The sequence below is a fragment of the Thermococcus sp. Bubb.Bath genome (assembly GCF_012027595.1).
Lineage (GTDB): Archaea > Methanobacteriota_B > Thermococci > Thermococcales > Thermococcaceae > Thermococcus.
The window spans coordinates 55,931-109,965 of the sequence record NZ_SNUR01000003.1 but is presented as its reverse complement, the minus strand read 5'-3'; the positions used below and the strand labels follow the sequence as shown (position 1 = coordinate 109,965).

Below are 54,035 nucleotides of genomic sequence, written 5' to 3'. Positions count from 1 at the left end.
GTCTGGGAGGGCAAGCTGAAGCACGGGATTGTCGTTGTGTTCACAAAGCACACCACAACCGGCCTCATGATAAACGAGCCTGAGGAAGGCCTCCTCCAGGATTTTAAGAGCAAGATGAAGGAACTCGTGCCGAAGGGTGCCGACTACCTCCACGATAGGATAGACCACAACGCCCACAGTCACCTCAGGGCCTCGCTTCTCCTGAACTCCGAGCTGGTAATCCCCGTTGACGAGGGGGAGCTCCTCCTTGGGACGTGGCAGAGAATACTGTTCGTCGAGCTCGACGGACCGAGGCACAGGAGGGTTCTCGTGATGCTCTGCCCCTGCCAGGAGTACCCGGAGGAGTGAACATGAGGGCGTTCATCTCGGTAGACCTTGAGGGGTTGCCCTACGTGACCTCTCCGCTCCACCTCCGGCCGGGGACTCCGCTCTACGATGAAGCGAGGGAGATAGCCACCGAGGTCGTTAACATTGCCGCTGAAGTCCTCTACAGCAACGGCTTCGATGAGATAACCGTTGCCGACAGCCACGGGCCAATGGTGAACGTAATACCCTCAAAACTTCCGGAGTACGTGGAACTCGTTAGGGGCTATCCCCGACCTATTAGCATGGTTAGCGGGGTGGAGGGGAGCGATGTTGCACTTTTCCTGGGTTATCACGCGAAATCAGGAACAGGAAGAGCATCCTTCGACCACACGTACAGCAGTGCCACGATAGACTGGATAAAGGTAAACGGCGTAGAAGTCAGCGAGTTTCTCCTGAACGCCTACGTCCTCGGGAAAAAGGGAATTCCAGTTGTCCTCGTGGCGGGGGATAGAGTTCTCCTGGAGGGGGACGTGAAGGTTCATGCCCCCTGGGCGGTGAGGGTACCGCTGAAAGATTCCATTTCAAGGTACTCTTCGAAGAGCCCCAGCATGGCTCAGGTTAGAGCTCGCCTGACCGCGGGGATAACAGAAGCCTCGATAAAGTTCAGCGAGGGTGAGATGAAGTCCCTAACCACGGAAGAACCCGTTAACGTCGAAATCCGTTTCCTTGGAAGTCACATGGCGGACACCGCTGAGCTCCTTCCCTTTGCTGAGAGGCTCGACGGGAAGAGGGTGGCCTTTCAGGTGGAGACGGTCGAGGATGCTTACAGGGTAATCCAGCTCCTCTCGGTAGCGGCCTACGGAACGTCCTCCTTAGTGGGATGAGAAACTTTTTCAGGCTCTTTTCCATAACTTTTCTTGCCCCCTGGAAACCGCGGGGGATGAGCGCGAGGCGAGCCGTGAGTCCCCTTCGCTCCCAGGGGGCACACCACCGAAAATTTTATCGGAAGAAACGCAACTTTTCAGTTGATGAAGATCGTTAAGGTTCCCGGGAACGAGAGGTTCGGCGTCATACCTTATGGCACCCCTCCTCAGGTTGAGCTTGACATCGATGTGACACCCAGGAAGGGTGAGCTGGTTCTCCGAATCTCCAACCCCAACACTGTCAAGGTGGAGATTACCAACGAAGTGGAGCTGTACGAGTATTTAGGTTTCTGGCATCGCAGGGATCCCGGAATTGTTTTCGTGGAGAGGAGAATCGTCCTTGTGCCCGGAGAAACTGTTGAGCAGAAGCTCCCGGTCGAGCTTCCCCCCGGCAGGTACAGAATCGTTAAATTCGCCTACGTCGAGGGGGCGAAGGTGAGGGTGGAGAAGGAATTCACCGTCCGTTAGCCCAGAACCGCCGCAGATAGAGCCTCATTCTGGCGAGGTCGACCGGTTTTATCCCCTCCTTGAGCCAGTCCGGGAAGTCCTTTTTGATGTTGCTCCACATGGCCCTGTAATCGAGGATCACTATGCTCCCCTTCTCCTCTGCCGAACGGTGCACCCTTCCCGCTGCCTGGACGAGTTTCCTGTGCGCTGGTAGGTAATAGCCGTAGTAGCGCCCCTTTCCAGGGAACTTCTTCTCAAAGTACCTCACCTGGGCCTCGGTCCTAGGGGTCGGGCGTGCGTACGGCAGACCCACCAGGATGACCCCGTTCATCTCGTCCCCGGAGTAGTCCTGCCCCTCGCTGTTCCTGCCCCCCATCACGCCGAGCAGAACCGCCCCGTTGGCCTTCGCGTGGGCCTTGAACTGGGCCACCATGAGGTCGTTCTCCTTGGAGGAAACCCCCTGTTTTTCGATGAAGACCGCCTTTCCGGTCTCCTCAAGCCTCACCTGGAGGTTGGTTGAGAGCAGCCCCTGCAGAACCTCGTACGAGGCCGTGAAGACCCCGACGTTCTTGGGGATTATCTTCGCGGCCTCCACTATGTAGTCTGCCGTTCTCCTGTACACCTCAAGCGACCTCTCGGCCCCCCTCGTGGAGACGTCCTTGGCGACGAGCACGAGGGCGTTTTCCCTCTTTATCATCCTCGGGAACTTCCTCAGCCTCGCGTTGCTTACTCCCATAACGTCGCGGAAAGCCTCGAGCGGTGTGAGCGTCCCGGACATGAAGATTGCACTCTGGACGTCCTTTATGAAGCCCAGGGCCTTTGAAGGGTCGAGGGCGACGAGCTCAAGGCTCAATCCCCTGTCTCGCGTCATCAGAAAGAGGTAATCGTCCCTTCCAATGAGCGAGAGCCAGAGAAGGAGGAACTCACCGGTTCTCCCGATGTAGCTCCTCGGGGGCTCGTTCTTGTTTATCCTGTCCTCCCTTATGGAGTCCCCAACCGAGACCATCTCGTTGAGGGTTTTTACCAGGTAGCGGGCGTTGATTCCGAGGACGCTCAGAACGTGGGAGAAGACGAGCTCCGGCTGAATCGGGGTCTCATGAACGTCCCTGTTTGAGAGCTTTTCCTGGAACAGTATCTCAAGCCCCCTGCCCAGTATGCTCAGGAAATTCGCTATCTCGTTCTCGCCATACTCGTCGGCTTCTTTTATCGCCCTGTTGAGGGTGTGGATGCTCAACCTGTCGCTCAGGGCCGATATCGTCTGGTCAGGGAGGTTGTGAGCCTCATCGAATATTACTATCAGGTCTTCGTACTGGAGGCCCAGCCCGTCGAGGAAGGCTTTCCTTATGCCGGGGGAGATCATGTAGAGATAACTGGCCACTATGACGTCGGCTTTCTCCGCCACCTTTCTCGTCAGGTCGTATGGGCAGAGCTCAAGCGTTTCGGCGTAGCTCAGTATCTCGGAGGGGTGACTGGGTTCCCGGAGGAAAAACCTCGCCACTTCCTCAAATTCCTCCTTTTTCTTCTTCTCGTTCTCGTAGAAGGGGCACTTGCCGCTCTTCTTCAGGTTCTTGCATACGACCATCGCGGTGTATGCGTCGCCCGTGTACTCGCGCAGGTAGTTGTGGAGGCAGAGCTCCTTCCTGCTCCTCAGCTCCACCCCGGAAACCGGGCTCTTGCCGTTTATCGCCTTGAGCTCCTCGATGACCCTGTCCATCTGACGGTGGGTTCTTGCTAAATAGAGGACTTTGTAGCCCATCTCTTTCGCATGGGGAAGGACTCCAGCCAGAACACTTATCGTCTTTCCAAAGCCCGTTGGGGCCTCGATTATAGCGTTCTCTCCGTTTCTCACGACGTCATCAACGATCCGTATGAACTCCTCCTGGTGCGCCCTTGGGCTCTCGTACGGGAAGTACTCCATGGGTTCTCTCCTCTCCATTCCATCACGACTGGAACTTTTAACCCTTTGCCAAAACTTTTTAACTATCAGCCCAATCCAGCTACGATGGTAAAAATGAGTGAGTGGAGCATTGAGGACATTGACTGGGGCAAACTGGTGGAATACGCGATCGAGGCCCTCCTCATCGGCTGGTTCGTCTATCTCTTTGCATATCAGAACTACCTCTTATACCACTGGCACAGAGGGATGACCCTCCCCTCCAAGACCCCTTCTCTCTTGGCGGGGATAATCTCAGGTCTCGCTTTCTTCGCCTACGAATCATACAAACTCCTCAAGCCAGCTGGAAGTAAATCCCCAGGTGAGATTTCCCCCGGGATTTCCTCTACTGGGGTTTCTGAGGCCAATTCTGAAGCCGAAGAAAGAGAAACAAACATAGATATAAACGGAGACGACAAAGAAAGCGGAGAAAGCAGAGAAGGAGAGGAGCTCAGAGCTTCAGGTTCGGAATCTCCTCAAGAACCTTGACGGTCAGCTTGACCGCAGCGTCGACATCGCGCTCGTCAACAACTTCCGTGTTGGAGTGGATGTAGCGCGCCGGGATACTTATGCCGCCGCTCGGGACGCCCTCCTTGTTGAGGTGAATGACTCCAGCGTCCGTTCCTCCGCCGGTCAGGATGTCCCACTGGTAGGGAATCTCGTTCTTCTTCGCCAGCTCCTCCATCCAGCGGACGATGGTCGGGTGGCAGATAACGGAGCGGTCCATAATCTTTATCGCAACTCCCTTTCCAAGCTGGGTTATCTGCTTGTGCTCCGGCGTTCCTGGAACGTCGGCAGCGATGGTAACATCAAGGGCGAAGCCGTAGTCCGGGTCGATGCCAAATGCTGAAACCCTCGCGCCCCTGAGGCCGACCTCCTCCTGAACCGTGCCCACGAAGTAGACGTCGGCGTCGGTCTCGGTCAGCTGCCTGGCGGCCTCAACGAGAATGTAAACCGCTATCCTGTCGTCGTGAGCAAGGCTTATCAGGCGGTGCTTTCCAAGCCTCTCAAGTCTTCCGTCCCAGGTGATGACGGTGCCTATCTTAGCGCCCATCTCCTCGGCTTCTTCCTTGCTCTCGGCGCCGATGTCTATGAAGACCTGGTCCCAGGTCGGGGCCTTGTTCCTCTCCTCAGGCTTCTGAATGTGTGGGGGAACGCTTCCGCCGACACCGTAGACGAATTTCCCTGGGCCGACCCACACCTTGAAGCGCTGGGCTATGAGGGTCCTCGGGTCAACGCCGCCAACGGGGGCAACACGGAGGAAGCCGTTCTTCTCAATGTGGGTGACCATGAGACCGATCTGGTCCATATGGGCCGCGAGCATGACCTTCGGGCCCTTCCCCTTCTTGTGGGCTATAACGTTGCCCAGCTTGTCAACCCTTATCTCATCGACGTAGGGCTTGAAAGCCTCAATTACGGCGTCCCTGACACCGTAGTTCTCAAAACCGGAGACTCCTGGGGATTCTATGATTTTTTTCAGGAGTTCAAAATCAACCATGGCTTTCGCCTCCTTTAGATTCTCGTCTTAATGTTCCTGCGGAGATATTTAAGGTTTTAGGTGGGGTAAATCCTCACCCCCATCGCCCTCTCTCCGTTGTCGTAGATCTCCCTGATTTTGAAGAGATAGGCCGGCGTCCTGCTCCAGTCCCTTGGCTTCTCCGGTCTGTGGAACGTGTCGTGGACGGCGTTGGTGTACTCCCAGACTTCATCATCCTCATGAACTTCAACCTCACACCGAACCTCATAGGAAGTGCTCGGAGGAGTGAAGAAGAGCACAGTCGCTTCTCTGCTTCCTCCCGTGACGTTCGTCCACGTGTGCTTTTTGGCAAGTTCGAGGGACACCAGCTTGGTGAAGTCAACCTTCTCCCTCACGTAGATCTCGTTGAGGAGAAAGCTGAGGGCTTCCCTGGGGGTGTAGGGCCTCTTAAGCTCATCCCTGAGCTTCTGGAGGGTTTCTTTCAGGTATCCCTCCTTGTGAATGAAGCCTATCCCCTTGATCGACCCGTTCGGCCCGGCCCCTCCGCAGGTTATTATCGCCGGGTTGTGCCTCGTGAAGCCGAGCAGAACGGAGGGGTCAAACTTCCCCTCGGCCAGTTTTCTTATTCCAGCCACCCTCTCCTCGAAGGCATATTTGATGAACTCCTCCGGTATCATTCTATCACCACGGGGAATTGCCCCCAAAGTTAAAAACGTCTTTCGGTGTAGTTTTACCATGACGGAACCAGTGCTGCTAACCCTTAACATCGTTCCGTGCACCTTCATCGAAAGACTCAACCGCTTCGTCGCCCTTGTCGAGGTAAACGGCGAAACCAGGAAAGCCCTAATCACCAACACCGGCCGGCTGGAGGAGTTCATGGTTAAGGGCAGAAGAGCCTTCTGCACGTCTAAGGGCGGCGGAAAGACGGACTTCGTTTTGGTGGCCTTTGAGGAGCCCGGTGGAAAGGGAGCAATAATAGACACGAGAACGCAGGCAAGGGCCTTTGAAAGGGCCGTTGGGCTCGGTTTGGTTCCCTGGCTAAAGGATTGTTCCATAAAGAGGAAGGAAATAACCGTTGGAAAATCCCGTCTGGATTATCTCTTCGAGTGTCCCAGCGGTGAAATCTACGCCGAGATGAAGAGCGCCGTCCTTAGGAGTGGCGAGAGGGGAGAGTACGCGATGTACCCCGACTGCCCATCGGTGAGGGGGCAGAAGCACATAAGAGAGCTCATAGGCCTTTCAAAGGCTGGAGAGGGGGCGATGATATTCTTCATCGGTGCGATGCCCGGCGTTGAGAAGTTCAAACCCTACGCGAAGGGGGATCCAGAGATAGCGAAGCTCCTAAAAGAGGCCAAGAAAGTGGGGGTTGAAATCCATGCACTGAGCATTGCGCTGTTGCCCAGCGGAGAGATAACCCTGGAGAGTCCAGAATTGGAAATTGAGGTGTAGGCAGTCAGATGGCCTTAACGCGCCTGGCCACCTTTGGCCTCGGCTTGTAGAGTATCTTGCTGCCACAGTAGGGGCAGCGGACTTCCCTCGCGGTTTCGAGGTCGAGCTCTACCTCCCTTCCACACTTCGCACAGCGGTAAATAGCCTTCACCATTCCCATCACCCGAAGGGAAAAGGATCAGGCCTTCGAAGCGACTATGCGCTTCGCGACCTTTCCGGCCGGGGTGGTTGGCAGGTAGGCGCCTCCGGCGAAGGTTGCACCGCACTTCTGGCACTGCCATATGCCGGTGCTTATTCTCCTAACAGCCTTGCTGCCGCAGACTGGGCAAACGTGCTTCTGCTTCATTTTGGCCTCAACGGCCGCGACCCTTCTCCTTATCTTGAGACCGTACCTGGGACCGAACCTTCCAGCGGAACCAACCTTAGTAGTCCTTCCCATGAGCATCACCTCTGATAATTAGCCTTTAACACTCCCTGAGGGACTGAAGGGTTTTTCTGGGGACGTTTTATAAACCTTTGCATGGACCCCTTGCAGAGTTTTGAGGGAAAGGCAAGAAGGGTTGTGATGGGGGGAGTGTTGTACGCGGAAAAAGAAAGAAAAAGGAGGAAAAGTATTCCAAGAATGAGCTTCTTCGACATCTAACCCTCTCAATTGGCCGGCCACTACCTCACTATCCGGTTATGTTTGCTGGGATGCCCGTGCCCTCCACCGTGGAGTATGTGTGTGGAAGTTCTGTTTTCATGGATATACCCTTCCAATATCTAGTGAGGGCCATAAAGCCGGCGTGAGCCCCTGAGCCGTCAGGGTTTTCATAGTACACCAAACTAATAAATGCCGTTTGTGCTTCTCTTATGGATTCAAGAGCTCTAAGCCCAGTACTCACGGTTTTGTCTGTCAAGCGGAAAGGTCTTAAGTCGGTCGCCTTCCCGCGCCCTGTGATTCTGACATTGCCAGGATAAAGAGCATCATACATAGAGGTTTCGTTGTTGACGGTGACTTCGGCGTACCATACAAAATTTTCTCCGGGGTTTTCCTCCAAACTTGGGATGGCCAGTACCTTTCCTGGGCCGACTGACCCGTAGACTGCATCTCCCCCCACGAGTCGTATTCTCCCGACCCATAATTCTCTCCCAGCCCAGCAGGCAGTAAGGCTCCTCAATGGTTTATCCCGAAATTCCCCGTTCACATCCTCCACTCTCGGGAATTTTGGTGGGTTCTCTTTTGTGTACCATCTTCCGTTGAAGAGGAGTGCTGGTGTCTCTTTGGGTGTTTTTTTGAGGAGTTTTAGGTCGAGTGCTAGTGGGGAGTAGTTTAAGGGTGTCTCAACGCTTTTAACGTTCCTCCATGGCAAAATTGGGTTCTCTGAGTTGATAGCGTAAACCTTCAGCTTTTTGGATTCTGGATCATAGGTTGCAAACTGCCAGAAGCCTGTATCGTGGTAAACGGCAATGAGTTGCTCGTTCTCTGGAATCCTCGCCATTTTATAAGCCCTAACTGCTTGAGGGAGAGAGTTAAGATAAGCCAAGTACCCGATCAGGAAAAGGAAAAGAATGGAAACAGCGAAGAACTTTCTTTTCAATTTAACCCCTCCTAATACCTCCAAAAACACCACTGGGTGCCTATTCCTCCTTCTCTTATAGTCCCGTTTGCGTAGATGGTGATAGTGGGGATTAGAAAACACCTCTTGTCCCTCTTAGCACCCCTTGCTACTTTTTCAAACGCCTCTTCTGCGTTGGGGTTTACATATATCCCAGTTGAGTTTACAATGATACCTCCGAGGAATGCACAGTACTTGTTTTCCAGTTTGCTGGCGAGTTTCGAGTAATGAGTGCCGTTGAAGGCTTCTAGCTCCAATACGGGGGAATAACCCTCCACTCTCCCCCAAGGATAGATTACCTGCACCAGATCCCGGCTTTCGTTATGCGGTTTAACTATGAGCCACGTGCCCGAGCAGTCGCAGTCCTTGTAGTATTGAAATATTAAGACCCCTTCAGTAGGCGCAGTCCTCACAAGTTCAAGGTTTCCGGGGGATTTTATGGGAGTATCTCTGAACGTTGAGTTTACTAGCTTCATAGTTTCGTTGTCCAAAGCTTCTCCAAGTTTTATGCATCCGCCGGGGTATTCACTCAGTTCATTCCCCTTGGGAACGTAGATCCACGTTGAGTACTCTCCAGTTGGTGGAGTCAGTTCTCTAAAGCTCTCTATCGGCGCGCTAATCGTGGAGTAATCCAAGATTGTAGGGTAGTTTTTCGCATGCCTGTTTCTGGGGTCTACTCTGAGCTCAACGAGTTCGTGGTTTCCGTACAGGTAAATCTTCCAGTGGTATTCCCCTTGAAGGATGAATCCCGGTTTGATCGTGTACTGCACCGCGATTAAACTGTAATTTTCGCCCTCGTATGTTTTGAGGTAGTGCTCGTAGATGAATCCTGGATCTTTCAGTTGCTCGTTCTCTCTGTAGAGGTAGTAAAACCCACCCGCAAGCAAGAGGAATATTAAGGTGAGGGAAAGCCATGTTAATTGCCTCACCCCCAGATCACCTCCATGAAATAGCTGACTCCTGTGTAGGGGCCTGTTTTGGGAGTAAATTCCGAGGTTGGAGTAAAATCTAAGTAAATTTTGTTCTCAAGAACTAATGTTTTCATACTGCATGGGATGCTTCCCTTAACATTAAAGTCCTTTTGTGGGATGCACGCTTTTATCTTCAGGTTATCGCCGGTGAGTATCTTGTAAACAGTCTCCCACGCTGATGAGTGCCATATTCCTGGATCTACTTCATCGCTATTTTCGTTTGTTCTGGTAGTGTTCCCCCATTGATCCGTAGTGTAGGGCTTCCAGTCACCGTACGTGTTGTTTAAATACTTGTGAAATTCCTCATAATCTTTGGGAGTGCTCAGCTCACTCCAGACCCAATCATTCTTCATAACTGAGTCAGGAGCTGCATAGTACACATCCCTCTCGGGATAACATGCAAAGTCATCGCACGTTATATAGTCCCAATAGTAAGAGTTCCCCCGCCAGTCCATGTACTCGTCTCCAAGCCAGAAGACATAGTGTCCGAGCTCGTGAGCAAGCGTTCTACCCCAGCGCACGTCGTCCATTTCACTAATCCCTCTTGGAGGGGTTAGTCGAAGGAACTTCTTAGACATCATGGCGTTACCTCCCCTCAAAAGGAAATTCTATCTTCTCCAGCATGGTTTTCCATAGTCATATCTTTTCACACTCCCATCGCTGTAAATTGTGATTTGGGAAACCATTCTGCATTCTCCCAGTTCAGCAACAATGTTCCAAGGATCGGGATTAAGGACGACTTCCCCGCTCATCACGAGGATTCCCCAAGCTGACTCAAAGTACCGGGAAATATTGGTTAGGGGTTTTGTGCGCCCAATCTGGGGCAAGTTAAGCCTTGGAACATAGCCGTAGACAGTGCCGATTGGATACTCTATTTCTATAACGTCATGAGTGCTATTGTGAGGCAGAATTTTCAATACGAACGATGATGCACACTTGCCTTTCGATGGAAATACAAGATATCCTCCAGTGACGTTAGTGTGTCCCAGCCTTACGAGCTCCCAGCCATCCCCCAGGACAGCCTTGCACTCTGGACAGAGGGTTATGAATTCCCGACAGGGGATAGATTTTAGAGTTCCTTCAAAAATCCTTATTGTGCCATTGGACTTTACTAATAGTCCCTCTTTAACACCCTTGAGGTTCCCAACTCTTTTTGCTTCAAATGAGAGGGGCGAATAGTCAGCGTACGTTTTAACGCTTTTTTCGTGGTGCTCCACTTTTGGGATTATGTTCCCCTTCAGCTTGAGGACGTGAAGTGTTAGGGTTCCGTTTTGGTACTCCGCTATCCTCCACTCGTTCCCGTAGTGTTGCATGAGAATTATCCCCTCATTAATTCCCGCATTATTTAGAACACATGAAGGCGTATTGAAGCAAGTGGTAGCTTCATGTCGTTCCCATAATACTAATGAAGATGCCAGTAAAAGGAAAAAGACGAGAGAAAGTGCGAGGAGTGTTTTCCTCATCCCCAGACCACCTCCATGGAGTTGATTTCAGTCCCGTCTGAAGCACCATACTGTCCCCCTTCCCCACGTTCTCACCGTGCCGTTCTTCAGGACTATTACTTGGTCAATGGCAAAACACCGTTTTTCCTTTATTGCTATAGATACGGTTCTGTTGAATATTTCCTGGGCGTGAGGATTAACGTAAATGCCGGTAGCGTTGACGAGAACGCACTCCGTAACCGTGCTGGTGTGATTTCTAAGTTCCTTCAATAGGTGCAGGTAGTCCTCACCGTTGAAAGTGGGTGCTTCCAGAGGCTTTGTAAATCCTGAGGCGTTGCCGTGAGGATAGAGAACCCTCACTTCATCCTGGCTTGGGATGTAAGGAGTGATGGCCATCCAGGAGCCCTGGCAGAGCGGGCTGTTTGATGTCGTGAGGGCAAAAACCCCGCCAACCGTCGTGTTCACTACATCGAGCCATTTCCTTCCCCGTAGGGATTGAAGGAGTTTGAGGGTCCTGTTGTCAAGGGCCGCACTTAGATTAACACATTTTAGCTTATCTTCCGAGTACTCCTTTAGCCTGTTGCCATCTGGAAGATATGCCCTAAGTATCACTCCCTCCCTGTGCACTGGGATTTCTTTGATCGAAGCGAGTGGAAGGCTTAAGGTTGAATAGTTTATGAGTGTTGAGATTTCTTTCTTGGCTGTTTTTCTGGCGCTTATTGCGAGTTCTATCAACTCACCCTTCGGGGAGTAAAGGTAGATGTCCCAGGATGGTTCCAAGGGGAAGAAGAGCGATCCTTTGTTCAGCTCGAACTGTGCTCCCAAGATAGAGCAGTTCTCTGCCTCATAGGGTTTGAGGTAATGCTGGTAGATGAATTCTGGATCTTTCAGCTTCTCGTTTTCAGCGTGGATATGGTAGGCCCAGCCCCCAATAAAAAGAAAGATCAATGCGAGAGAAAACAGTGCAAAGCGTTTCATCCCCAGACCACCTCCATGAAGTAGCCGACTCCAGTGTAGGGGCCTATATTGTCATCGTCTATTTTTCCGCTGCCTGGAATTCCGGCTAACTTGTACGCTCCTCCCGCCGTTGAGAGCTCATGGTAAGTGTAAGCGTTGTACGCAAAAAAGGAAAGGAGGAGGACGAGAAGAAAACTGAGGATTACTAGGTCTTTCCTCATCCCGGTATCATCTCCTGTAAGACCGTCAATGCTTGGATATTTTAGTGGCGTCTGGCGCACCATATTGTTCCCCTTGCCCATGTTCTTACCGTGCCGTTCTTTAGGACTGTTACTTGGATCACTTTGAAGCACTGCTTTTCCTGTAGTGCTTTTTGCACCAGTTGATTGAAAATCTCCTGGGCGTGAGGATTAACGTAAATGCCGGTAGCGTTTACTAGAGTGCCTTCCACGTCAACACATGGGCTCTCATCAACTTTCTTCAGAAGTTTGGAGTATTCATTCCCTTGAAAGAGTGGCAGGTCCAGTGCTCTCACCAATGCACTTGCATTCCCGTGCGGGTAAATGACCTTTACAAGATCGTGAGTTTCATTGTACGGCTCAATTACCATCCAGGTGCCCTCGCAGAGCGGATCATTTGATGTCGTGAGAGCCATGATTCCGTTCACGGGACTGGTGTTTTCAAGGGTTAACCACTCGTGGCTTCCAACCGCATTAACTCCGTGGACTGTCCTGATCAGTTTGAAGGTTCCGTTGTCGAGGATTTTTCCCATGCTCACGCATACTTTCCTGAATTTTTCGTAGTCACTTGGAGAGTACGCTATTAGTTTTCCCTCCCCAGGCAGGTAAACTCTCTCCCTGAATCCTTCCTCGTATTTTGGCAGGTTTTTGACTTGGTTTACTGGCGCTGTTAAACTCGTGTAGCTGAGGATTGTTTTGAGTTCTTCTTTGCTCATGCCTTTGGGAATTATAGTGAGCTTGACGATCTTTCCAGTAGGATGATAGAGGTAGAACTCCCATTTTGGCTTCCAGGAGGCTATCATTGAACCTTGGTCTAACTCGAAGTAAACTCCAAGGAGGGTGTAATTCTCTGTTTCATATGGCTTGAGATAGTGCTCGTAGATGAATTCCGGGTCTTTCAGCTTCTCGTTTTCAGCGTGGATGTGGTAGGCCCAACCCCCGATTAAAAGAAAGATAAAGGCGAGGGAAAGCAGTACTAAGTACTTCATCCCCAGATCACCTCCATAAAATAGCCAACGCCGGTATACGGGCCAGTTTTTGGAATGTAGCTATCCACATCTTTGATTTTGATTTCTATATTGTTGGAGATCTTTTTATTGAATCCAACTGCAATTCCCTTCCTATCAGGATCTTCTACCCATATTATCCCTTCCCATAGAGTTAAGACTTTGTAAAGGGTATTCCACGCAGCTTCATGTCTGACGGAGTTCGAATATTCCTTGTAATTATATGGATCTCCCCATTGGTCTGTCAAGTGATCCATCCATCCTTCTCTGAATCTTTTTTTCAGCATGCTCTCAAACCTTTCATAATCTGTGACCCAGCTCACTTCACTATATCTATGGGCATTATTCATGATGGAATGGGGAGGTACGTTGTTAGTATAGAACCACCATGCATCACTTTTGAATATCATCTCCAGAGGATTAGACATGTCATGGATATCAAAAAGATCGTAGACGTAGTATTTTCTGCCTTTCCAGTCTATATACTCATCTCCAAGGATAAATACGTAGTGACCTAGTTCGTGGGCGATAGCTCTGCCATAGTCTGCAGATCCAATTTTTACTTTGTCTGTTGCAAATTTGGAAAGAACACATGCCTCAAGTTGATAGATGGGACAACTTAGAATACACTCTTGTATGTACTCGCCGAGATGATCCATATTTCTCAGGGGTGATGCGAATTCCCTAGGCATCTCAATACTCACTTTGGCTTTGAACTTGTCAGGAATGCCCGCATCTCGTCGTATCCAGTAACCTCCCACAGTCGTTGTTTGAGGCCAGTTATCAGAGCCCCAATCATAAAAGTTGGCGCTTGAACTGTTTACTCTCACGTCCGCATCCTTCCAGTGTCTTTTATCGTCCCATATTTGCACGCTGGTTATCATCGCGTACCCGTCAGTGTAATCGTAAACAAAATCACTGGCCTTCCTGATACCGTAAAGCAGGTTCTTCTTGTCCTCATCACTCAAAGGCCACTCCGTGGAAACCTTGAGGCTAATCCCGAGAATGTCCTTCTTCGCAGGATCCTTGCCTATCAACTGCTCGACCGCGTTGGGAACGCCATCACCGTCGTAATCCATCGACTCATCGTCCCAGAGTTTATCGCTCGGGTCAAACCTCCATGATATGCCTTTCTCTTTAAGCTCCTTGTTCAACTCCACTTCCCGCCAGAAGGGAATCAAGTCAGGATCGTTTGGAACGATGACAAACCATATCTCGCCATCAGGGTAATCGCTTGAGGAGTACGTTACAACCGTCTTGGAGAGCTTCACTTGACCAGCTTCGGTTAACGCCTCGGCCGAGACATTAACTGGCATTAGCCCTCCTTCGGCCACGTCCGGCTTTGCTGGTAGCTTTATAGGGCTGAGCTTGATCGTTCTCGCCCCGTAAGTGTTCACGAGGGTAACGTTTTTAACGGTTCCATTGGGGAGCAGGATTTGGACTACCATCACCTTTCTCGGGTTTTCGATGAGGATCTGGTTTCTCCTTGAGCCCCATCTTACTTCACTCGCTTTTGTTGAGGAATGAACACTCAGGATTTCCCCTTTTATCCCGTTCTTTTCGAGGATGCTCTGGTACTTGGAGTATACTTTCACGTCCTTGTCCGGGTTTCTTGGTCCGATCCCGCAGGAGCCGTCGCCGCATCCGCTTAAGTGTCCGTAACCGTAGTACTCCCATTCATCGCCGGGGTAATCATCACCGCTCCAGGTTCCGGTTTTAAGGTTGTAGTATATGTTTGCCTCGTATCCCGGCCCTGGTGAAACGTCCATTTCGTCTATCTTCCCGTCATCGTCTCTGTCGTAGAGGTTGAAGGTTATTGGGACGGTTTCCTTATCGTCTGGAACGTCGAAGGTTGCTTTTGCTATTGCATATTTATTGAGATAGTCGATTAAGTTGGAGCCGCTGACGAGGGGCTTGTTATTCTTGTCGCTGTCGTCCTTGTTGTCGGTTAGGAAGAGGGTTTTTGTTTGCCCGTTGACTGTGACTTTGAGGCTCATGTCAGCCGCGTTGTGTCCGACTGTTGCACTGTCAACGTCTTCTAGGGCTCTTGCCCGGAGAATGTAGACTGTTACCGTGTAGTTTCCGAGGGGGTTCATGTCTTGGGAGTCTATGATTCCATCCCCGTCGGTGTCTTTGTTGTATGGGTTCGTGCCGTAACTGTTTTCTTGTTCGTCGAGAAGGCCGTCGCAGTCCCAATCCGAGTGTAGGGTAGTTGTGAGGGTTTTTGAACTGCTTCCCGTGGGATTCTCGACTTCTGCTTTGAACGTGTGGGTTCCTGATTGAACTGAGAGCTTTACCGTCTCCGTTACTGGAGTGTACGGGTCGACTTCGGTTCCTACGGTGACGGCGAGGTTTCCGTCGACGTATATCTTGAGTGTTCCCACACCAGTGATCCCGCCGTAGTTGTTGAGGGTCACGCTTACCGTGGTTTTTCCGCCGCATGTTATGGGCTGAACTTGAATGTTCGTTATCACGAGTTTTGGGAGGCTTGGTGTTGGCATGAATTTGGGGTTTTCGGGTTTATTGAGGGCCATGACTCCCCCCCACGCTTGATAGTAGGAGGAGAAGGGTCAGTATGGATAGGGTTCTTTTCCACTCTTTCATTGTGGCATCCTCCGAGAATACTCAAGAATAATTAATGTTCCTATATTATTTAAAACTTACCAAAACACTCAAAGTGATAAAATTAGGGGTACTTAAAAAGGTCTCCGGTTCTCTCGGGGACTGAGCTTCCCCCATGTTTTCGACTATTGACGAGTTTGATGTTGGCATTAAGCGAAAACCTTTTAAAGTCCGGAGACCCTATGGTTATTCAGGTGAAGATGTATGGAGAGCGGTGTAAAATTACTCAGGAAGAAACTCGGTGTTGTTAAAAAGCAGAAGGAGTACCTTTTTCTGGAGGAAGCAAAGCTCCTTAGGATGGCCAGGCAGGGCAGCAGGGCTGGCGCAAAGCTTGAGAAAGTCAAGAGGGAGAAGTTCCGCGTTCTGGCCGAGGAGGCAAAGCTCCTCAGGGTTATAAAGCAGAGCGGTAGGCCCGCATGAACTCTCGTTTTTTCCGCTTTTGCCACCAAACTTAAAAAGGCTTTTCTCGTAGACTGGACGGGTAGTGATAACCCTCTAAAAGTTGGAGAGGTGATTTTTAATGCCGAGAAAGGCCAAAGAGTATCCCGAAGAGGGAGAGTTCGTTGTCGCCACTGTCAAGAACATTCACCCTTACGGTGCATTTCTCAAGCTCGATGAGTATCCGGGTAAGGAGGGCTTCATGCACATCAGCGAGGTCGCCCCGACGTGGGTCAAAAACATCAGGGACTTCGTAAAGGAGGGCCAGAAGATAGTCGCCAAGGTCATCCGTGTTGACCCGAGCAAGGGGCACATCGACCTGAGCCTCAAGCGCGTCAACCAGCAGCAGAGGAAGGCCAAACTCCAGGAGTACAAGCGCGCCCAGAAGGCAGAGAACCTCCTCAGGATGGCCGCTGAGAAGCTCGGAAAGGACTTCGAGACGGCGTGGAAGGAAGTCTGGGTTCCGCTGGAGGAAGAGTACGGAGAGGTCTACGCCGCCTTTGAGGATGCAGCCCAGAACGGCATCGATGTCCTCAAAGACCTCGTGAGTGAGGAGTGGCTCGGGGCGCTTGAGCCCATAATCATGTCTTATGTCGAGATTCCGCGCGTCACCATTGACGCCGAGTTCGAGATAACCGTCCCCAAGCCAAACGGTGTCGAGATAATCAGGGAGGCCCTAATCCGCGCGAGGGATAGGGCCAACGAGGAGAAGGAGATTGAAGTTAAGTTCTCCTATCAGGGTGCCCCACGCTACAAGATTGACATAACCGCCCCGGACTACTACAAGGCCGAGGAGGTTCTTGAGAGCATAGCGGAGGAGATACTCCGCGTCATCAAGGAAGCCGGCGGAGAGGCAACCCTCCTCAGGAAGGAGAAGAGGATAAAGAAGGTCAAGAGGAAGGGTGAGTGATAAATGCACTTCAGGATACGGAAGTGCCCCAACTGCGGCAGGTACACGCTCAAGGAGGTCTGTCCTGTCTGCGGGAGCGAGACCAAGGTAGCTCACCCGCCGCGCTTCTCTCCGGAGGACCCCTACGGGGAGTACAGGCGCAGGCTGAAGCGTGAGCTTTTGGGAATAGCCAGGGGGGCAGGAAAATGAAGGAAACGGTCGTTTACATGCTTGAGAGGCCCCAGTTGAAGGACCCGGTGTTCATAGAGGGCCTTCCTGGGATAGGTCTGGTAGGAAAGCTTGCGGCTGACCACCTAATTCAGGAGCTTGGAGCCGTCAAGTTCGCCGAACTATACTCACCCCACTTCATGCACCAAGTTCTCATCAAGAAGGGCTCGATAGTTGAGCTGATGAAGAACGAGTTCTACTACTGGAAGAACCCCGACGAGAACGGAAGGGACCTTATCATAATCACCGGCGACCAGCAGGTCCCGCCGACTGACAGCCTAGGACACTACGAGGTCATTGGAAAGATGCTCGACCTCGTCCAGGAACTCGGGGTGAGGGAGATAATCACCATGGGTGGCTACCAGGTGCCGGAGCTCCAGGGCGAGCCGAAGGTTCTCGCGGCGGTAACCCACGAGGAGCTCGTTGAGCACTACAAGGAGAAGCTCGAGGGCTGCTCAGTTGAGGTAACCTGGAGGGAGGACGAGGGCGGAGCTATCGTTGGTGCCGCGGGCCTTCTCCTCGGCATGGGCAAGCTCCGCTCCATGTACGGCATAAGCCTCCTCTGGGAGAGCCTCGGCTACATCGTCGACCCGAAGGCGGCCAAGGCGGTTCTCAGCGCAGTGGCGAAGATACTCGGCATTGAGATTGATATGAAGGCCCTCGACGAGAGGGCCAAGGAGACCGAGGAGATACTCCAGAAGGTCCAGGAGATGCAGAGGGCGATGCTTGAGCAGGGAATGCCCCAGTCGACGCAGGAAGAGGAGGACAGGGGCTACCTCTGAGCCCCTGCTTCTCTGTGTTTTTATCTTAGTCCCATTTTTCAGAGATTAAGCACAGATATTAAGAGTAGAAGTGAAGCTGAACGTCAGGCGTCTATCCTCAACTTGAACAGTCTCTCGACTTCTTCCTTCACCTCTTTTGTCTCCCCGCTGAGGATGAGTTTTCCGCCCGCTATGACGTAGACCCTGTCGACGACCGGGAGGAGGGGCTCCCAGATGTGGCTTATTATCAGGAAACTCCTGCCCTCTTTCTCTTTCTTCATGAGTCTTATGAAGCGCCCTATACTCTCAAAGTCGAGGTTTGCCAGCGGTTCGTCTATCATGACCAGCTCCGGGTCGCCGATGAAGGCCTGGGCGACGGCGAGCTTCTTCAGCATGCCAGAGGAGTAGTTCCTCGTTAGTTCATCGAGGAAGTCGAGCTCAAATAACTTAGCGACTCTCTCCACCTCCTCCTCGCTGAAGCCCTTCGACCTTGCCAGGAATCCAAGCCATTCCCTCCCGGAGACGAGGGGCGGAAACGAAACTGGGTCGTAGGCAACGCCGACCCTTTCCTTCGCGGGGGCATCCTTCCAGGGGTCCCTCCCGAAGAGCTCTATCCTCCCGGAACTGGGCCTGTAAACCCCGGTCGCCAGTTTGAAGAAGGTGCTCTTTCCACCGCCGTTCGGGCCGAGGATGAGGTTGGTGCCCTCCGGTATCTCAACGGTGACCCCATCGAGCGCGACGATTTTACCGAACCTCTTGGTCAGGTTTCTAGCGGTTATCATGCCTTCCACCTCCAAACGGCTAAGATTAGGGCCAGAATCGTTATGGAACCGTACAGAACCCTCTGAACCGGCAGAGTCGGATAAACCCCGTGGTAGTGGCCAGAAAACGTCATCGAGCCATCTGAGGTGTAGAGAGCGTAGCTCCCCGCGTGCGGGAGAACGATGGGAGCGTTTAGGTGCCCGCTCACCGTGGAATTGAAAACAGTAGCGTTGGTGAACTGGTCGAGGACGACAACCCTTCCCCGCCCGTTGAACGTCGCGTTGAGAACCATCCAGCCGGGGGAGTGGATGGGAACGTAGCTGAACGTTGAGTTGGTGCGTGCCAGGACTGCCGGGCCTATGAAGCCTGAACTTCCCCTCGCGGTTAGGTACGCTCCCCAAACGCCCACCAAAGCGAGCAGGAAGGTGAGGAGGAGAATGAAAACGAACTTCCACCTCACAGGACATCCCTCCCCGTGAAGGCGATTGAAGAGGCGAACAGAAGCACCGCGGGAATCACCAGCCCCCAGAGAAGGTTGGAGCCCTCAAGAGGAGAGGCTCCCGTGAGTGCCCTGCTCATAAATGGGAGGAATGAGAAGGGCGGCCAGCTGAGCCCTGCAAAGAACGGGAGGACGAGAACGAAGAAAGCTCCCATAAACGCGAGGAACATGTCCCTCAGGAGCGTTGAGAAGAGAACGGAAACCGAGAGCGAGAAGAGGACGAAGTAGGTTGCAAAGATTACGAGGTTGAGATATCTCCAGCTCAGGACGATTTCCCATACCTTGGACGCGATGTCGGCGTTGGGCACGAAGTCCGCGAGGAAAAGGGGTATGTAAAGGGCCAGGAGGGAGAGGATGACGACCGAGAGGAGCTTTCCTATGAAGATGCTCACCTTGGAGTAGGGGAGGGAGTAGACGGTGAGGGCGTAGCCGCGCTCCCTGTCGTAGCGGAAGGCGAGAACGGAAAGAACCGCCACGAGGAGGCTCAGGAGAATCCAGAAGCCGAGGGAGAGCATGGGGTAGCTGAAGAAGTGCTCGGCGGTTATGCTGCTGAGGATGAAGTCCTTCCCGTAGGCCTCTGGATGGCCTCCAGTCAGGCTGGTCATACTCCACTGGGACTTCAGATACGCCACCGTCAGCAGGTAGGTTAAGGCGGGAACGCCGAGGGCGAAGAGCAGCAATCTTACGCCGTCCTCCAGCTCCCAGCGGAGCAGCGTTGCCAGCTTCCTCAAACTATCACCTCCTCTTCCCCAGGAATGCAAGGGCCAGCACCAGCAGGGCGAGCAGCGCTAAGAGCCATGTTCTCGAAGCTGGTGGTGAGGCCGAGGCCTGGATATTCGGACGGCTTTCCTCCTTTGGATAGCTGAAGCGGTAGAGGATAACCCCGGGTGCGGCGGCTTTAACGAGCTTCCCGTGGGAGAACTGGGGCTTGAGGGTGTTGTCCATGTTGTCGGCAACCGTGAGCGCATATATCTCAACCGACGCCTCAAGGTCTGGAATCACACCAAAGAATCCCGGGGAAACATCTTCTCCCGGGTTGAATAGAACCATTGTTCTTCCGAAGGCCTTGGCCCCGCTGGGGTCGGTGATGTTCACCGGCTCGCTCACCATCATGACGTTCGGTCCCGTGAAGTTGCGGTAGTAGGTCACGTAGGTCGTCGAGTTGAGGATATCCACCCCCTCAAACCTCAAGCGGGTTCCGTTCAGAGTTGTTATGTAGGTCATGTTAGTAACCGGGTAGAGGCCGAAGAGAAAGGTGTGGCCGTAGGGCTTCCCGTCCAGCGAGTAGACGGTTCCGGTGTTCAAGTTAATCCTGTATGCCCCTTTGATTGTTAGATTCTTCCCGTAGTCTGCATCGACAAGGGAAATGTTGTTGCGTGAGTAAGGTGTCGTGTTAATCGGGGTAAACGGTGGGGAGCAGGTTGCGCGGTAGTATGCATCAACATCCGAGAAGGGCCATCTCAAAGAGGGGTCGCCGTAGAGAATGACGGTGACGTTGATGAGAGCCCAGTTGTTGGAAACGTCGGTGACGTTGAAAACAACCCGAATTCTCTGAAAGCCGAAGTTGGCGAGGCAGTCGTCCCAGTGGTAGTAGATGCCCCCGCCGAACACGTTTGGCCTACTTGGGGTGGAGTTGGCGTAGTACTCCACGTAAGCTCCAGGTTTGAGCCAGTACGGTGATTGAAGTGCTGCAGTTGCATTGGGAATCGGGAACACGGAAAAGAGCAAAAGAAGAACGAAAAACACGGTTACTCTAAGAGTTGTAGACTTCATGCTCTCCACCTCCATACCGCTAGGGCAAACAGGAGGAAGAACATAGAAGACCCAAGGTAAGAGGTCTCCTGAACTCTCTTCGTGGCGTACGGACTCCAGAGTTGATCGGTGCATGTGATGGAAGTGTTGGAACCGTCGCCATAGTCACTGTAGTCTCCGGCGTGGGGGAGAACCACTACGAACTGGCCGTGGCCGTGAACGCTTGCGTTGAGGAGGGTCTTACCCGTGATGTCGTCCGTGACCACAACCCGCCCTATTCTGCCGTTGCACGTGAGGTTTAGCAATGCCCAGCCCGGAGAGCTGAACTGGGAACCCCCTGTCCCATCAACCGAGTAAATTCCCCCTGGCCAAACTGCGTGATGAACGAATGAGAACTCAACCACGGGAATCAGAAACAGAAAACCCACTGATAGCAGGAGGAAGGAGAGGAAGCGGTGCCTCATTTCACATCCCTCCAGTTAACCATCACCAGGGAGGTGAGGATTAAAACCCCCGGCAGAACAATCCCGTAGAGAACGATGCTCCTTTGAGGGAGGAACTTGAGAAAAATGTGGCCTTTGACAAGCGCAAGGACCTGAGCCTTACTCAGGAAGCTGCTCGGCGGGAGGTTTGCGTTCAAGAGGTAGGGGGTCACGAGAACAGGGAACGCGACTACCAGAGCCGCCAACATGCTTCTAAGAGAAACGGCGAGGAAGATAGTAACAGATATGATGTAGAGAATACCGAGCAGGAGGAGCACCGAGAACACTATAAAGCGTTCCCCGGTGAAAAGGGACAGGACAAAACCAGGAGTGTCTGCAAAGTTAATCGGAATAAGGACGAACATTGGGACAAAGAGGAGGGACAGGGAGAGAAGGAATACCGTGAAGAGCTTGGCCAGAAAAATCTCGTACTTCCTGTATGGCAGGGAGTAGAGGGTGAGCTCGTAGCCTCCCTCTATCCCCGACCGAAAGGTAAACGCCGCCAAGACGGCTGTGAAGAACGAGAGTGTTATCCAGAGACCGGAGGAAGTGGCGGCCCTCACGAGTACCATGCCGCTCATAGAGGGCAGCCCTGATACAGAAGTTGAAACGGTTCCGAACATTCCGGTGCTCGTGAGGAGGCCGTGCTGGAGGATTATGGCCACTGCAATTATACCGATCACAGTCACAAGAACCCTGAGATGCTCGTTGATCTCCCAGCTGATGAGGTTCATCAGCCTGCCCATACGATTACCTCCTGTACCACATCAGCACTGCCCCAGCAACCACGGCCAATGCCAGCAGAGGGATATACTTCATCCCCGAGCCAGTCGGCGGTGATGCTTTGGTTTCCGCGGGTTCTCCGAGGCTTGCGTTTGCCAGCATGACACCTGGAGCCCACACCACATTGGGAACTCCTTGTTGCCCCTTCATCAATTTCTCGTTAATTGAGGCCGCCATATCGTCGCTCCACATGAATCCGTAAACCCCGACCGCGTTGAAGTCTGGTATAGGGTCCATCATGAAAGAAATGCAGACATCGTACCCCGGATTGTAGAAGGAGTCAAAGAACGTGCGTCCATTTCCCACGAGAACAGGTTCGCTGTGGACGATTACGTTGGGCTTTTGGAACGCTGAGTAGTAAGTGTTCATTGTTGCGTTTATTACCTTCACCTCCCTTATTCTCACCTTCTTCCCCTTGTAGATGGCGAACGTCTCGTTCTCTTTGAACCCGTTCCACAGAACTGTATGCCCGTAGGCCTTCCCACTGAAGTCGTAAACCCACCCGTTAGTGAGGTTTATAAGGTAGTCCCCTCCGACGATGAGGGAGCGGAGAAAGACTTTCGTTATGTTGTTGGGTGTCCTCGTGATGTTTATGACGCTTCCATTGCTCCAGAACGGGTGAACAGTAGCATTATTAGGATAGGTGACGATGACCGGGAAGGTGGAGTTTTTTGTGGTTACCGTTATTGAAACGTGAACCCTTGCGTTGTTCTTCTTCACTTCTGTTATTCTGAAGAGAACCGTGACGTTGGGCCCGCTAATACCGATGAGCGTCCCGTTCCTGTCCACGTAGAAGCCTCCGCCCACTGGATGATAGCTCTGGGCCTTGTACTCCAAGAACGCCCCAGGTTTCACCCAGTACGGCGCTCCCTGTGGAATAGATGCTCCCATTACACCACCATCGAGGATGAGGAGTGAAACCAGGACAAAAAGAATCTTTTTCATAGTGTGATCCCCGCATTTATCTGCAACAAATGTAACTTTAAACCTTTTGGTAAGTTAAGAAGGAGAAAAAGGAAAAGCCGAGATATAGCGGGGATTTACTCCCCTATGCTTTCCTTCAAAAGATCAATTCCAAGCTCAAGGTACTCTTTAGCTTTCTCCTCGCTCTTGGCCTCGCTGAAAATTCTGATTATCGGCTCGGTTCCACTGGCCCTCACTAAAACCCAGCCGTCCGGGAAGAGTATCTTCGTTCCGTCCGTGGTGTCTATTTTGTAGCCCTTCTTCTCTGCGAGTTCGGCCACTTTAGCTACGATGGCCTTTCTATCGCCTTCAACATGCCTCTTCGTCTTGAACTGGTAGTACCTTGGCAGTTCATCTATGAGCTCGCTGAACTTCTTGCCGCTCTTGGCGAATATCTCGACTATCTTGGCTGTGGTCATTGCCCCGTCCCTGCCAAGCACGAAGTCCGGGAAGATAACGCCGCCGTTCTCCTCGCCGCCAATGGTGCCGTTGTTTTCAAGCAGGGCGCGGGCAACTATGAGGTCACCAACCTTTGTGCGCATAACTTTGGCCCCGTTCCTCTTTGCTACCTCATCGAGGAGGTTTGATGTGGCTACTGTGGTGACGAGGAGCCCTCCTCCCTTCTCCCTCAGCACGGCATCGGCAACGAGGGCAAAAGTCTTGTCGCCCTGGATGAAGCGGCCGTTCTCGTCGATGAAGACCGCCCTGTCTGCGTCTCCGTCCTGGGCCACGCCGAAGTCCGCTCCAAGGGCCTTCACTATCTCCTTGAACTCCTTCAGGTTCTCCTCGTTCGGCTCCGGGTTTCTGGCGGGGAAGTGGCCGTCCGGGTGGGCGTTGACGGAGACGACCTTACAGCCAAGCTCCCTTAGGAGGTAGGGCAGGGTAAGCGAACCGGCACCGTTTGAAGTGTCCACGACGACGAATGGTTTCCTCTTCTTTATTGCTTCAACGTCTACCCTGTTTTTTATCGCCTCGATGTAGGGCTTGATGATGTCTTCCTTCCTCAGCTCGCCTATCTCGTCCCACTTCGCCCTGTAGAAGTCCTCACTGAAGAACAGCTTCTCAACTACGGCTTCCCTCTCCTTCTTCAGGCCCATGCCGTTCGGTTCGAGGAGCTTTATGCCGTTGTACTCTGGCGGGTTGTGAGAGGCCGTTATGACCGCTCCTCCATCCCCCCCAAAGTGGTCTGTTGCCCACTGAATTGCGGGAGTTGGGGCTATTCCAACGTCTATGACGTCGCAGCCGGTGCTCAAGAGCCCGCTTATCAGGGCATCCTTCAGCATCTCACCGCTTACCCGCGGGTCCCTGCCCACAACTACGAGCGGCCTTTCCTTGCCTTCCCTCCTAAGGAGTGTTCCAAAGGCCATGCCGATTTTAAGAGCGAACTCGGGGGTTATCTTCTCGTTCGCTATTCCCCTAACTCCGAAGGTCCCAAAGAGTTTTCCCATTGCTACCACCTCTATCACCAAGAGTGATAAATGAATTTAAAAGGTTAGTCCCTCCCGAAGTCGTCCTCAAAGCGAACTATGTCGTCCTCGCCGAGGTACTCACCTATCTGAGTCTCGATGACCTCAAGGATGACCTTCCCGGGGTTCTCAAGGCGGTGCTTGACTCCAGCGGGGATGAAGGTGCTCTCACCTGGGCGGAGGAGTATCTCCTTATCCCCAACGACCACCGTTGCAGTTCCCCTCACCACGACCCAGTGCTCGCTCCTGTGGTAGTGCATCTGGAGGGAGAGCTTCTTACCCGGCAGAACGGTCAGGCGCTTTATCTTGTAGCGGTCGCTCTCCTCAAGGACTGTGTAGCTTCCCCAGGGCCTGTATGCCGTCCTGTGGACTATAGCCCGTTCGTCGCCCATTTCCTTAAGAGCCTTGTAGACCTCCTTGACCCTCTGGGTCTCGCCCCTGTGAGCAACCAGGAGCGCGTCTCCCGTGTCTACGATTACCAAATCGCTGACTCCAACGGTCACGGTCAGCCTCTCGGTCATTATCAGGTTGTTCTTGGAGTTCACCCCAATGTGATAGCCCTTCCTTCCACGTATCCGGATTGCATTTCCATCCCCGTCCTTCTCAAAGACCTCGTATATCGCGTCGAAGCTCCCGAGGTCGCTCCAGTAGACGTTAAGGGGAACAACGGCCGCCTTGTCGGTCTTCTCCATGACGCCGTAGTCGATGCTTATTTCCGGGACTTTCTCGTAGGCTTCCTCGATTTCGGAGCTCGACTCGAAGGCCTCAAGGACTTCGGACGCGTGCTTCGCAACCTCCTCAAGGAAAAGTGAGGTGGAGAACGCGAACATTCCGCTGTTCCAGAAGTAGCCCCCCTCAACGTACCTCTTCGCAGTTTCGAGGTCCGGCTTCTCCTTGAACTCATCAACAGCGTAGCCTATGAGCTTTCCGTCTTCCTCAATTCTCTCGCCCGGCTTTATGTAGCCGTAGCCCGTGTGCGGCCTAGTGGGTTTTATGCCAAAGGTTACGAGAAACCCGTCGGCGAGCTTCTCCGCGTTCTCAAAGGCCTTCTCGTAGGCTTCTCCGGCCTCTATTAGATGGTCGCTTGGGAGGACGGCCACTTTAGATGGCCCGAACTTCTCCTCTATTTTAATGGCCGCCCAGACCAGTGCCGGAAGGGTGTTCCTCCCGGCCGGTTCGAGCAGGATGTTCTCCTCTGGAAGCTCTATTCCTACCTCCCTAAGGTCATCGAGAACCCTGAAGCGGTAGTCCCTGTTGGTCACCACGAATATCTCTGAGGGCTCGGAGAAGAGGAGCGCTCTCTCAACCGTGTGCTGGAAGAGGCTTTTCTCATCGAGGAAGTGGACGAACTGCTTGGGCATCAGCTCCCTGCTCAGTGGCCAGAGCCGCGTCCCCTTTCCCCCCGCTAGAACAATGCTCTTCATGATTACCACCTGTAACACTCCGCGCCGATGTCTTATATTCTTTTAGGAGATTATGGAACATGGGAAAGAAAGGTTCACCTGAGGGCGAACTCACCCACGAAGGCCGAGCTTGAGATGGTGTCCCCAATTCCAACGGTTGATCTCGGCTTGGCGACGATCTTCGTGGGGATAAATGCAAGCTGGTAGCCGTTTACCTCCGCGATGCCGTTCTCCATGTCGTACACTTTCGTTAAAGCTTCTCCAACGCCCTCAGCCTTCTCGTTCACCGGGACGTCCATTGCCTTCACGACGTCGTCTATGTTCCTGATGTCGCCCAGTTTAGCCTTCGCGGCTGCGGCCAGGGCAGCGAACAGGAGTGCGTCCCTCACGAACTCGCCGCGGTAGTCGGTTAAGGCGAAGTAGTAGCCATAGGTGTGGAAGTGTATCCTCCTCACTCCAGTCTTCTTGGCGAGCTTGAGCATGGCCTCCGTGACGGCTATCGGGTCAACCGGGTCACTGGCAAGGAGCTTCTCGGCGATAGCTTTCTCACCCATCACGTTCATCACCGAGGCGAGCTCGACCTCGTTTAACCCAACACTCCAGAACTTTCCAAGGATGCCGACGAAGGCCTTCCTCACGGTTTCGTCAGGAGTGAAGGCGAACTCGAGATGAACTGGGATTCCCTTCTCCTCAAGGATGTCAAGGTGTGCTTTTACGGTCTTCAAGGGCCCGCGGTAGTTCTCCTCCGTCAGGGCCTGGAGGCCGCTTAGTATGGCCAGCTCTGCATTTGCGGCAATTTCCTCGAATTGTTCCTCAAACTCCGGCCTTATCACGACGTTAGGGTTGTAGTCATCCGCAGAGCCTATGAAGCGGTTCTCCCTCGGGGCCTCGAAGTCGAGAACCCTGAACCCGCGCGGGAACTCGTAGATGTAGTGGATGCAGTTCTCCTCGTCGGCCTTGAACTCCTTCGGGTGGACGAGTTCAAGATTTTCACCCTCTCCTTTGGGCACGTAAATCGGACCCTCCTTGAAGAGCTCGGCTTGAAGGCGGGAGAGCTGTGGAACATGGGCTATCACGGGGACGCCGTACACTCCACCCAGGAGGTTGGCCATTATCCCGACCTGACCGCCCATCCTCAGCTCGTCCCAGCCCCAGCGCTTCATGTAAAAGCGCGTTGAACAGCTCTCGACGAAGAGCTCGGCAGCCTTCCCCCTCCCGATGCTCCAAAGGATTGAACCCAAAAGCTGCGGAACGCTCTCTATCCTTCTGGGAAGTTCTTCAGCATAGTGCAGAACCTCTTCCTGTCCGGCCTTTTCGATTCTCACCTCAAGGTCTTCCCTTTGGAGGTATTTTATTGCGTCGATGTTGGTGTTGTAGGCGAGCAGAACCTTTCCGACCATATCGATGTTAGCGCGAACCCTCTCGAACGCAGAAGCGTAAAGATTGTCCCAGCCCACATGTATCACCGGGAGTGAAAAGGATTAAGAGACTAATAAGGATTTCGTTAATGGGGCACTTCTGGATACTGGAGGGGGAATCAAAAAGGATAACATTACCCCTTTTCGGAACGGAAGTACGTTCTCTTGCCCACCCTGACCACACGGTAGACCTTTCCCTCTTCTACCCTGAACTCGGGTTTCGAGACCTCGTAAGTGCGGTAGTCGTTCATGTCCATTAGTCCTACCTCGTCCTTCCCAACGCTCGTCACCATGGCCTCGCCGCTCTCATGCTCCACGGTGTCAACCTTCTCCCGCTTTGCCGTTTTCCAGTCCATGCGCTCGCTCTCCCAGGTTTCAAGGTTCTTCAGGGATATTCCCCTCCCGTCAACTCCTTCAACCTCGTACACCTTCCCGTTCCTGTCCGCCACTATATCCCCCCTTCTGAACTTGGGGAGTCTCACACTGACGCTCGTCCTGTAAACGGCCTTGCTCGTCTGCCTGTCTTCACCCACGAGCTCGTACGCCTCGCTTATCGTCCCCCCGAAGCGCTCCTTCACCGCCTGAGCAAGTTTTCTAGCGGCCCCTGTTGAGCCCATGTAAAAGTCCAGCCCCTCCCCCTTCTCAATGGTGTCCTGTATGAAGCCCATCCTGTCCTTCCGCATTATCTCGTCGACTTTATCCTGGACGAGGGCGCCGATTTTCTCCCTCTCATCCTCACTCAGCGGCCTCCCCTCCGCCCTGACCTGGAGTATCGCCTCGAAGTAGCCGCCCAGGAACTTTGAACAGCGTGGACAGACCGTCTGGCGGACGTAGACGGTGACGGTCTTTCTCTCGTCGTGCAGCTCCCTCTGGAGCTCGTGGATCCTCGCCTTTACTCTGACATTGTAGACCACTATCGCCGGGAAGTGCTCAATGTGCCAGTTCACTGGCTCGAACGAGGCGACCGCCTTACCGACCGGGAGCTCGCTTATCTCCTCGATTTCATCTGGGGAAACTATCTCAACCTCCCTGACTTTCTCGTCCAGTCCCCTCTCAAGGGCCTCAACTAGGGCGTTGTCGGAGACTTCGAATATCAGCCCTTCGAGCTCGTAGCTCCTCGGATCGACCCAGACGCCGTTCTTTTTGTAGCTCCCGCAGTTCTGGCAGAGTTCCGTGTTTATCTCTTCGTCAATTAGAAGGACCGGGTTCTCCTTCCGGAAGCACACCTGGCAGAGCCCGTTTATCAGCGGTCCACCTTCTTCTTCGCTTATTCCACAGCGGTAGCAGAACCTCTCTCCCATACCCATCACCACATCATTCTCGCCATCTGGGCGTGGGGGACGCCCTCAACCCTGAGAACCCTCTCCTCGTCCACATAGCCGAGCTCTATCGCCTTTGAGACGCACCTCTCGCCCGTGAGGTTTGCGATAGTGGCCTCTTCAAGCAGCCCCTCAAGGGCTCTCTCCTCGACGAGTTCGCCCTTGTAAAAGCGCTCTTTTACCTCCAGCTTGAGTTCGCCATCCCTGAACGTCTTTCCCAGGAGTTCCTCATCGCACGCCGCTAGCAGAACCTCCCCCTGAACCTTGTAAACCTTGATGTATATCATCGCTTCTCCCACCCAATAGCTGGGTAAGGGGTTTATAAACCTGGTACCCACCGAAAAGCTTAAAGGTAATTTTTCTTACATATGGTTAGAGAAGGGGGTGATGGCATGGAATCAGACAAGGGGAAGCTGCTCGACATACTGGGAAACGAGACCAGGCGGAGGATTCTCATCCTGCTCACCCGCAGGCCGTACTACGTCAGCGAGCTGAGTCAGGAGCTGGGGGTGGGCCAAAAAGCCGTCTTAGAGCATCTTAGGATACTGAAGGGAGCGGGCCTGATTGAGGAGAGAACGGAGAAGATACCCCGCGGGAGACCCAGGAAGTACTACACGATAAAGCGGGGCTTCAGGATGGAGGTAATGCTCACCCCGTACCTTTTTGGCACCGAGCTCTACGAGCCGAGGCATTCCCGCAGGGGCGACATCTACACCGAGGCCAGGGAGCTTATAAAATCCACCGAGCCTGTGGAAGAGAAAGTGGACGAGCTCGTGGGTTTCCTCAACGATGTGGAGGCCCAGCTGGATGAGATAATGGAAGCCAGACGAGAGCTTGAGGAAGTCCGGCTGCTGGTGGAGACTTACATAGGGAATCTCCTGCGCCGCGTTGCCCAGGAGGACGAGAGGCTCTTTGAGGAAGTTCTCAGCGACCTTAGGGGAAAACTGCCGCGCAGAATTCTGGAAGACCTCGACGGCCTTTAGGAAGGAGCTGAAGGCGAAGAAAAACGAGAATGCCCTAAAGAAGGAATCCCCAGAAGGGGAGGGCTCAAAAAGGGGGAAGACGTAGTCAGAGCATCTTTCCTTCTTCCTTCATCCTGACGAGCCTAGTTATGTAGCCAGCTATCCTGTTCCTTATGGTCTTACTGGTGACGTTGGTGAGTTCCTCAACCTTCTTCTTGTTGTGCTCGAACTCCCTTGTGAACTGGTCGGGGTACCTGTCGAAGAGCTCGCGAGCGGCCCTCTTGATGAACGTCTGCTTAATGTTTCCCATCATCATCCCTCCGTTAGCTTGAGATTAAGGCCATGGTCAAATTTCTTGGCCCGTTTTAAAACTTTTCCCCTCGGCCTAGATTTCCTCCAGCGTTTTCCGAGCCTCGTGAAGAGTCATCTCTGTAGACCACCTCCCCGTTCACGACGACCACGCTGACGTCGCTTCCCCCCGCTGAGCCCACGACGTTAACCCCCTCTCCGGAAGGAACCACTGTTTATCTGCCTTAAGGAGAATGAGGTTGGCAAGGGCTCCCTCCCGTATTACTCTCGCTTCTATACATGCTTCACCGGGCCCTTACCCGCCAAAGGTGGCCGTTTCTAGAACCCCTCTCATTGATTCTCCCGTTGGAAAAGGTCTTCGCCGCGAGGACTGCAGTTCTCATCTCCGCGAGCATGTCCAGTATTCCAGTTAGATTGGGCAAGTCGTTTCCGAGGGCAATGTTGACCTCAATGGTGTGGAAGGAGCCGGCATCTATCGTTCTTCCTTCGAGCATCAAATTGCTCGTTGGACAGTGGACTAAGGTCGCCCCGCTCCGGGCATAGCGCTCTTTCTCTTTCTCGCTCATGTAAATCTCGTGAACTCCAACGAAGCGCGGATTGAGAAGACCGGCGCGCTGGAGCAGCTCGATCGGCAAAACCCCGTAGCGCTCCTTCACTTCCCTACCCTCTGCCTGGCTCTGGGGGATGTGCATGTGAACTCTCGCTCCGTATTCTCTTGCCATTTCCCCAAGCTCCACCATGAGCTCGTAGGAAACTGTGTTCGTGGTATGGGGCGCTAAGGTTGGGGTAACGAGTTCGTCCTTCCCCCGCCGCCTCTTAAAGAAGCGGATTCCGCCCTCGGGGCGCGCGAGGGAAAAATCCTAGATGTCCATGACGGTTTGCCCGATGAAGGCCCTTATTCCGATTTTCTTGGTGGCTTTCGCAATCTCGTCCGCAAAGAAGTAGTGGTCGTTTACGGTCGTTGAACCGTTGGCGAGGGCCTCAGCCAGCCCCAAGAGGATCCCACCTGCCCAGTTCCTTCCGAGTCCACTCCCTCTCCATTGGCCATATGATTTTCTCGAGCCACTCCTCCGTGGGCACTCCTCCGTGGGCAGGTTTTCGCCTAGCCCCCTGAACTTTGCCATTGCCACGTGGGTGTGGGCGTTTATTAGGCCGGGCAGGATGACGTAGCCCTCACCGCCATGTACTTCATCGGCCCCATAATCACGCAATCTTTCCCGCTTCACCACTCCGGTTATCCTGTTGCCATCAATGAGCACGGCCTTACCATCCTCTCTCCCAACCTGTCAATAATCATGCCAGTAAGTGCAAACATGAGACCACCGTTGGATATGCGTCAGCTGTTCTCTTAAGGATCTTGACAAATTGACATACAGTCGTCCAAATATCTTAAATCCCTTCTTCCCCAGTTATTGATATGCCCGCCATATTCCTCGGTCCATCCCAGTTCAGCGGGCCAACTTTTCTTCACCTCTGGGAGAATTGACTTCTTCCACTCATCGCTACCGTTATAAACTCACCCTCAAAGCCTCTGGAGGTGGTAACGGTGATTGATAAGGTTTATTGTGCTGACGTTAAACCCGATATGGAAGGAAAGAGGGTTAAGCTGGCCGGATGGGTTTACAGAAAGAGGGAAGTTGGAAAGAAGGTATTCATAGTCCTCCGCGACTCAAGCGGGATAATCCAGACTATATTCAAGAAGGAGCCGAGCGAGGAGGCCTACGAAGAGGCCAAGAAGGTCGGAATCGAGTCCAGCGTCATCATTGAGGGAACGGTTAGGGCTGACCCCCGCGCGCCGACAGGGGTGGAAATTCAGGCCGATAAGATACAGATTATCCAGAACGTGGACTTCTTCCCGATAACGAAGGACGCCAGCGAGGAGTTCCTCCTCGACGTAAGGCATCTGCACCTTCACTCCCCCAAGGTCGCCGCGATAATGAAGGTCAAGGGCACCATGATGCAGGCGGCTAGAGAGTGGCTCCTCCAGGACGGCTGGTACGAGGTCTTCCCGCCGATACTTGTCACCGGTGCCGTGGAAGGAGGCGCGACGCTCTTTAAGCTCAAATACTTCGACAAAACCGCCTACCTTAGTCAGTCCGCCCAGCTCTACCTTGAGACGGCTATCTTCGGCCTTGAGAAGGTCTGGTCGCTCACCCCGAGCTTCAGGGCCGAGAAGAGCAGGACGAGGAGACACCTCACAGAGTTCTGGCACCTTGAGCTTGAAGCGGCCTGGATGGATCTCTGGGACATCATGAAGGTTGAGGAAGAGCTGGTAAGCTACATGGTACAGAGAACGCTTGAGTTGAGGAAGAGCGAGATTGAGCTCTACCGCAAGGATGACCTGAAGACCCTCAAGAACGCCGTCCCGCCCTTCCCGAGGATAAGCTACGACGAGGCCATCGACATACTCCAGAGCAAGGGTGTTGAGATAGAGTGGGGCGAGGACATGGGAGCGGATGAGGAGAGGATTCTCACCCAGGAGTTCGAGGCCCCGTTCTTCGTCTACGGCTACCCGAAGGGCATCAAGGCATTCTACATGAAGGAGGACCCCGAAGACCCGAGGAAGGTCTTAGCGGCGGACATGCTTGCCCCCGAGGGGTACGGCGAGGTCATCGGCGGAAGTCAGCGTGAGGACAACTACGACAAGCTCGTAGAAAGGATAATCGAGGAGGGAATGGATCCGAAGAACTACGAGTGGTACCTCGACCTCCGGAAGTACGGCAGCGTCCCGCACAGCGGCTTTGGCCTCGGCCTTGAGAGGTTGGTAGCGTGGGTGCTCAAGCTCGACCACGTCCGCTGGGCAACTCTCTTCCCGAGGACGCCGAGCAGGTTGTATCCGTGAGGCCTTTCTAACGAAAGCGCTCGGGAATTAATTTGCTCTTTTTCTTCTATTCCCCTGACCCAGCAAATCGACGCCCGAAGGGCGTCAAAGTGGCAGAAACTCTTGTTCACTTGGGCAATAATTGTGAATTCACTAATTATGTTCACAAGGAAATCCTCAGAAAACAGCAATTTTGAAAAAGAACCACCGACCTTGATCAAACTTCGCGATCAAGCTTTTGGAAAAAGCTTTACCAAAAGTTCGTAGCTCCTTTTAGAAAAGGCCGTACATGAGGATTTTGCACTATATGTGCCTGTTTCAGGAGGAGAACAACTCAGATAAGAACCCCTTAGAAAAGGTTTATCTTTCTTTTGACGCCCATAGAGCGTCGATTTTTGAGTTAAACCACCCTAAGGGAGCATTTTAAGAGTTCTCACTCTTAAAACAACCCTTCAAAAAGAAAATCCTACTGCATTTGCTCTATAAAACAGTTAACAACATTCCGCCAGCGCTTTCGTCAGAAAGGGCTGTTATGGCGGGCCCGGCGGGATTCGAACCCGCGGAGACCGGCTCCGAAGGCCGGCGCCATATCCCCTAGGCCACGGGCCCTTCGGAACTGTTTTAAGAGGGGACAAAATAAACCTTGCGGTGGTTGAGATGCTGTTGCCGGACTGGAAAATCGAAAAAGAAATTTTAATAGAACCCTTCTCAAAGGAATCACTTCAACCTGCGGGTTACGACCTCAGGGTAGGGAAAGAGGCGCACATTAACGGCAAACTGATAGACGTAGAGAAGGAGGGCAAGTTCATAATTCCTCCCAAGACCCACGCACTCGTCCTGACATTGGAGAGGGTAAAACTTCCCGACGACGTTATGGGCGATATGAAGATAAGAAGCAGCCTCGCGAGGGAAGGCTTACTGGGGTCGTTTGCGTGGGTCGATCCCGGATGGGATGGGAACCTCACCCTCATGCTGTTTAATGCATCGAACGAACCGGTTGAACTTGAGTACGGAGAGAGGTTCGTCCAAATAGCGTTCATACGGCTGGACGGGCCAGCAAGGAATCCCTACCGCGGAAACTATCAGGGGAGCACAAGAATAGCGCTATCGAAGAGAAAGAAGAAATCTCTGTGAAAGAACCCTCTTTTTCTTTTCATAACTGAAGCTTTAACTCAAGAGCGGATTTTGTAATATATCCGTCAAATTATTCAAATTATCAAGCAAGAACCACCAGAGAAGGACAACAACAGAAGGCATGAATCCAAAAGAAAAGTGGCGAAAATAAAGGGAAGAGGCTTCAGCCGAAGAGGGCGCCGAGACCGGCGAGAGCCTCTTCCTCCTTTTCCTCTTCTTCCTCTTCCTCTTCTTCCTCGGCGGCCTCAGCCGGAGCCTCAGCAGCAGCCGGAGCAGCGGCAACAGCAGCCGGAGCGGCAACCGGCATGGCGGCCTTCTCGATGACCTCATCGATATTGACGCCCTCAAGGGCGGCAACGAGGGCCTTTATCCTGGCTTCGTCGGCGCCGACACCGGCGGCCTCAAGGACCTTCTTAAGGTTCTCTTCAGTTATCTCCTTACCAGCGGCGTGGAGCAGCAGAGCGGCATACACGTACTCCATTTTTCACACCTCCAATCATCTTCATTTTTTCTTTTTATTCATCTGTTGAGGGATCCAAGGGAAACGAAATCAGCCGAAGAGCGCGCCCAGTCCAGCGAGCGCATCCTCTTCAGAGGCTTCCTCTTCTTCCTCTTCTTCCTCCGCCTCCTCAACCTTCTCCTCGGTCGGCTGAGGAGCGGCAACTGCCATTTGTGCCTGGGCGTTTAAAAGTTCTTTGGTCTTCTCGTCGAGCAGATCCTCAGGCAGGTTCTGCGCTATGAGCAGGACGGCACGTATTGCCCTGCCAAAGACCTCCTCCACAGTGTCCCTGGTGATGTATCCAGCCTCGACTGCAACGTTCTTCGCTCCAAGGAACGCCTTCTGGATGATGGCTTCGATGGTCTGCTTGGTCGGGTAGGCAGTGTTGACTGAGAGGTTGAACGCGTGCATGTATGCCTGCTGGAGCATGTTGATGTAGGTCTCCTCGTCTATGGCCAGAACGTCCGGAGTGTAGACGAGCCCGTCCTCGTAGGCGGCGAGCAGGTTGAGACCGACCTCAAGGGGTTCGATACCAAGGGCGTTGAGGATCCTCGCGAGCTGGTCGGTTATAACCTCGCCAGCCTTAAGGACGGTGTAGTCCTTCTGAATGCTGACCTTACCCTTCTCGATTCTCGCCGGAATTCCAAGGGCCTGCATCTCACCGACAAGTGGACCCGGAGCGAGTGAGGTTGGTCCGGCCGGAATCACAACGTCGTGAGGGACGGCCGCACCCGCCTTTGCAGGGGCGGGGGTCTTGCTCTGCTCAAGGAGCTTGTAGAGCTTGAACGGGTTCATATCAGTGGCGAGGATTCCGGCACCTCCCTGAATGTGGTCGATGAGCTTCTCAAGCTCCGGCTTTCCAAGCTCCTGAGCGGCCCTCTTTATGGCGAGTTCGATGAGAGTGTTCCTGCTGACCCTGAGGAGTGCGTGTTCCCTGAGCTTGTCGCGCATCTTGCTCAGCGGGTACGCCGGAACACCGGCCACATCGACGAGGGCTATCACTGGGTACTTCTTGATGAGCTCGGCGAGCTCTTCAACTTCCTTCTTCTTCCACTCGGCTACGTGGGCCATCTCCCTCACCTCTCCATCTTAACGGCCGGTCCCATAGTGGTCTTGACGTACACTGAGCGAACCTGGTTCTCGCCGCGCTCCAGTTTCCCAAGAACGGCGTTGAGAACCGCCTCGGCGTTCTCCGCGAGCTTCTCGTCGTCCATGTCCTCAGTGCCTATCCTGGTGTGAATAACCGGGTTGTTCTTGAGCTGTATCCTAACCGTCTTCTTGAGCCTCTCCACGATCGGCTCGAGGTTGGTCATGGTCGGCGGAACGACCTGCGGCATCTTGTTCCTTGGACCGAGGTATCTACCGAGGTACTTACCTATCTTCGGCATCAGTGGGGCCGCTGCAATGAAGAAATCGTAGTTCTTGGCTATTTTTCTGGCTTCCCTAGGGCTCTTCGCGAGCTCTTCAAGCTGCTCCCCACTAATCACATCAAGCCCGAGCTTTTTAGCCGCCTCCGCGACGGCACCATCAGCGATGACCGCGATTTTTGGTTCTTTCCCACGACCGTGGGGCAGCACAACCTCAAGCTTGAACCTGTTCTCCGGTTTCTTCAGGTCTATATCCTTGAGGTTGACTGCCATCTCGACGGTCTGTGTGAAGTGACGCGGCTTTTCCCTAGCTCGGGCCTTCGCCTCCTTCACCGCTTCCACGATTTTCTGCCTGTCGAAGGCCACTTTACAGCCCTCCTTTTTCGTTCATCTGATTTTAACAAGCCAGTCTAAGAATCAAAGATGCGTAAAAGAAGGTCTTTTTAAACTTTTCCCCAAATCCGGGAAGGAAAAGAGGCCTCACTCGGCCTCCTCAGCCTTCGCAAAGAGCTCGTCATAAACTCCCTCATTGATCTCCTTCTGAACTTCCCTGGGGTCCTTGCCCTCGACTGTGACACCAAGGCTGAGAGCGGTACCGATGACCTCCTTCGAAGCGGCTTTGATGTTCGGTGCAAGCATCTGGTCGATCTTCGCCTTGGCGATCCTTATAACGGCATCCATGCTGAGGTCGCCCACGACGGTGTGACCAGCCTCACTGGAGCCCTTGGCGATGCCGAGCTCCTTCTTTATGAGCTGGCTGACCGGTGGAATACCGACCTCGATCTCGAAGGTCTTCTTTTTTGGATCAGTGACAATGATCTTGACGGGAACCTGCATCCCCTCAAAGTCTTTGGTGGCCTTGTTGATCTCGTCAACGACCTGTTTAACGTTGAGTCCGAGCGGACCAATTGCCGGACCAAGCGGGGGTCCGGGTGAAGCTTTTCCTCCCTCAACGAGCACTTCAACGACCTGAGCCATTTTTCTCACCTCTCAAATTCACGCTTATTGAGCAGACCTTTCACTCCTTTTGATGTTTGCTTATAAGTCTAACGTATTCGCCCCTAACTGTGACCGGTATCGGGACGATGGCACCTATGAGCTCGACGACTATCTCGTCCTTGGCCTCGTCAACCCTGATGACCTTAGCTTTCTCCCCTTTGAACGGGCCGGAAATGAGCTCAACGATGTCACCGGGCTCGAAGCCGCTCACAGCGGGCTTCTCCTCAAGGAAGTGCTCTATCTCTTCAAAGCGAACCTCCCCGGGAAGGGTACCCTTAGCGTGCTTTATCCCCTTAATAGCCTCGTCAACGGCGCTCTTACTGGGGGCCTCAACGAATATGTACCCCTTGACCTTAGAGGGGGCGAGTATGGCATAAATCGGAAGGTTGTAGGTATTAACCTTGCTGTATATCAGCTTGGCTGTGGTCTCCTCCTGCCCCACTGTGACCCTGACCGTGAAGATCCTGCCCTCGCTCATGTTATCAACCCCACTCACAGGCCAGAACCCGTGATGAGATAACCCAGGATGGTTATCAGGAGACCGATGGTGCCGATAACTATCATACCAATTCCAGTTATCTTAGATGCCATCTTGTACTCCTTCCAGCTCGGTTTCCTCGTTACCATTAGAACCCTTCTGGATTCGGTGAGGAAGTTCCTGATCTTCTCCCCCATGCTCTCGGCCATGGCAAACACCTCACAGCTTTGCGTTAACGTAACATAAACCGACCTATGGGTAAACTCAGAAAGTCAAATAAAAAGGTAACGGTTGAATATCAGAATTCCTCAACGCCGAGTTTTATCACCCTGCGCTCTTCACTTTCATACGGGGAGGACTCCTCCTCAGCAACGGCGTACGGGGAGCTGACACCAGTGACAACAAGGAGGATCCTTATCATCTTCTCAAGTTCCTCGTCAAGCTGGATGCCCCAAATGACCTGAGCCTCTGGGTCGAGCTTGCTCGTTACGAGCTCTATGATCTGCTGGGCCTCCTCGAGCTTGACGTCGCTTCCGCTGATGCTTATCAAAGCGCCCTTAGCACCACTGATATCAACGTCGAGGAGTGGACTGTTGAGAGCCTGCTGGGCGGCTTCCATGGCGCGCTTCTCGCTGTCGCTCTCACCGATGCCTATCATAGCAACTCCACCGTCTTTCATGACAGCCCTTACATCATTGAAGTCGAGGTTAACGAGACCGGGCTTGGTGATGAGCTCTGTTATGCCCTTGACTGCCTGGACGAGTATCTCGTCCGACACCTTGAAGGCCATGTGTATCGGCAGGTTCGGGGCAACCTCCATGAGCTTGTCGTTCGGGATTACTATAACCGTGTCACTGGCCTTCCTCAGCCTCTCAAGGCCGTACTCAGCGTTCTTAATGCGCCTGATTCCTTCAACTGTGAACGGGAGCGTAACTACTGATACTGTTAAGGCACCCATCTTCTTTGCCATTTCGGCAATAACAGGGGCGGCTCCAGTTCCAGTTCCACCGCCGAGACCGCAGGTTACGAAGATCATGTCGGCGCCTTCTATGGCTTCCCGAATTTCCCTCTCGCTCTCTTTGGCTGCTTCTTCTCCAACCTTAGGGTTGTTGCCTGCCCCAAGGCCCTTGGTGAGCTCCTTACCGAGGAGTATCTTCTTGTGCGCCTGTATTTTGAGAAGGTCCTGCGCATCGGTATTGGCGGCTATTATTTTGGCCCCCTGGATTCCAACCTGCATCATCCTGTTTATGGTGTTGCAGCCGGCACCTCCAACACCGACGACGTATATCTTCGCCTGAATCTGCTCCAGAAGCTTCTTGAGCTCCTCATCAATGTCGCTCTGGCCCATGGGCTGGGCTGCAGGAGCATTTCCCGTTCCAGCGGGAACTGAAGCGGCCTTGTTCATAGCATCTTCAACCAGTTTCAACATCTTCCGACCCTCCGGGTGTAATTTAACACCTGCAACCAAATGCAGGTTCAAAGTATATAAAGTTAGCCAATCAACCCCCAATGCTGGGTTATATTGACGTTGAACGCTTTAAACCTTTCGTCATGACCTTCAGCCCTTAATAAACTCTAACCCCAGCTTTTCGGCCAGACTCCTAGCAAGCTGCCTTGTTTCTCCCTTGCTTCCCTTCCAGTCGGTGTAGATGACATCAACTCCCTCACTGGTTCGTTCTATGGCCTTTAAGAGCATCTCCTCCCCCACCGGCTGGGCGTACTTGGGGAGAATGTGGCCGAACGCCAAGTCAGTCTCCAAGGATGCTGCAGTCTCCTTCTGGGCGTAGTGTCCACCTCCGATACCGAGGGCAGTCCGGAACTTCCCACGCGGTACTTTATCAAAGTTCTCAAGGACGTATACGATAGTCTCAGCCAGTATCTCCCCTGCCCTCTCGTTCACCCATTCCTCTTCGCTTGAGCCTATCTCAATGAAGAAGCTCGGAACATCCAGTTCACTCGGCCCGTGATGGGTCGCCTCGTAGCAAACTGTCCAGCCAAGGTCGTTGAGCTCGTTGAGCTTGGTCAGGGCGAGTTTCATCGCAATGGGGTGTGCCACGGCCAAACTGCCATCCTTTCCACCATACATAGCCTCTCCCCAGTTGCCGGTAACGTGTGTGGTCAGTGCCGGGAGTTTCTGCTTGCTGGAGTGCCTGGAGGCAAAGGCTATGATCTCCGGCTTTAGTCCGAGCTGCTGCTCTATGGAAGTGTCCAGGCCATCATAGTATATCATCTCCTCGTTGGTCATCAGTATGAGAGTGTCCCCCTTTTTGAACACGGGATTGCCATCAAAGAGTTCCCCGGTTTCATCAAAGCCAAAGTTCTCAATTAGCTTCTCCATTATGTTCATCGATGCCAGATCAACCTTCGTTGTCATTATAACCTTCATAGAATCACCTCCTCAGCCTATCGCCATGTTTATTATCGTCTCCCCGATGTTCTCCAGATATTCAAGGATCCTGCGGTAGCTCTCCTTAGCAGCTGATTCCTTAGAATCTATCTCCTTGATGAGCCTGCCAAGTTCGAGCATGATGCGATCTATCTTTTTGAGGTCCCTGTCCTCAACGCGGTCCATGACCTCAACAAAGAGGTTTTTAAGCCGCTTGAAGTCGAGACGCTCAGGATTGCCAGCTATACGAGTGAGGTGGTCGCCTATGCGCTCAACGTTGCGAACAACGAAGAGAATCCCTATCATGTCAAAGCTCCGCCTTATAATGCCACTCTCTTCCCCCAGGGCCCTCTGACTCATTAGCCTGCTGACAGTCCTGATCACGAGGAAGTAGAACCTATCGAGCTCGTTTTCAAGGTCGTTTATGTCCCCTAGTATCTCCTCCTCGCCGGGGTTTTCAACGAGGAGTTCAAGGTCACCTATCATGGAAAGGACTATTGAGCGTATCCTGCGGAGTATCTCGGAGAGGTTTACTTCCTCCTCATCAAGGAGGCTCTTCGCTATAATCCTCTGGGGTTCATCAAGTATTATCTCGACACCTGGAAGGCTCTGGAGAACCTTCCTGAGCTTGACTTTGTAGAAGGGCATCTCCTCCGCAAAGATTACCTCAAGGGTGTCGTACCCCTGGATGTATGCAGATATGACTAGTCTAACCGCCATGTCAGGGGAGAACTCCTTGGACACTGTCAGGACTTTTTTCTCACTAACCTCCCTGGGCTTTCTGGGAAAAATCGTTATACTCCCATCGGGGTTTATGTTCAGGGGTACTGTGTCACCCTGCTTGAGTTCGTTCTCAAGAACCCATGCCTTTGGGAGTGAGATTATATATGAGCTCCTTCCGGTAAACTGTATCTTTCGGAACTCCATACCGGCACACCGAGGTATATATCCCAAAGTGGTTTTAAATGAGTTTCTATGAGTTCTATAAACACCTGAAAATCAGGGGAGTACGATATTGCATGAGGATATATGAAAAAACAGGGTAACAAAATAGACCAAAGACCAAACGGAAAAGGAAAAACAAAAGCATGTTCAGCCCGTGCTTGTTGCAACCTTACAGACGGTCGAGTTCACATGCAGGCCGAAGGCCTCAGGGTGCAGGAAGCGGGCCATCTCGTCAATTGCCTCAATTATCCTTGGGCTCGGCCGCAGGTAGGGGTCGGCGTTGCTGGGCGTGTATATCCTTCCGGTTTGAACCGCGGTTGTCGAGGCGAAAGGCCCGTCGCAGAGTTGAGAGGCATTTATACCCGCCGTTGGGAGGAGGATTATTACCTCCGGGTCCCTCGCAAGAACCTGCTCCTCGCTCGGCTTACCCCACCCACTGATATCGTCGAAGATGTTCTTTCCACCCGCGATGTCGATAATATCGTTGACGAAGGTGTCTTTTCCGGCGGTCCAGTACTCGCCGCCGTAGGCGCTGAGGATGAAGAAGACCCTCGGCCTCGTGAGGTTCGCAACCTTAGATTCGACGTAGGAGATCTCTCCCTTCATCTCACCGATGACGAGGTCGGCCTGCTCTTTCCTGTTGGTTACCTCTCCTAAGAGCTCAATCTGGCGGTAGATTCCGTCGATGTCCTTCGGGGCCACGATTATGACTGGGGCTATCTTCTCAAGCTGATCCAAGATTGGAAGTGAAAAGTCGTCGGCTATTATGAGGTCTGGGGAGAGGTTGGCAATGAGCTCAAGGTTGGCGTACTTACCGTAACCGCCAATGCGGGTTATGTTGTTCACCGCAGCCGGCCAGTCGGCATAATCAGTTACCCCAACGAGCTTGTTTCCAGCACCAAGATAGAAGAGGGTCTCCGTTATGCTCGGTGCAAGGGAGACTATCCTCTGAGGCTCTTTCCGGATGGTAACCGTCCTGTTCTCAAAGTCAGTTATGGTGAGAGGATATTTCTCCTTGAACGCATCGGGATGCAGGAGCTTCGCAAGGGTCTCAAGCCCGATGAGGAGCCTTGGACTGGGGTGTATGAGGTCGTTTTCGTTTTCAATCATATAGATCTTCCCGTTTGCCGCTGCACTTGTCCCCGCGAACTCCTTGAAGGCATCTTCAACACTCATTCCGCAGTGAGGAGTTAGGATTATGACATCGGGGTTCCTGGCGAGAACCTGCTCATCACTCACCGAGGGCCAGCCAGTGGTGTCGTTGAAGACGTTAATGCCTCCAGCAAGGGAGATCAAGGAACTAATGAAGCTGTCGCCACCGGCTGTCATCAGCGGGTTACCCCAGACGACATAGAAGACCTTAACCTTAGGCTCGTCCTTTACAGTGGAGCTTATCTCGTTGACCTTAGCCTGAAATGTGGTAACAACCTCCTTCGCCTTATCCTCGCAGTTGAAGACCTTCCCAAGGAGTTCAAGAACCCTCGAAACGTCGTCCATTGTGTGGGCGCGGACGACTATCACCGGGGCTATCTTCTCAAGACTGCTGAGGATAGGCTGGGAATAGGTATCTGCGATTATGAGGTCTGGGGAGAGGTTGGCAATGAGCTCAAGGTTGGCGTACTTACCGTAGCCACCAACCCTGGAAACGTTAGCGACCGCGGGCGGGAAGTCGTCGTAGTTAGTTACACCCACGACTCTATCAAAGAGGCCTAGGTAGTAGAGATCCTCCGTTATGAACGGGGCGAGAGTAACGACCCTCTCAGGTTCTTTGGTGATCGTAACGGTCCTGTTGAGATCGTCCTTTATTGTGATAGGATAATACCCCTGGGTAGACGTGGAGGATGTTGTAGTTGAGGCCGAAGTCGTCGTGGTAGGTGACTGGCTCGATGATGAGGAAGTGGTTGTCGAAGATGAGGAAGAAGTCGCAGTAATGGTCGTACTGCTGGTTAAGGGCTCAGAGGTTGTTGTGGAAAGGACTTTTGATGATGTCGTTGAAGGGGCTGGAGAGGACTTGGTGGAACTCTGGGTTGAGTTTCCACCAATGCACCCTGCCGCAAAGACCATCCCCAGGAGCAGAATAAACACCAGCACAGTAAACGGAGCCTTCTTCACGTTTCATCACCTGGATTATTTGTCCAGGAAAAGTGGGAGAAAGAGTATAAAAACTTGTTGGATAAATGGTCCAGAAATAATTAATCCCATGAACATTAACGAACTTCAGGGGCAAGAACCAAAACAATTCCGCCAGCGCTTGCGTAAGCAAGGGCTGAATGGTGGGGCCGCCGAGATTTGAACTCGGGTCCCCGGCTCCCGAAGCCGGAAGGATAGGCCAAGCTACCCCACGGCCCCATGCCCGTATAGCCATCGCCAGAGTTGGCTTATAAATTTTGTGGTACAACAGGGGAATCATCAGACGGTATGCGGTATGGATAGCAAAGACATTGATTCCCTTAATCCTCAGAAAGAATTGGTTATGAAAAAGAGCGAATTCTCAATTCAACGGAAGTACAGAAGAGCCACACACTTATCAGAACATATAGTTTGAGTAAACTCTTGGGGAATTGACAACAATGTGTAAATTCCTCAATAGATAAGTCCCATAACACGGGAAAACTCCACTCCCTTCGTGATACCTCTTCAGAAAAGTCCTTATGGAGCCCCGGGCGGGGTTTGAACCCGCGGCCTGCCGCTTACCAAGCGGCCGCTCTGCCAGGCTGAGCCACCGGGGCACCACTGATATCGTGAAGAGAGGATTTATAAATTTTTCTCTCTACCGCAACGCTATTATAACAGACCATCCAACTAACTAAAGGTGAAAAAATGAAGGTAGGAGTTGTTTTCGGGATAAGTGAACTTGCAAATCCAAAGGATTTCGAGAAGAAGGCCTCCGAGTTCTTAACCGAGCTGGCCCAGGAGTTCGATGTCCTCGGCGGCTTCTTCATAACAAGCAAGGCAGATTTCAAGGAGGCAAAGGCCGAGGTAAACTTCAATGAGGTCGATGCCCTCGTTCTGTACCCCCTCACCGGCGGAACGGAGGGGGTCCTCAAGGAGTTCGCGGTGTTCAGGAGGCCCACTATAATCTACGGAGACCCGTTCAACAACTCTCTGGCAGCTGGGATAGAGCTGAGGGAGTACTTCAGGGACAGGATAATCCCCTCCACCCTCGTCAAGGACAGGAACGAGCTGAAGGCGGCCCTCCTGGGCTACGGCGACATGGAAGAGACGCTGGAGAAGTTCCTGAAGATGAGACTTGGTCTCATAGGCAGAGTTTCCCCCTGGCTCATCAACGAGAGGTTTGAGCTCCCATACACCCACATAAGCCTAAAGAAGTTCTACGAGTACTACGATAAGATAAGCGAAGAAGAAGGCAGGGCCGTCCTCGGGGAGATAGTCAAGAGGGCGATGGGAATAAAGGAACCGACGGAAGAGGACTTCGCTAGGGTTGGGAGGGTTTACCTTGCGCTTAAAAGGATAATCGAGGACTACAACTTGGAGGGCTTCTCAATAGGATGCTTTGACCTCATAGGCAAGATTAAAACAACGCCGTGCCTCGCCCTGGCGATATTCAACGCGGAGGGCATTCCTGCAGCGTGCGAAGGCGAGATGAACGCCCTCCTCGGCATGATGATAGTCAGGAAGTTCTTCAACAAACCCGCCTTCATGGGAAACGTAGCGGACTACGGAATGAACCACATAATCCTTGCCCACTGCACGGCACCGCTGATCGGCAGATACTACCTGCGGACCCACTTTGAGAGCGGAATAGGCGTTGGTGTGGAGGTGGAACTGCCAAAGGGAAGGGCATCACTCATGAAGATAAGAGGAAGAAAGGCCGTAGTAGCGGGAGTGAAAGTAGTAGAGCGCGAAAAGAGCGAGAACAGGTGCAGAACACAGATGAAGCTTAGGATAGACGATGCCCCCGACTTCCTCGACGGAACCCTCGGGAACCACCACCTTCTGGTCTACGTCGACAGCGAGGAACTGGCCGACCTGCTGAGCGAACTGGGCTTTGAAGTCATGCTTTACTAACTCCCCGTTCTATCTCCCCTTTTTCTTGGTGGGCATACAAAACCTTAAGTACTATCCGAGCGTATGGATGTCAGGGGTGAAGGGGGTGAGAAAGGCTCAAGCCGCCATAGAATACCTAATGATGCTGGCGGTGGCGCTTACGATGGTCATGCTCGTGGTGAGGTACGTGAGAGAAGCAGCTGAGATGGCAGGGAAGAACGTCAACAGCAGCACCGGACAGATAGCGAGCTACATCAGCAAAACAATAGAAAATGAAACAAAAGGCGGATGAGGTCAAACAGGCGTAACGTGGCCCCATTTCTCCAGGGCCCTTGCAAGTTCCTTGTGCGTTTTTGCATACTCGTCGAGGGGGATTCCCTGCATTATTGCATCTATCGCCTGCCTAGCCGCCATAGCTCCTGCCTTCGGCCCATCAGGGTGCCCCATGGTTCCGCCACCGAGCTGGAGGACGATGTCCCTCCCAAGGGCGTCTATGACGGGCTCGATGTTGCCCGGATGAAGACCGCCAGAACTCGTCGGGAAGACTGGCTTTATGTGGTAGAACTTTTGTTCAAGGTGGAAGACGTCGTTCTCGTCCGGGACGTAGTGGTTCTCGGTGATTATGCGCTTGTACTGGATGACCTCCCACTTCTCGCCCTCCATCTTACCGGCACCGGCGGTTCCAATGTGCAGCTGGTCGACACCGATTACCCTGTAGAGCTTCGCGAGGACGAACATCGAGATGCCGTGGAGCGGGTGTCTAGCGAAGGCCGTGTGCATGGCCCTGTGGGCATGAAGCGCTATCCCGTAGTCCTCGGCAAGATCTCTTATGTAGTCGAGAACACCCCAGCCAAGAACAACCACATCTATCATCGCGTGCGGGACTCCGTAATCTGCGAGGAGCTCAAGCCTCTGCTCCATCTCAAGTATAGGAGAGGTTATGTTGGCGAACCAGGTCTTCTTCTCGCCGGTCTCGTTTTCAGCTTTCTCCATCGCCTTGGTAACGACCTCAACGCGCTTCTCGAAGCGGTTGTACCAGGGGCTCGTAAGGTTCTCATCGTCCTTGATGTAGTCGGCACCGCCGAGGTATAGGTCGAGAGCCAACTTGTAGAGCTCCTCCGGGGAGTAGCCCACCTTGGGCTTCGGGACAACACCGTAAAGGGGCCTGTCATAGATTTCAAGCTTCTTCCTAACTCCCTCGATACCAAACTGGGGACCGGGGTAGTTGCGCAGGAACCTCTCGGGGAGATGGATGTCTTCAAGGCGGAGCCACTCAACGCGCTTCATCCCGAAGACGTTTCCGGCTACACTTGCGAGGAAGCCGGGGGTGTTGCCCCCCTCGAATATGTGTTCTGGATAAGCTATCCTCACCATCCAGCTGCCGTCGCCCATGTCCGTGAAGTGATATGCCTTGGCCGACATGTCTGCCCATCTCTCCTGCTCGTACCATGAGTAGAGCGTCGTCCATGTTCCGGTCGAACTCTCGGCGGCGACCGCTCCAGCAGCCTGCTCAATCGTGTAGCCCTTCGCAGGAGTTATGCGGAAGACGGCGATAACGTCTCTCTTGGGGTTCGGCTCGTAGGATTTGTCTACGTAGTAGTCGTATATCTTATCAAACTTTTCAACCATGCTTTTCACCTCCAGGTAAACCCTGTATTGGGAAGAACATTATAAAAATCATGCGGTCCAAATATGTCCATTTCAACGCCTTCTGGGACTTTGATGAGCATTAAACGGACTTAAACAAAAAAATCCACAGCGGGGGGATTGGAACACCTACCCGGTGGAGACATGGAGACTCTGAATTTCTATCTCTCCCAGTCCGATGAGGGGACAATACCGACTCCAGAGGGGAGGTTTTCCGAAAAGTTTATATATCGCTTTAGCCTTAGAATAAACTGCAGTAGTCATTTAAAGCACTGGAAGGAGGTGTAAGGAATGGCTGAGTTGCCGATTGCCCCGGTTGATAGGCTTATTAGGAAGGCCGGCGCTCCGCGCGTTAGCGAGGATGCCGCCAAGGTTCTTGCCGAGCACCTTGAGGAGAAGGCCATAGAGATCTCCAAGAAGGCAGTCGAGCTCGCCCACCACGCGGGCAGGAAGACCGTCAAGGCCGAGGACATCAAGCTCGCTATCAGGAGCTGATGCCCCTTTCTTTTCCTACCTGTTTTTGTTTCACCACAGTTCTATCCTTCTGACGTCGACCTCTTTTCCGTCCGTCCTGAGCAGGGCAAAGCCGGGGGAATCATAACGCGGAAACATGGGAGACCCCGGGTTCAGAAGGTATACCCTTCTACCATGCAAGGAGAGGGGCTCAAAGTAAAAACGGTGGGTATGCCCAAAGACCAGAACGTCCACCCCCATGTCCATAGCTTTGAGCGCCAAAAAATGGGAGTTCAGGCTGAAGAACTGGTGACCGTGTACCATTCCAATACTTACATCTCCCACCTCCACCACTTTCTCCTCCGGGAGATGAAGATGATCAACGTTGCCCCGGACGGCCACGACTGGGGTAATCTCCTCGAGCTCTTCAAGCACCGTGTGCGAAGTAATGTCCCCCGCATGGAGTATAAGGTCGGGTGAGGAAGCACGGAGTTTATTAAGAAAAGGGATAGGAAGGGACTTTGCTTTGTCCCCAACGTGGGTGTCGCTCACGACGGCCACGAGCAAGTGCATCCCTCATATGGGAACTTTAATGTTGAGCTTGTCTACGAGCTCTTTATAGCGGTTCCTAACGGTGACCTCGGTAACGTTGGCAACTTCCGCTACCTCGCGCTGGGTTCTCTTCTCCCCTTCCAGTAAAGAGGCCACGTAGAGCGCCGCTGCAGCAAGTCCCGTGGGTCCCTTTCCGCTGGTTATACCCCTTCTTATAGCCTCGTTAAGTATCTCCTTGGCGCGCCTCTTTGTTTTTGCAGTAACATTCAGGGCATCTCCAAAGCGGTCGACGTAGTCTATAGGGCTGGTGGGGCGGAGGTTCAGATTGAGACCCCTAGCCATGAAACGGTAGCTCCTGCCGATTTCCTTCTTTGTAACCTTGGAAACCCGCGCAATCTCGTCAAGGGTCCTTGGAACGCCCTCCATCCTGCACGCCGCGTAGAGCGCGGCGGAAACCATCCCCTCAATGGAGCGCCCGCGGATGAGCTTCTTCATCACGGCCTTTCTGTAAAGGGCCGCGGCGGATTCCTTAACCCTCCGCGGAAGCCTCATCTGGGCGGCCATCCTATCGAGCTCGCTGAGGGCAAAGGCAAGGTTACGCTCGGCGGCGTCGTTTATGCGCATCCTGCGCTGCCACATGCGGAGCCTTCTCAACTTGCTCCTGTACATACCGCTGATCTGGTTGCCGTGGATATCCCTGTCGCGCCAGTCTATATCAGTTGAGAGGCCCTTGTCATGGATCATGAGTGTCATGGGCGCCCCGGTTCTGGCACGTTTCTCCCTCTGACCCGGCTCAAAGGCACGCCACTCAGGCCCCTCATCAACAATGTTGTCCTCTATCACGTAGCCGCAGACCTTGCAAACGAGCTCCCCTCTACTTCTATCATAGAAGAACTCAGTAGATCCACAAACCGGACAGACCCGCTTTTCAGCCAAAGGTTCTCACCCCCTCCTTCTGGGGGCGGGGCGCTTCTTCCGCGAGTCCTTGCGCCTCTTATCACGAGTATTACCCTTAGAAACCCTCCTGTCATCGACGTAGAGGAGGGAACCAATGTAATCTGTGGGATTCTTGACCCGCGGTTTTATGGCCACATAAGGAGCGTTAACAGGACCAAAGACATCCTTAACCGTGCCAACGAAGACGAGGTTCTTATCAACAATCCTATCGTTGAGATTGGGCACACGAGTCGTCCGGAGTATTAGGAACCCCTGCTTTGCATAATGAGAAACCTTACCTAACTTCTTCATAGCCCCACCCCAAAAGGGCATTTCCTTTTAAATCTTTCGCTAATTCATCTTATAAATTTTTCGGTTCTGGCAAAAGGTTTTTATAGAAGTTCCAAGAGACCCCAGAGTTTAGGCATTTCAAGGAGGTTCATGCAAGGAAAGTTCTCGACCGAAATGTTTAACATTAAAATGTTAAAAAAAACCTTAAAAAGCCATTTATTATGCACTAAAACGTCAATAAGAGGAGGTGCTCACATGGGATGGTTTGAGGAGTACTTCGAATTCGAAAGATATGGAACAAATATGAGAACCGAGATACTCGCGGGCATAACCACATTCATGACGATGGCATACATTCTCTTTGTGAATCCATCAATACTAAGCGTCGCTATGGGAAAAGGGGCCTTCAACACCCTCGTAGCGGTTACGGCTCTCTCAGCGGGGATAACGACGATAATAATGGGCATCTACGCAAAGAAGCCCTTCGCTCTTGCGCCAGGAATGGGCCTCAACGGATACTTCACATATAGCGTTGTATTGGGAATGGGATACAGCTGGCAGGTTGCCCTCGCGGCGGTGTTCGTTGAAGGACTGATATTCATAGTCCTAAGCGTGACCAAGGTAAGGAGCGCAGTCATAAACGCGATTCCTATGAGCCAGAAGTACGCGGTAGGAGCAGGAATCGGACTCTTCCTGACGTTTATAGGCCTTAACGATGTGAGTTTTATAACGGCCACGGCCAAAAGCGGTGTCCTCCAGTTCACAGGATTGAACTACTCCGCTATGGTGAGCAAGGCAGGGCTACTCTTCCTTTTCGGCCTTTTCTTAGCGGCGATCCTCATAGCGTACCGTATGAAAGGAGCTCTTTTAATTTCCATCCTAACCACCGCAACGCTCGGCTGGCTCACCGGAGCGGCGCCGTGGCCTCATCATTTCTTCTCAATGCCAACGGTAAGCTACACCTTCCTCAAGCTCGACCTCAAAGGCCTCCTCAATGTCGGGGCTCTTGGGGTCATATTTGCATTTTTAATGGTAGACTTCTTTGATACCATCGGAACGGTAACAGGGCTGAGCGCAAAGGCAGGTTACCTGACAAAGGAAGGAAAAATACCAGATTCAGAGAAGATACTCCTTACAGACGCAATTGGAACCACCCTAGGTGCCCTCCTCGGAACGTCAACTGTGACCACTTACATAGAGAGTGCATCCGGAATAGAGGAGGGAGGCAGAACGGGAATGACCGCGCTTGTCGTCGGCCTGCTGTTCCTCGCGATAGGACTTTTCATAGCCCCTCTCGCAGGCGCGATTCCAGCCTTCGCAACGGCACCAGCCCTGGTGATAGTGGGGTACTACATGATGAGCACGATAAAACAAGTGGACTTCAGTGACCCGGCGGATGCAATCCCTGCGTTCCTCGTTATCATGGCCATACCATTCACGTACTCAATATCCGTGGGAATAGGCCTTGGATTCATCAGCTACACGATAATAAAAGCTTTCAGGGGCAAATGGAAGGAAGTGCACCCACTAATGTGGGTACTGGCCATAATCTTCGCCGCCTATTTTGCATACCTTGGGGGAGCCTTTTGAGGTTTTTTTATTTCTCAAGCTTTTCTTCTTCTGGAAGATTATGCTTGAGAAACTGTTTGAGAACGTATGGGCACTGCTCCTGGAGGAAAGATGCAAATTCTCGCATTCTCTGAACGGTTACGTCATGGACGTAGTGCTCAAACTCACATGCGTCCTGCTCGGCAATCTCGGGAGGAATTCCGAGGATATCAACGAAAAACCTTGTAAGAAATCTGTGCTTTGCGTAGATGCCCTCTGCAATCTCATTTCCCTTCTCGGTTAGGAGTATCCTGTCGTATTTCTCATATTCTACAAGTCCCTTTTCGTCCAGTTTTTTCAAGGCATCCACGACACTCGGCGGTTTAACTCCTAGGGCCTTTGAGATGTCCTTAACCCTGATCACTCCCTTGTTTCTGTGGAGAAGGTACATCGTTTCAAGATACTCCTGTTCCCTCTTGCTGACTTCCAACGCCACCCACCGTGTTAGGATAGCCAAAAATGTTTAAGTAGTTTTCGGAATTCACGGAATGACCTCAACCTCAACGGGGTTTCCATCGCTGTCGTAAGCAGCAAAATCATCCAACCCAAATGGATAACCCAGTATGAGGTGAAATCCACCGAACTTTGAGAAGAACCACCTGTCAGCGGGGGAAGGAAAGACGACGCTGTCTGGATGAGAGTGGACGGTGCCCTTTATGCTCTCATCAAGGGGGAGCATCCACGTGTTAAAGAAAGCGGAGGTCCTCCCAAAGTGACCGGCGGGGGCTATGAGAACTTCCTCAAACACCCCATCTTTTTCTCGTAGAAAGCCCGCGAACTCGTTGGGATAAAACTCCTTAGCGAGCTCCAGCAAGTATTCAAGGAGCTCTCTCCTGATTCGTATTTTTGTTCCTGCCATAGTCACACCCTCAGGTTAGTTTGAATAGTGAAAGATAAATAAGTAAAAGTCAGAAAGGCTTCATGGGGCCCTCTCAAGGTACTTCTCAAGGCTCTTGACTGGAACATCAAAGGGGAGGCCAGCGGTCTCGACCATCTTCCGAAGGGCGTAAACCCTTGCGTGTTCCTCAAACTCTGATGGAGCAAATGATGACGGCTGGAGGTGGAGGTACTTCTCAACCACCGCGGGGATATCTGCCCGTTTCACCTTTTTAAGGCCACCGAACCAGTTCTCTATGCCATCAACGTCGATACCCGCGTAGACGGGGAGCTTAAAGGTTACAGTCTCGTTTATGCTTGACAGGAGCCTGGCGATGTCCACCGGTTGGGTGGCGGGGTCTATCAAAAGCCTCTTCACCACTATCCACTTCCCGTGCTTCGCCGTGAAGTTAACGTGATCCTCCGCAAAGGGAAGAACGACCTTAACTTTACCAAGGGGCTCCTCAGGATAGGAAACACGGGTGAATCTTGAGAGGGTCTCCCTAACAAGTACAGCCTTCGCAACATCTACAAGGAGCTTCTTGAGCTTCTTATCGTCCTCATAAACGAGGTTCCCAAGCTTCTTGGATGTCGCGGGGGACTTGAGCGTTACAACAGCGTCTGGAAACTCCCTCTTTGAGATTTCGTCAGCAAGGCTCATTATCCCTGCCACATTCACGACTCCAGTTAGGTAGCCAGGAATCCTCTCGTTCACGGTGTTCGCTACACTGGCCAGGAAATGGGCAACTTTCTCATCCTTGTCAACGTCCAGAAGTTTATCCCCAACTTTCCACTCGTTATACTTAGCTGTGAACATTATATGGTCTTCCACCACCATCTTTCTCCACCGCTGGTGTTAGGGCGGGATGGTATTTTAGCTTTTCCTACAATACCGGGAGGATAAAGTTATAAATCACCCAAAGGAAACCCACTCTAGAGTGAGAGAGCGAGAGGGATGGCAATGGGAGAGAATCCGACCCCCCAAAACACCACTGAATCCGAGAACAGGGAAAGATTCGAGCTGGGAGTAGATTTCCAGACCACTGAAGATATAAAAGTGCCCGATAAGCTCATAGACCAGGTCATAGGGCAGGAACATGCCGTTGAGGTTATAAAAACCGCGGCGGGTCAGAAGAGACACGTCCTCTTGATTGGAGAGCCAGGAACTGGAAAATCAATGCTTGGCCAGGCCATGGCTGAACTCCTCCCAACGGAGAGCCTAGAAGACGTCCTGGTGTTCCCCAACTCAGAGGACGAGAACATGCCAAGGATAAAGACCGTCCCGGCATGCCAGGGAAGGAGGATAGTGGACAGGTACAGAGAAAAGGCCAAAAGCCAAGAAAACCTCAAGTCCTACCTCCTCCTTGGGATAGTCTTCATGGTCATGATGGCTGTGATGTTCGACCCAAACACCACAAACTTTCTGATGGGGCTCTTCGTCATCGTCCTGACCATGATGGTCGTCTCAAACATGCGCCTCCGCACGAGCGTCCTAGTTCCCAAGCTCTTAATAGACAACTGCGGCAGAACAAAGGCCCCTTTCGTTGACGCAACCGGTGCCCATGCCGGGGCACTGCTTGGCGACGTCAGGCACGACCCGTTCCAGAGTGGTGGTCTCGGAACACCCGCCCACGAGCGCGTTGAGCCGGGAATGATACACCGCGCCCACAAAGGAGTCCTCTTCATAGACGAGATAGCGACCCTCTCCCTTAAGATGCAGCAGAGCCTCCTCACAGCAATGCAGGAAAAAAAGTTCCCGATAACCGGCCAGAGCGAGCTCTCCAGCGGTGCGATGGTGAGAACCGAACCCGTTCCCTGTGACTTCATCCTCGTCGCAGCAGGAAACCTCGACACCGTTGACAAGATGCATCCCGCTCTGCGCTCCCGTATAAGGGGCTACGGTTACGAGGTCTACATGAGAACAACGATGCCAGACACCATAGAGAACAGGAGAAAGCTCGTCCAGTTCGTTGCCCAAGAGGTCATGAGGGACGGCAAGATACCTCATTTCACGAGGGAAGCTGTGGAGGAGATAGTCAGGGAAGCCCAAAGAAGGGGCGGCAGAAAAGGACATCTCACGCTCCGTCTCCGTGACCTCGGCGGTATCGTTAGGGCAGCTGGAGACATAGCGGTCAAGAAGGGCAAGAAGTACGTGGAAAGGGAGGACGTCCTTGAAGCCATGAGGATGGCAAAACCCCTTGAGAAGCAGCTCGCCGACTGGTACATCGAGAACAAGAAGGAATATCAGGTCATAAAGAGCGAGGGCGGAGAGATAGGAAGGGTGAACGGCCTTGCAGTAATTGGGGAACAGAGCGGTATCGTCCTTCCGATAGAGGCAGTCGTTGCACCTGCCGCCAGCAAAGAGGAGGGCAAGATAATAGTCACTGGGAAACTCGGTGAGATAGCCAAGGAGGCCGTCCAGAACGTTTCAGCGATAATAAAGCGCTACAAGGGCGAGGACATCAGCAAGTACGACATCCACGTCCAGTTCCTCCAGACTTACGAGGGGGTAGAAGGGGACTCGGCAAGCATAAGCGTAGCCACAGCGGTAATCTCAGCACTTGAAGAGATACCAATACGGCAGGACGTGGCAATGACTGGATCACTGAGCGTCCGCGGCGAAGTCCTCCCAATAGGCGGCGCAACACCGAAGATAGAGGCGGCAATAGAGGCAGGCATCAAAACGGTGATTATACCCAAGTCGAACGAAAAAGACGTCTTCTTGGGCCCAGATCAGGCCGCAAAGATACAGATAATCCCGGTCGAGACAATAGACCAGGTGCTTGAGATTGCATTGGAGGACAACGAGAAGAAAGAAGAACTTATAGCAAGGATAAGGCGCGCCCTCCCACTCCAGAAGGGCTGAGCTTTACCCTTTTCATTCTCCTTCTAGGATGGCATGCGCCTTTTCAATTTTGACGGGCATTCCACCTGCTTTCAGAGTTCTCTCGGCATCCCTGAGTTTCTCCCGGATGGAGTTCACAAGGGTCTCCAAAGATATCCTGCCCTCGCGGGAAAGGGAAATGAAGACCCTGCAGCCTTTCCCCCCTCTGAGAGCCGGACATCCTTGAGGGAAACTCCCTTCATGCTGGAGAGGGCATCTCTAATGGCGGAGGAAACCCTGCCGAGGGAAATGTCCTTTCCACTAGAGGCGTCCTTTAACTCATCGAGGAGTTCTTCGACCCCCGCCTCACTCAGAATCCTTTCCACCTCCTTCTCGACCTGCGCCC

At 52.7% G+C, this 54,035-nt stretch carries 63 protein-coding genes, 3 tRNA genes and 1 pseudogene (2 of these 67 running past the window's edge); 18 read left to right on the top strand and 49 right to left on the bottom strand.

All coding sequences use genetic code 11. The annotated features are described in order from the left end of the window. The 3 genes from E3E29_RS07805 to E3E29_RS07795 all read left to right on the top strand — a co-directional run. A protein-coding gene (locus tag E3E29_RS07805; RefSeq protein WP_167910426.1) for a secondary thiamine-phosphate synthase enzyme YjbQ crosses the window boundary here: on the top strand, positions 1–348 show its 3' portion. The gene continues 75 nt to the left of window position 1, outside the view; the window shows 348 of its 423 coding nt (coding positions 76–423); the start codon falls outside the window, past its left edge; it ends in the stop codon at positions 346–348. Positions 349–350: 2 nt separating this feature from the next. Further along, positions 351–1,190, top strand: a complete 840-nt coding sequence (locus tag E3E29_RS07800; protein WP_167910425.1) for a M55 family metallopeptidase — start codon at positions 351–353, stop codon at positions 1,188–1,190. Between the two features lie 144 nt (positions 1,191–1,334). Continuing rightward, on the top strand, positions 1,335–1,697 hold the full coding sequence (locus E3E29_RS07795) for an immunoglobulin-like domain-containing protein (protein ID WP_167910424.1): 363 nt from the start codon (positions 1,335–1,337) through the stop codon (positions 1,695–1,697). On the opposite strand, the gene E3E29_RS07790 is transcribed toward E3E29_RS07795, so the two are convergent. Then, positions 1,684–3,612 (bottom strand): helicase C-terminal domain-containing protein, encoded by a 1,929-nt coding sequence (locus tag E3E29_RS07790; RefSeq protein WP_240922819.1) that lies wholly within the window; start codon positions 3,610–3,612, stop codon positions 1,684–1,686. The genes E3E29_RS07795 and E3E29_RS07790 overlap by 14 nt on opposite strands. Before the next feature lie 66 nt (positions 3,613–3,678). On the opposite strand from E3E29_RS07790, the gene E3E29_RS11845 reads away from it, so the two are divergent. Next, positions 3,679–4,098 carry a hypothetical protein gene (locus E3E29_RS11845; protein ID WP_240922818.1) on the top strand — a complete coding sequence of 140 codons (420 nt, stop codon included), beginning with the start codon at positions 3,679–3,681 and terminating at the stop codon, positions 4,096–4,098. On the opposite strand, the gene E3E29_RS07780 is transcribed toward E3E29_RS11845, so the two are convergent. Next, positions 4,061–5,107: a M42 family metallopeptidase gene (locus E3E29_RS07780; protein WP_167910423.1), complete on the bottom strand. Its 1,047-nt coding sequence runs from the start codon at positions 5,105–5,107 to the stop codon at positions 4,061–4,063. The two genes, E3E29_RS11845 and E3E29_RS07780, sit on opposite strands and share 38 nt — an antisense overlap. A gap of 56 nt (positions 5,108–5,163) precedes the next feature. Next, positions 5,164–5,763 (bottom strand): hypothetical protein, encoded by a 600-nt coding sequence (locus E3E29_RS07775; RefSeq protein ID WP_167910422.1) that lies wholly within the window; start codon positions 5,761–5,763, stop codon positions 5,164–5,166. Positions 5,764–5,821: 58 nt separating this feature from the next. Between E3E29_RS07775 and sfsA the strand changes: the two genes are divergently transcribed. After that, positions 5,822–6,535, top strand: coding sequence for a DNA/RNA nuclease SfsA (gene sfsA / locus E3E29_RS07770; RefSeq protein ID WP_167910421.1), 714 nt, complete (start codon positions 5,822–5,824; stop codon positions 6,533–6,535). 4 nt (positions 6,536–6,539) lie between these two features. On the opposite strand, the gene E3E29_RS07765 is transcribed toward sfsA, so the two are convergent. The 11 genes from E3E29_RS07765 to E3E29_RS07715 are packed head-to-tail and all read right to left on the bottom strand — an operon-like array spanning position 6,540 to position 15,283. After that, positions 6,540–6,689, bottom strand: a complete 150-nt coding sequence (locus E3E29_RS07765; protein WP_167910586.1) for a DNA-directed RNA polymerase subunit P — start codon at positions 6,687–6,689, stop codon at positions 6,540–6,542. Positions 6,690–6,713: 24 nt separating this feature from the next. After that, the gene (locus E3E29_RS07760; protein ID WP_167910585.1) at positions 6,714–6,974 is read right to left on the bottom strand and encodes a 50S ribosomal protein L37ae; all 261 of its coding nucleotides are present in this window, start codon (positions 6,972–6,974) and stop codon (positions 6,714–6,716) included. Positions 6,975–6,979: 5 nt separating this feature from the next. Then, the gene (locus E3E29_RS07755; RefSeq protein WP_167910420.1) at positions 6,980–7,174 is read right to left on the bottom strand and encodes a hypothetical protein; all 195 of its coding nucleotides are present in this window, start codon (positions 7,172–7,174) and stop codon (positions 6,980–6,982) included. A 32-nt stretch (positions 7,175–7,206) separates the two neighbouring features. Next, positions 7,207–8,115 (bottom strand): hypothetical protein, encoded by a 909-nt coding sequence (locus tag E3E29_RS07750; RefSeq protein ID WP_240922817.1) that lies wholly within the window; start codon positions 8,113–8,115, stop codon positions 7,207–7,209. A gap of 11 nt (positions 8,116–8,126) precedes the next feature. Then, the gene (locus E3E29_RS07745) at positions 8,127–9,062 is read right to left on the bottom strand and encodes a hypothetical protein (protein WP_167910418.1); all 936 of its coding nucleotides are present in this window, start codon (positions 9,060–9,062) and stop codon (positions 8,127–8,129) included. Beyond that, positions 9,059–9,685: an ImmA/IrrE family metallo-endopeptidase gene (locus E3E29_RS07740; RefSeq protein ID WP_167910417.1), complete on the bottom strand. Its 627-nt coding sequence runs from the start codon at positions 9,683–9,685 to the stop codon at positions 9,059–9,061. The genes E3E29_RS07745 and E3E29_RS07740 overlap by 4 nt, the downstream gene beginning before the upstream one ends. Before the next feature lie 27 nt (positions 9,686–9,712). Next, positions 9,713–10,567 (bottom strand): hypothetical protein, encoded by an 855-nt coding sequence (locus E3E29_RS07735; RefSeq protein WP_167910416.1) that lies wholly within the window; start codon positions 10,565–10,567, stop codon positions 9,713–9,715. Between the two features lie 27 nt (positions 10,568–10,594). Continuing rightward, positions 10,595–11,524 carry a hypothetical protein gene (locus E3E29_RS07730; protein ID WP_167910415.1) on the bottom strand — a complete coding sequence of 310 codons (930 nt, stop codon included), beginning with the start codon at positions 11,522–11,524 and terminating at the stop codon, positions 10,595–10,597. Continuing rightward, complete coding sequence (locus tag E3E29_RS07725) at positions 11,521–11,787, bottom strand: hypothetical protein (RefSeq protein ID WP_167910334.1); 267 nt, start codon at positions 11,785–11,787, stop codon at positions 11,521–11,523. Before E3E29_RS07725 ends, E3E29_RS07730 begins: the two co-directional genes overlap by 4 nt. Beyond that, complete coding sequence (locus tag E3E29_RS07720) at positions 11,766–12,731, bottom strand: hypothetical protein (protein WP_167910414.1); 966 nt, start codon at positions 12,729–12,731, stop codon at positions 11,766–11,768. Before E3E29_RS07720 ends, E3E29_RS07725 begins: the two co-directional genes overlap by 22 nt. Then, positions 12,728–15,283, bottom strand: a complete 2,556-nt coding sequence (locus tag E3E29_RS07715) for a hypothetical protein (protein WP_167910333.1) — start codon at positions 15,281–15,283, stop codon at positions 12,728–12,730. Before E3E29_RS07715 ends, E3E29_RS07720 begins: the two co-directional genes overlap by 4 nt. A gap of 292 nt (positions 15,284–15,575) precedes the next feature. Here E3E29_RS07715 and E3E29_RS07710 point away from each other — a divergent pair, with 292 nt between their 5' ends. The 4 genes from E3E29_RS07710 to E3E29_RS07695 all read left to right on the top strand — a co-directional run bounded on the left by E3E29_RS07710 (position 15,576) and on the right by E3E29_RS07695 (position 17,708). Further along, a complete protein-coding gene (locus E3E29_RS07710) occupies positions 15,576–15,791 on the top strand; it encodes a hypothetical protein (protein WP_167910413.1) in 216 nt (71 codons plus the stop codon). 100 nt (positions 15,792–15,891) lie between these two features. After that, on the top strand, positions 15,892–16,719 hold the full coding sequence (locus E3E29_RS07705; protein WP_167910412.1) for a translation initiation factor IF-2 subunit alpha: 828 nt from the start codon (positions 15,892–15,894) through the stop codon (positions 16,717–16,719). A 3-nt stretch (positions 16,720–16,722) separates the two neighbouring features. Further along, entirely contained in the window at positions 16,723–16,908 is a 186-nt protein-coding gene (locus E3E29_RS07700; RefSeq protein ID WP_167910411.1) for an RNA-protein complex protein Nop10, read from the top strand. After that, on the top strand, positions 16,905–17,708 hold the full coding sequence (locus tag E3E29_RS07695) for a proteasome assembly chaperone family protein (protein WP_167910410.1): 804 nt from the start codon (positions 16,905–16,907) through the stop codon (positions 17,706–17,708). Before E3E29_RS07700 ends, E3E29_RS07695 begins: the two co-directional genes overlap by 4 nt. 83 nt (positions 17,709–17,791) lie before the next feature. Here E3E29_RS07695 and E3E29_RS07690 read toward each other — a convergent pair whose 3' ends face one another. From E3E29_RS07690 to E3E29_RS07635, 12 genes are all read right to left on the bottom strand, one after another. After that, positions 17,792–18,469: an ABC transporter ATP-binding protein gene (locus E3E29_RS07690; protein ID WP_167910409.1), complete on the bottom strand. Its 678-nt coding sequence runs from the start codon at positions 18,467–18,469 to the stop codon at positions 17,792–17,794. Further along, the gene (locus E3E29_RS07685) at positions 18,466–18,909 is read right to left on the bottom strand and encodes a hypothetical protein (RefSeq protein ID WP_167910408.1); all 444 of its coding nucleotides are present in this window, start codon (positions 18,907–18,909) and stop codon (positions 18,466–18,468) included. Before E3E29_RS07685 ends, E3E29_RS07690 begins: the two co-directional genes overlap by 4 nt. After that, positions 18,906–19,679: an ABC transporter permease subunit gene (locus E3E29_RS07680; RefSeq protein ID WP_167910407.1), complete on the bottom strand. Its 774-nt coding sequence runs from the start codon at positions 19,677–19,679 to the stop codon at positions 18,906–18,908. Before E3E29_RS07680 ends, E3E29_RS07685 begins: the two co-directional genes overlap by 4 nt. 4 nt (positions 19,680–19,683) lie before the next feature. Then, the gene (locus tag E3E29_RS07675) at positions 19,684–20,721 is read right to left on the bottom strand and encodes a hypothetical protein (RefSeq protein WP_167910406.1); all 1,038 of its coding nucleotides are present in this window, start codon (positions 20,719–20,721) and stop codon (positions 19,684–19,686) included. Next, a complete protein-coding gene (locus tag E3E29_RS07670) occupies positions 20,718–21,164 on the bottom strand; it encodes a hypothetical protein (protein ID WP_167910405.1) in 447 nt (148 codons plus the stop codon). The genes E3E29_RS07675 and E3E29_RS07670 overlap by 4 nt, the downstream gene beginning before the upstream one ends. Next, a complete protein-coding gene (locus E3E29_RS07665; RefSeq protein WP_167910404.1) occupies positions 21,161–21,928 on the bottom strand; it encodes a hypothetical protein in 768 nt (255 codons plus the stop codon). Before E3E29_RS07665 ends, E3E29_RS07670 begins: the two co-directional genes overlap by 4 nt. 4 nt (positions 21,929–21,932) lie before the next feature. Then, positions 21,933–22,910, bottom strand: a complete 978-nt coding sequence (locus tag E3E29_RS07660) for a hypothetical protein (RefSeq protein ID WP_167910403.1) — start codon at positions 22,908–22,910, stop codon at positions 21,933–21,935. A gap of 95 nt (positions 22,911–23,005) precedes the next feature. Then, positions 23,006–24,376, bottom strand: coding sequence for a phosphoglucosamine mutase (gene glmM / locus E3E29_RS07655; RefSeq protein WP_167910584.1), 1,371 nt, complete (start codon positions 24,374–24,376; stop codon positions 23,006–23,008). Between the two features lie 44 nt (positions 24,377–24,420). Continuing rightward, positions 24,421–25,818 carry a mannose-1-phosphate guanylyltransferase/mannose-6-phosphate isomerase gene (locus E3E29_RS07650; RefSeq protein WP_167910402.1) on the bottom strand — a complete coding sequence of 466 codons (1,398 nt, stop codon included), beginning with the start codon at positions 25,816–25,818 and terminating at the stop codon, positions 24,421–24,423. 74 nt (positions 25,819–25,892) lie between these two features. Next, entirely contained in the window at positions 25,893–27,254 is a 1,362-nt protein-coding gene (locus E3E29_RS07645; RefSeq protein WP_167910583.1) for an ADP-specific glucokinase, read from the bottom strand. Positions 27,255–27,349: 95 nt separating this feature from the next. Continuing rightward, the gene (locus E3E29_RS07640) at positions 27,350–28,516 is read right to left on the bottom strand and encodes a 60S ribosomal export protein NMD3 (protein ID WP_167910582.1); all 1,167 of its coding nucleotides are present in this window, start codon (positions 28,514–28,516) and stop codon (positions 27,350–27,352) included. 5 nt (positions 28,517–28,521) lie between these two features. Continuing rightward, positions 28,522–28,821 carry a DUF424 domain-containing protein gene (locus E3E29_RS07635; RefSeq protein ID WP_167910581.1) on the bottom strand — a complete coding sequence of 100 codons (300 nt, stop codon included), beginning with the start codon at positions 28,819–28,821 and terminating at the stop codon, positions 28,522–28,524. Between the two features lie 105 nt (positions 28,822–28,926). Between E3E29_RS07635 and E3E29_RS07630 the strand changes: the two genes are divergently transcribed. Then, the gene (locus E3E29_RS07630; protein WP_167910401.1) at positions 28,927–29,517 is read left to right on the top strand and encodes an ArsR family transcriptional regulator; all 591 of its coding nucleotides are present in this window, start codon (positions 28,927–28,929) and stop codon (positions 29,515–29,517) included. Positions 29,518–29,602: 85 nt separating this feature from the next. Here E3E29_RS07630 and E3E29_RS07625 read toward each other — a convergent pair whose 3' ends face one another. Both E3E29_RS07625 and E3E29_RS07620 read right to left on the bottom strand, forming a co-directional pair. After that, a complete protein-coding gene (locus tag E3E29_RS07625; RefSeq protein ID WP_167910400.1) occupies positions 29,603–29,806 on the bottom strand; it encodes a 30S ribosomal protein S17e in 204 nt (67 codons plus the stop codon). Positions 29,807–30,089: 283 nt separating this feature from the next. Then, positions 30,090–30,929, bottom strand: a pseudogene (locus E3E29_RS07620) (amidohydrolase family protein). A gap of 422 nt (positions 30,930–31,351) precedes the next feature. On the opposite strand from E3E29_RS07620, the gene asnS reads away from it, so the two are divergent. Continuing rightward, positions 31,352–32,647 (top strand): asparagine--tRNA ligase, encoded by a 1,296-nt coding sequence (asnS, locus tag E3E29_RS07615; protein WP_167910399.1) that lies wholly within the window; start codon positions 31,352–31,354, stop codon positions 32,645–32,647. Positions 32,648–33,159: 512 nt separating this feature from the next. Here asnS and E3E29_RS07610 read toward each other — a convergent pair. Continuing rightward, positions 33,160–33,235, bottom strand: a tRNA-Arg gene (locus E3E29_RS07610). Positions 33,236–33,283: 48 nt separating this feature from the next. Here E3E29_RS07610 and dcd point away from each other — a divergent pair. Then, positions 33,284–33,760 (top strand): dCTP deaminase, encoded by a 477-nt coding sequence (gene dcd / locus E3E29_RS07605; RefSeq protein WP_167910580.1) that lies wholly within the window; start codon positions 33,284–33,286, stop codon positions 33,758–33,760. Between the two features lie 163 nt (positions 33,761–33,923). Here dcd and rpl12p read toward each other — a convergent pair whose 3' ends face one another. The 10 genes from rpl12p to E3E29_RS07555 form a co-directional block, all read right to left on the bottom strand. Continuing rightward, positions 33,924–34,241, bottom strand: coding sequence for a 50S ribosomal protein P1 (rpl12p, locus tag E3E29_RS07600; protein ID WP_167910398.1), 318 nt, complete (start codon positions 34,239–34,241; stop codon positions 33,924–33,926). Positions 34,242–34,310: 69 nt separating this feature from the next. After that, positions 34,311–35,330 carry a 50S ribosomal protein L10 gene (locus E3E29_RS07595; protein ID WP_167910397.1) on the bottom strand — a complete coding sequence of 340 codons (1,020 nt, stop codon included), beginning with the start codon at positions 35,328–35,330 and terminating at the stop codon, positions 34,311–34,313. A gap of 5 nt (positions 35,331–35,335) precedes the next feature. After that, positions 35,336–35,992, bottom strand: a complete 657-nt coding sequence (locus tag E3E29_RS07590; protein ID WP_167910396.1) for a 50S ribosomal protein L1 — start codon at positions 35,990–35,992, stop codon at positions 35,336–35,338. 114 nt (positions 35,993–36,106) lie between these two features. Beyond that, entirely contained in the window at positions 36,107–36,604 is a 498-nt protein-coding gene (locus E3E29_RS07585) for a 50S ribosomal protein L11 (RefSeq protein ID WP_167910395.1), read from the bottom strand. Between the two features lie 40 nt (positions 36,605–36,644). Continuing rightward, positions 36,645–37,103 (bottom strand): transcription elongation factor Spt5, encoded by a 459-nt coding sequence (locus tag E3E29_RS07580; RefSeq protein WP_167910394.1) that lies wholly within the window; start codon positions 37,101–37,103, stop codon positions 36,645–36,647. 14 nt (positions 37,104–37,117) lie between these two features. After that, a complete protein-coding gene (locus E3E29_RS07575) occupies positions 37,118–37,312 on the bottom strand; it encodes a protein translocase SEC61 complex subunit gamma (RefSeq protein WP_167910393.1) in 195 nt (64 codons plus the stop codon). Positions 37,313–37,401: 89 nt separating this feature from the next. After that, positions 37,402–38,532 (bottom strand): cell division protein FtsZ, encoded by a 1,131-nt coding sequence (ftsZ, locus tag E3E29_RS07570; RefSeq protein ID WP_167910392.1) that lies wholly within the window; start codon positions 38,530–38,532, stop codon positions 37,402–37,404. Between the two features lie 129 nt (positions 38,533–38,661). Beyond that, positions 38,662–39,489 (bottom strand): D-aminoacyl-tRNA deacylase, encoded by an 828-nt coding sequence (locus tag E3E29_RS07565; protein WP_167910391.1) that lies wholly within the window; start codon positions 39,487–39,489, stop codon positions 38,662–38,664. 12 nt (positions 39,490–39,501) lie between these two features. Continuing rightward, complete coding sequence (locus E3E29_RS07560; protein WP_167910390.1) at positions 39,502–40,416, bottom strand: phosphate uptake regulator PhoU; 915 nt, start codon at positions 40,414–40,416, stop codon at positions 39,502–39,504. Between the two features lie 165 nt (positions 40,417–40,581). Further along, a complete protein-coding gene (locus E3E29_RS07555; RefSeq protein ID WP_342764698.1) occupies positions 40,582–42,210 on the bottom strand; it encodes an ABC transporter substrate-binding protein in 1,629 nt (542 codons plus the stop codon). A 58-nt stretch (positions 42,211–42,268) separates the two neighbouring features. Here E3E29_RS07555 and E3E29_RS12050 point away from each other — a divergent pair, with 58 nt between their 5' ends. Continuing rightward, a complete protein-coding gene (locus tag E3E29_RS12050) occupies positions 42,269–42,727 on the top strand; it encodes a hypothetical protein (RefSeq protein WP_342764703.1) in 459 nt (152 codons plus the stop codon). Here E3E29_RS12050 and E3E29_RS07550 read toward each other — a convergent pair. Together E3E29_RS07550 and E3E29_RS07545 are read right to left on the bottom strand one after the other, a co-directional pair. Beyond that, positions 42,706–42,783, bottom strand: a tRNA-Pro gene (locus tag E3E29_RS07550). The genes E3E29_RS12050 and E3E29_RS07550 overlap by 22 nt on opposite strands. A 303-nt stretch (positions 42,784–43,086) precedes the next feature. Beyond that, a tRNA-Thr gene (locus E3E29_RS07545) sits at positions 43,087–43,163 on the bottom strand. Between the two features lie 91 nt (positions 43,164–43,254). On the opposite strand from E3E29_RS07545, the gene E3E29_RS07540 reads away from it, so the two are divergent. Continuing rightward, positions 43,255–44,463, top strand: a complete 1,209-nt coding sequence (locus tag E3E29_RS07540) for a hypothetical protein (RefSeq protein WP_167910389.1) — start codon at positions 43,255–43,257, stop codon at positions 44,461–44,463. Positions 44,464–44,548: 85 nt separating this feature from the next. Beyond that, positions 44,549–44,734: a class III signal peptide-containing protein gene (locus E3E29_RS07535; RefSeq protein ID WP_167910388.1), complete on the top strand. Its 186-nt coding sequence runs from the start codon at positions 44,549–44,551 to the stop codon at positions 44,732–44,734. 2 nt (positions 44,735–44,736) lie between these two features. Here the strand turns inward: E3E29_RS07535 and rbcL are convergent, their stop codons facing one another. Next, positions 44,737–46,071 (bottom strand): type III ribulose-bisphosphate carboxylase, encoded by a 1,335-nt coding sequence (rbcL, locus tag E3E29_RS07530; RefSeq protein WP_167910387.1) that lies wholly within the window; start codon positions 46,069–46,071, stop codon positions 44,737–44,739. 309 nt (positions 46,072–46,380) lie between these two features. On the opposite strand from rbcL, the gene hpkB reads away from it, so the two are divergent. After that, positions 46,381–46,584: an archaeal histone HpkB gene (gene hpkB / locus E3E29_RS07525; RefSeq protein ID WP_167910386.1), complete on the top strand. Its 204-nt coding sequence runs from the start codon at positions 46,381–46,383 to the stop codon at positions 46,582–46,584. A 30-nt stretch (positions 46,585–46,614) separates the two neighbouring features. On the opposite strand, the gene E3E29_RS07520 is transcribed toward hpkB, so the two are convergent. From E3E29_RS07520 to E3E29_RS07510, 3 genes are read right to left on the bottom strand one after another with little or no spacing between them, the layout of a single operon-like run. Next, complete coding sequence (locus E3E29_RS07520; RefSeq protein ID WP_342764691.1) at positions 46,615–47,115, bottom strand: metallophosphoesterase; 501 nt, start codon at positions 47,113–47,115, stop codon at positions 46,615–46,617. A 3-nt stretch (positions 47,116–47,118) separates the two neighbouring features. Further along, positions 47,119–48,030: a transcription initiation factor IIB gene (locus E3E29_RS07515; protein WP_167910385.1), complete on the bottom strand. Its 912-nt coding sequence runs from the start codon at positions 48,028–48,030 to the stop codon at positions 47,119–47,121. 6 nt (positions 48,031–48,036) lie between these two features. Beyond that, on the bottom strand, positions 48,037–48,342 hold the full coding sequence (locus tag E3E29_RS07510) for a Gar1/Naf1 family protein (RefSeq protein ID WP_167910384.1): 306 nt from the start codon (positions 48,340–48,342) through the stop codon (positions 48,037–48,039). 234 nt (positions 48,343–48,576) lie between these two features. On the opposite strand from E3E29_RS07510, the gene E3E29_RS07505 reads away from it, so the two are divergent. Further along, positions 48,577–49,911 (top strand): NCS2 family permease, encoded by a 1,335-nt coding sequence (locus E3E29_RS07505; protein ID WP_167910383.1) that lies wholly within the window; start codon positions 48,577–48,579, stop codon positions 49,909–49,911. 7 nt (positions 49,912–49,918) lie between these two features. On the opposite strand, the gene E3E29_RS07500 is transcribed toward E3E29_RS07505, so the two are convergent. Genes E3E29_RS07500 through E3E29_RS07490 form a run of 3 tightly spaced genes read right to left on the bottom strand, consistent with a single transcriptional unit; the run spans position 49,919 to position 51,643 of the window. Further along, on the bottom strand, positions 49,919–50,359 hold the full coding sequence (locus E3E29_RS07500; protein ID WP_167910382.1) for a metal-dependent transcriptional regulator: 441 nt from the start codon (positions 50,357–50,359) through the stop codon (positions 49,919–49,921). Positions 50,360–50,410: 51 nt separating this feature from the next. Further along, positions 50,411–50,788: a Mov34/MPN/PAD-1 family protein gene (locus E3E29_RS07495; protein ID WP_167910381.1), complete on the bottom strand. Its 378-nt coding sequence runs from the start codon at positions 50,786–50,788 to the stop codon at positions 50,411–50,413. Positions 50,789–50,848: 60 nt separating this feature from the next. Continuing rightward, entirely contained in the window at positions 50,849–51,643 is a 795-nt protein-coding gene (locus tag E3E29_RS07490) for a DUF2666 family protein (protein WP_167910380.1), read from the bottom strand. 123 nt (positions 51,644–51,766) lie between these two features. Between E3E29_RS07490 and lonB the strand changes: the two genes are divergently transcribed. Further along, positions 51,767–53,671, top strand: a complete 1,905-nt coding sequence (lonB, locus tag E3E29_RS07485) for an ATP-dependent protease LonB (protein WP_167910379.1) — start codon at positions 51,767–51,769, stop codon at positions 53,669–53,671. A 113-nt stretch (positions 53,672–53,784) separates the two neighbouring features. On the opposite strand, the gene E3E29_RS07480 is transcribed toward lonB, so the two are convergent. Continuing rightward, positions 53,785–54,035, bottom strand: the 3' portion of a protein-coding gene (locus tag E3E29_RS07480; RefSeq protein WP_167910378.1) for a hypothetical protein. 670 nt of this gene lie beyond the right edge of the window; the window shows 251 of its 921 coding nt (coding positions 671–921); its start codon lies off the right edge, out of view — the gene reads right to left on this strand; the stop codon is at positions 53,785–53,787.

Coding starts and splice junctions, on each gene's coding strand:
- E3E29_RS07755 (WP_167910420.1), bottom strand. CDS start 7,174: ATGTCGAAGAAGCTCATTCTTGGAATACTTTTCCTCCTTTTTCTTTCT.
- hpkB (WP_167910386.1), top strand. CDS start 46,381: ATGGCTGAGTTGCCGATTGCCCCGGTTGATAGGCTTATTAGGAAGGCC.
- E3E29_RS07630 (WP_167910401.1), top strand. CDS start 28,927: ATGGAATCAGACAAGGGGAAGCTGCTCGACATACTGGGAAACGAGACC.
- E3E29_RS07740 (WP_167910417.1), bottom strand. CDS start 9,685: ATGATGTCTAAGAAGTTCCTTCGACTAACCCCTCCAAGAGGGATTAGT.
- E3E29_RS07715 (WP_167910333.1), bottom strand. CDS start 15,283: ATGGCCCTCAATAAACCCGAAAACCCCAAATTCATGCCAACACCAAGC.
- E3E29_RS07640 (WP_167910582.1), bottom strand. CDS start 28,516: ATGGGAGAGAGGTTCTGCTACCGCTGTGGAATAAGCGAAGAAGAAGGT.
- E3E29_RS07540 (WP_167910389.1), top strand. CDS start 43,255: ATGAAGGTAGGAGTTGTTTTCGGGATAAGTGAACTTGCAAATCCAAAG.
- E3E29_RS07720 (WP_167910414.1), bottom strand. CDS start 12,731: ATGAAGTACTTAGTACTGCTTTCCCTCGCCTTTATCTTTCTTTTAATC.
- rbcL (WP_167910387.1), bottom strand. CDS start 46,071: ATGGTTGAAAAGTTTGATAAGATATACGACTACTACGTAGACAAATCC.
- E3E29_RS07520 (WP_342764691.1), bottom strand. CDS start 47,115: ATGCACTTGCTCGTGGCCGTCGTGAGCGACACCCACGTTGGGGACAAA.
- E3E29_RS07665 (WP_167910404.1), bottom strand. CDS start 21,928: ATGGGCAGGCTGATGAACCTCATCAGCTGGGAGATCAACGAGCATCTC.
- E3E29_RS07730 (WP_167910415.1), bottom strand. CDS start 11,524: ATGAAACGCTTTGCACTGTTTTCTCTCGCATTGATCTTTCTTTTTATT.
- E3E29_RS07650 (WP_167910402.1), bottom strand. CDS start 25,818: ATGAAGAGCATTGTTCTAGCGGGGGGAAAGGGGACGCGGCTCTGGCCA.
- E3E29_RS07800 (WP_167910425.1), top strand. CDS start 351: ATGAGGGCGTTCATCTCGGTAGACCTTGAGGGGTTGCCCTACGTGACC.
- E3E29_RS07490 (WP_167910380.1), bottom strand. CDS start 51,643: ATGGTGGTGGAAGACCATATAATGTTCACAGCTAAGTATAACGAGTGG.
- E3E29_RS07760 (WP_167910585.1), bottom strand. CDS start 6,974: ATGGGAAGGACTACTAAGGTTGGTTCCGCTGGAAGGTTCGGTCCCAGG.
- lonB (WP_167910379.1), top strand. CDS start 51,767: ATGGGAGAGAATCCGACCCCCCAAAACACCACTGAATCCGAGAACAGG.
- E3E29_RS07725 (WP_167910334.1), bottom strand. CDS start 11,787: ATGGTGCGCCAGACGCCACTAAAATATCCAAGCATTGACGGTCTTACA.
- E3E29_RS11845 (WP_240922818.1), top strand. CDS start 3,679: ATGGTAAAAATGAGTGAGTGGAGCATTGAGGACATTGACTGGGGCAAA.
- E3E29_RS07660 (WP_167910403.1), bottom strand. CDS start 22,910: ATGAAAAAGATTCTTTTTGTCCTGGTTTCACTCCTCATCCTCGATGGT.
- E3E29_RS07505 (WP_167910383.1), top strand. CDS start 48,577: ATGGGATGGTTTGAGGAGTACTTCGAATTCGAAAGATATGGAACAAAT.
- E3E29_RS07705 (WP_167910412.1), top strand. CDS start 15,892: ATGCCGAGAAAGGCCAAAGAGTATCCCGAAGAGGGAGAGTTCGTTGTC.
- E3E29_RS07775 (WP_167910422.1), bottom strand. CDS start 5,763: ATGATACCGGAGGAGTTCATCAAATATGCCTTCGAGGAGAGGGTGGCT.
- E3E29_RS07625 (WP_167910400.1), bottom strand. CDS start 29,806: ATGGGAAACATTAAGCAGACGTTCATCAAGAGGGCCGCTCGCGAGCTC.
- E3E29_RS07585 (WP_167910395.1), bottom strand. CDS start 36,604: ATGGCTCAGGTCGTTGAAGTGCTCGTTGAGGGAGGAAAAGCTTCACCC.
- dcd (WP_167910580.1), top strand. CDS start 33,284: ATGCTGTTGCCGGACTGGAAAATCGAAAAAGAAATTTTAATAGAACCC.
- E3E29_RS07735 (WP_167910416.1), bottom strand. CDS start 10,567: ATGAGGAAAACACTCCTCGCACTTTCTCTCGTCTTTTTCCTTTTACTG.
- E3E29_RS07595 (WP_167910397.1), bottom strand. CDS start 35,330: ATGGCCCACGTAGCCGAGTGGAAGAAGAAGGAAGTTGAAGAGCTCGCC.
- E3E29_RS07675 (WP_167910406.1), bottom strand. CDS start 20,721: ATGAAGTCTACAACTCTTAGAGTAACCGTGTTTTTCGTTCTTCTTTTG.
- E3E29_RS07575 (WP_167910393.1), bottom strand. CDS start 37,312: ATGGCCGAGAGCATGGGGGAGAAGATCAGGAACTTCCTCACCGAATCC.
- E3E29_RS07510 (WP_167910384.1), bottom strand. CDS start 48,342: ATGAAGAAGTTAGGTAAGGTTTCTCATTATGCAAAGCAGGGGTTCCTA.
- E3E29_RS07765 (WP_167910586.1), bottom strand. CDS start 6,689: ATGGTGAAGGCTATTTACCGCTGTGCGAAGTGTGGAAGGGAGGTAGAG.
- E3E29_RS07580 (WP_167910394.1), bottom strand. CDS start 37,103: ATGAGCGAGGGCAGGATCTTCACGGTCAGGGTCACAGTGGGGCAGGAG.
- E3E29_RS07690 (WP_167910409.1), bottom strand. CDS start 18,469: ATGATAACCGCTAGAAACCTGACCAAGAGGTTCGGTAAAATCGTCGCG.
- E3E29_RS07700 (WP_167910411.1), top strand. CDS start 16,723: ATGCACTTCAGGATACGGAAGTGCCCCAACTGCGGCAGGTACACGCTC.
- E3E29_RS07670 (WP_167910405.1), bottom strand. CDS start 21,164: ATGAGGCACCGCTTCCTCTCCTTCCTCCTGCTATCAGTGGGTTTTCTG.
- ftsZ (WP_167910392.1), bottom strand. CDS start 38,532: ATGTTGAAACTGGTTGAAGATGCTATGAACAAGGCCGCTTCAGTTCCC.
- E3E29_RS07795 (WP_167910424.1), top strand. CDS start 1,335: ATGAAGATCGTTAAGGTTCCCGGGAACGAGAGGTTCGGCGTCATACCT.
- E3E29_RS07695 (WP_167910410.1), top strand. CDS start 16,905: ATGAAGGAAACGGTCGTTTACATGCTTGAGAGGCCCCAGTTGAAGGAC.
- rpl12p (WP_167910398.1), bottom strand. CDS start 34,241: ATGGAGTACGTGTATGCCGCTCTGCTGCTCCACGCCGCTGGTAAGGAG.
- E3E29_RS07780 (WP_167910423.1), bottom strand. CDS start 5,107: ATGGTTGATTTTGAACTCCTGAAAAAAATCATAGAATCCCCAGGAGTC.
- E3E29_RS07560 (WP_167910390.1), bottom strand. CDS start 40,416: ATGGAGTTCCGAAAGATACAGTTTACCGGAAGGAGCTCATATATAATC.
- E3E29_RS07790 (WP_240922819.1), bottom strand. CDS start 3,612: ATGGAGAGGAGAGAACCCATGGAGTACTTCCCGTACGAGAGCCCAAGG.
- E3E29_RS07710 (WP_167910413.1), top strand. CDS start 15,576: ATGGAGAGCGGTGTAAAATTACTCAGGAAGAAACTCGGTGTTGTTAAA.
- E3E29_RS07635 (WP_167910581.1), bottom strand. CDS start 28,821: ATGATATACATCAAGGTTTACAAGGTTCAGGGGGAGGTTCTGCTAGCG.
- E3E29_RS07565 (WP_167910391.1), bottom strand. CDS start 39,489: ATGAAGGTTATAATGACAACGAAGGTTGATCTGGCATCGATGAACATA.
- E3E29_RS07495 (WP_167910381.1), bottom strand. CDS start 50,788: ATGGCAGGAACAAAAATACGAATCAGGAGAGAGCTCCTTGAATACTTG.
- glmM (WP_167910584.1), bottom strand. CDS start 24,376: ATGGGAAAACTCTTTGGGACCTTCGGAGTTAGGGGAATAGCGAACGAG.
- sfsA (WP_167910421.1), top strand. CDS start 5,822: ATGACGGAACCAGTGCTGCTAACCCTTAACATCGTTCCGTGCACCTTC.